The 57671-nt window shown below is 66.3% G+C and carries 49 protein-coding genes and 2 tRNA genes (1 of these 51 running past the window's edge); 28 read left to right on the forward strand and 23 right to left on the reverse strand.

Features of this window, described 5'->3' with window-relative positions; genetic code table 11:
• The 5 genes from OCH239_RS10110 to OCH239_RS10130 form a co-directional block, all read right to left on the reverse strand.
• A partial coding sequence (locus OCH239_RS10110; protein ID WP_037261937.1) for an ABC transporter ATP-binding protein occupies positions 1-404 on the reverse strand: 404 nt, incomplete at its 3' end.
• 24 nt (positions 405-428) lie between these two features.
• A complete protein-coding gene (locus OCH239_RS10115; RefSeq protein ID WP_051489410.1) occupies positions 429-2081 on the reverse strand; it encodes an alpha-amylase family glycosyl hydrolase in 1653 nt (550 codons plus the stop codon).
• Positions 2082-2226: 145 nt separating this feature from the next.
• Positions 2227-3519 carry a carbohydrate ABC transporter permease gene (locus OCH239_RS10120; RefSeq protein ID WP_037261941.1) on the reverse strand — a complete coding sequence of 431 codons (1293 nt, stop codon included), beginning with the start codon at positions 3517-3519 and terminating at the stop codon, positions 2227-2229.
• A 15-nt stretch (positions 3520-3534) separates the two neighbouring features.
• Positions 3535-4512, reverse strand: a complete 978-nt coding sequence (locus OCH239_RS10125) for a carbohydrate ABC transporter permease (protein WP_037261944.1) — start codon at positions 4510-4512, stop codon at positions 3535-3537.
• A gap of 98 nt (positions 4513-4610) precedes the next feature.
• Complete coding sequence (locus OCH239_RS10130; protein WP_037261948.1) at positions 4611-5963, reverse strand: ABC transporter substrate-binding protein; 1353 nt, start codon at positions 5961-5963, stop codon at positions 4611-4613.
• Between the two features lie 246 nt (positions 5964-6209).
• Between OCH239_RS10130 and OCH239_RS10135 the strand changes: the two genes are divergently transcribed.
• From OCH239_RS10135 to gghA, 11 genes are all read left to right on the forward strand, one after another.
• Positions 6210-7235, forward strand: a complete 1026-nt coding sequence (locus OCH239_RS10135; RefSeq protein ID WP_037262225.1) for a substrate-binding domain-containing protein — start codon at positions 6210-6212, stop codon at positions 7233-7235.
• A gap of 19 nt (positions 7236-7254) precedes the next feature.
• On the forward strand, positions 7255-8586 hold the full coding sequence (locus OCH239_RS10140; protein ID WP_037261950.1) for a GH1 family beta-glucosidase: 1332 nt from the start codon (positions 7255-7257) through the stop codon (positions 8584-8586).
• A complete protein-coding gene (locus tag OCH239_RS10145) occupies positions 8579-9535 on the forward strand; it encodes a glucokinase (RefSeq protein WP_037261952.1) in 957 nt (318 codons plus the stop codon). Before OCH239_RS10140 ends, OCH239_RS10145 begins: the two co-directional genes overlap by 8 nt.
• Positions 9536-9665: 130 nt before the next feature.
• Complete coding sequence (locus OCH239_RS10150) at positions 9666-12062, forward strand: glycogen/starch/alpha-glucan phosphorylase (RefSeq protein WP_037261954.1); 2397 nt, start codon at positions 9666-9668, stop codon at positions 12060-12062.
• Between the two features lie 157 nt (positions 12063-12219).
• Positions 12220-14406 (forward strand): 1,4-alpha-glucan branching protein GlgB, encoded by a 2187-nt coding sequence (glgB, locus tag OCH239_RS10155; RefSeq protein WP_037261957.1) that lies wholly within the window; start codon positions 12220-12222, stop codon positions 14404-14406.
• Between the two features lie 101 nt (positions 14407-14507).
• A complete protein-coding gene (glgC, locus tag OCH239_RS10160) occupies positions 14508-15770 on the forward strand; it encodes a glucose-1-phosphate adenylyltransferase (RefSeq protein ID WP_037261959.1) in 1263 nt (420 codons plus the stop codon).
• A complete protein-coding gene (gene glgA / locus OCH239_RS10165; RefSeq protein WP_037262228.1) occupies positions 15767-17167 on the forward strand; it encodes a glycogen synthase GlgA in 1401 nt (466 codons plus the stop codon). Before glgC ends, glgA begins: the two co-directional genes overlap by 4 nt.
• Positions 17164-19257, forward strand: coding sequence for a glycogen debranching protein GlgX (gene glgX, locus OCH239_RS10170; RefSeq protein WP_037261961.1), 2094 nt, complete (start codon positions 17164-17166; stop codon positions 19255-19257). Before glgA ends, glgX begins: the two co-directional genes overlap by 4 nt.
• Entirely contained in the window at positions 19250-19372 is a 123-nt protein-coding gene (locus OCH239_RS23730) for a hypothetical protein (RefSeq protein ID WP_280110670.1), read from the forward strand. The genes glgX and OCH239_RS23730 overlap by 8 nt, the downstream gene beginning before the upstream one ends.
• Before the next feature lie 20 nt (positions 19373-19392).
• Complete coding sequence (locus OCH239_RS10175) at positions 19393-21024, forward strand: alpha-D-glucose phosphate-specific phosphoglucomutase (protein ID WP_037261964.1); 1632 nt, start codon at positions 19393-19395, stop codon at positions 21022-21024.
• A gap of 124 nt (positions 21025-21148) precedes the next feature.
• Positions 21149-23536, forward strand: coding sequence for a glucosylglycerol hydrolase (gene gghA, locus OCH239_RS10180; protein ID WP_037261965.1), 2388 nt, complete (start codon positions 21149-21151; stop codon positions 23534-23536).
• A 59-nt stretch (positions 23537-23595) separates the two neighbouring features.
• Here the strand turns inward: gghA and OCH239_RS10185 are convergent, their stop codons facing one another.
• From OCH239_RS10185 to OCH239_RS22630, 5 genes are all read right to left on the reverse strand, one after another.
• Complete coding sequence (locus OCH239_RS10185) at positions 23596-24444, reverse strand: SMP-30/gluconolactonase/LRE family protein (RefSeq protein WP_037261967.1); 849 nt, start codon at positions 24442-24444, stop codon at positions 23596-23598.
• A gap of 106 nt (positions 24445-24550) precedes the next feature.
• Positions 24551-25432 carry a transglutaminase family protein gene (locus OCH239_RS10190; protein ID WP_037261970.1) on the reverse strand — a complete coding sequence of 294 codons (882 nt, stop codon included), beginning with the start codon at positions 25430-25432 and terminating at the stop codon, positions 24551-24553.
• Positions 25433-25436: 4 nt separating this feature from the next.
• Positions 25437-27833 (reverse strand): circularly permuted type 2 ATP-grasp protein, encoded by a 2397-nt coding sequence (locus OCH239_RS10195; RefSeq protein ID WP_037261972.1) that lies wholly within the window; start codon positions 27831-27833, stop codon positions 25437-25439.
• Between the two features lie 58 nt (positions 27834-27891).
• Positions 27892-31227, reverse strand: coding sequence for a transglutaminase family protein (locus tag OCH239_RS10200; RefSeq protein ID WP_037261973.1), 3336 nt, complete (start codon positions 31225-31227; stop codon positions 27892-27894).
• Between the two features lie 135 nt (positions 31228-31362).
• Entirely contained in the window at positions 31363-31524 is a 162-nt protein-coding gene (locus tag OCH239_RS22630) for a hypothetical protein (RefSeq protein WP_157577846.1), read from the reverse strand.
• A 163-nt stretch (positions 31525-31687) separates the two neighbouring features.
• Between OCH239_RS22630 and OCH239_RS10205 the strand changes: the two genes are divergently transcribed.
• Positions 31688-31761 (forward strand) — tRNA-Gly (locus tag OCH239_RS10205).
• Positions 31762-31914: 153 nt separating this feature from the next.
• Here OCH239_RS10205 and OCH239_RS10210 read toward each other — a convergent pair.
• Positions 31915-33018 carry an arginase family protein gene (locus OCH239_RS10210; RefSeq protein ID WP_037261975.1) on the reverse strand — a complete coding sequence of 368 codons (1104 nt, stop codon included), beginning with the start codon at positions 33016-33018 and terminating at the stop codon, positions 31915-31917.
• 85 nt (positions 33019-33103) lie between these two features.
• Here OCH239_RS10210 and OCH239_RS10215 point away from each other — a divergent pair, with 85 nt between their 5' ends.
• Positions 33104-34186: an AbrB family transcriptional regulator gene (locus OCH239_RS10215; RefSeq protein WP_037261978.1), complete on the forward strand. Its 1083-nt coding sequence runs from the start codon at positions 33104-33106 to the stop codon at positions 34184-34186.
• A gap of 78 nt (positions 34187-34264) precedes the next feature.
• Here the strand turns inward: OCH239_RS10215 and OCH239_RS10220 are convergent, their stop codons facing one another.
• From OCH239_RS10220 to OCH239_RS10230, 3 genes are all read right to left on the reverse strand, one after another.
• A complete protein-coding gene (locus OCH239_RS10220) occupies positions 34265-36091 on the reverse strand; it encodes an ABC-F family ATP-binding cassette domain-containing protein (RefSeq protein ID WP_037261981.1) in 1827 nt (608 codons plus the stop codon).
• 118 nt (positions 36092-36209) lie between these two features.
• On the reverse strand, positions 36210-36989 hold the full coding sequence (locus OCH239_RS10225) for a GNAT family N-acetyltransferase (protein ID WP_051489411.1): 780 nt from the start codon (positions 36987-36989) through the stop codon (positions 36210-36212).
• A 12-nt stretch (positions 36990-37001) separates the two neighbouring features.
• Positions 37002-37469, reverse strand: a complete 468-nt coding sequence (locus OCH239_RS10230) for an outer membrane protein assembly factor BamE (protein ID WP_244430337.1) — start codon at positions 37467-37469, stop codon at positions 37002-37004.
• A gap of 89 nt (positions 37470-37558) precedes the next feature.
• Between OCH239_RS10230 and OCH239_RS10235 the strand changes: the two genes are divergently transcribed.
• The 9 genes from OCH239_RS10235 (at position 37559) to OCH239_RS10275 (ending at position 44484) form a co-directional block, all read left to right on the forward strand.
• Positions 37559-38122: a YceD family protein gene (locus tag OCH239_RS10235; protein ID WP_037261984.1), complete on the forward strand. Its 564-nt coding sequence runs from the start codon at positions 37559-37561 to the stop codon at positions 38120-38122.
• Between the two features lie 198 nt (positions 38123-38320).
• On the forward strand, positions 38321-38527 hold the full coding sequence (gene rpmF, locus OCH239_RS10240) for a 50S ribosomal protein L32 (protein WP_037261986.1): 207 nt from the start codon (positions 38321-38323) through the stop codon (positions 38525-38527).
• A 24-nt stretch (positions 38528-38551) separates the two neighbouring features.
• Positions 38552-39682: a phosphate acyltransferase PlsX gene (gene plsX, locus OCH239_RS10245; protein ID WP_037261988.1), complete on the forward strand. Its 1131-nt coding sequence runs from the start codon at positions 38552-38554 to the stop codon at positions 39680-39682.
• Positions 39679-40650: a beta-ketoacyl-ACP synthase III gene (locus OCH239_RS10250; RefSeq protein WP_037261990.1), complete on the forward strand. Its 972-nt coding sequence runs from the start codon at positions 39679-39681 to the stop codon at positions 40648-40650. Before plsX ends, OCH239_RS10250 begins: the two co-directional genes overlap by 4 nt.
• A gap of 112 nt (positions 40651-40762) precedes the next feature.
• Entirely contained in the window at positions 40763-41065 is a 303-nt protein-coding gene (gene ihfA, locus OCH239_RS10255; RefSeq protein WP_037261991.1) for an integration host factor subunit alpha, read from the forward strand.
• A gap of 7 nt (positions 41066-41072) precedes the next feature.
• Positions 41073-42287 carry a MerR family transcriptional regulator gene (locus tag OCH239_RS23520; protein ID WP_244430338.1) on the forward strand — a complete coding sequence of 405 codons (1215 nt, stop codon included), beginning with the start codon at positions 41073-41075 and terminating at the stop codon, positions 42285-42287.
• An 82-nt stretch (positions 42288-42369) separates the two neighbouring features.
• Positions 42370-42446: transfer RNA gene (locus OCH239_RS10265), tRNA-Pro, on the forward strand.
• Positions 42447-42516: 70 nt separating this feature from the next.
• Entirely contained in the window at positions 42517-43593 is a 1077-nt protein-coding gene (locus OCH239_RS10270; RefSeq protein WP_037261994.1) for a 2'-deoxycytidine 5'-triphosphate deaminase, read from the forward strand.
• A 219-nt stretch (positions 43594-43812) separates the two neighbouring features.
• The gene (locus OCH239_RS10275; protein ID WP_037261996.1) at positions 43813-44484 is read left to right on the forward strand and encodes a DUF1236 domain-containing protein; all 672 of its coding nucleotides are present in this window, start codon (positions 43813-43815) and stop codon (positions 44482-44484) included.
• Positions 44485-44554: 70 nt separating this feature from the next.
• Here the strand turns inward: OCH239_RS10275 and scpB are convergent, their stop codons facing one another.
• The 7 genes from scpB to OCH239_RS10310 form a co-directional block, all read right to left on the reverse strand.
• Complete coding sequence (scpB, locus tag OCH239_RS10280; RefSeq protein WP_037261999.1) at positions 44555-45229, reverse strand: SMC-Scp complex subunit ScpB; 675 nt, start codon at positions 45227-45229, stop codon at positions 44555-44557.
• Positions 45226-46020: a segregation and condensation protein A gene (locus OCH239_RS10285; protein ID WP_037262002.1), complete on the reverse strand. Its 795-nt coding sequence runs from the start codon at positions 46018-46020 to the stop codon at positions 45226-45228. The genes scpB and OCH239_RS10285 overlap by 4 nt, the downstream gene beginning before the upstream one ends.
• Before the next feature lie 4 nt (positions 46021-46024).
• Entirely contained in the window at positions 46025-47026 is a 1002-nt protein-coding gene (gene nagZ, locus OCH239_RS10290) for a beta-N-acetylhexosaminidase (protein WP_037262005.1), read from the reverse strand.
• A complete protein-coding gene (locus OCH239_RS23525) occupies positions 47023-47982 on the reverse strand; it encodes an SPOR domain-containing protein (RefSeq protein ID WP_037262008.1) in 960 nt (319 codons plus the stop codon). Before OCH239_RS23525 ends, nagZ begins: the two co-directional genes overlap by 4 nt.
• Positions 47983-48066: 84 nt before the next feature.
• On the reverse strand, positions 48067-49812 hold the full coding sequence (gene argS / locus OCH239_RS10300) for an arginine--tRNA ligase (RefSeq protein WP_037262011.1): 1746 nt from the start codon (positions 49810-49812) through the stop codon (positions 48067-48069).
• A gap of 31 nt (positions 49813-49843) precedes the next feature.
• Positions 49844-51712 carry a cation:proton antiporter gene (locus OCH239_RS10305; protein ID WP_037262014.1) on the reverse strand — a complete coding sequence of 623 codons (1869 nt, stop codon included), beginning with the start codon at positions 51710-51712 and terminating at the stop codon, positions 49844-49846.
• Positions 51713-51785: 73 nt separating this feature from the next.
• Positions 51786-52946 carry a deoxyguanosinetriphosphate triphosphohydrolase gene (locus OCH239_RS10310; RefSeq protein WP_037262016.1) on the reverse strand — a complete coding sequence of 387 codons (1161 nt, stop codon included), beginning with the start codon at positions 52944-52946 and terminating at the stop codon, positions 51786-51788.
• Positions 52947-53072: 126 nt separating this feature from the next.
• On the opposite strand from OCH239_RS10310, the gene OCH239_RS10315 reads away from it, so the two are divergent.
• The 5 genes from OCH239_RS10315 (at position 53073) to grxD (ending at position 55181) form a co-directional block, all read left to right on the forward strand.
• Positions 53073-53396 carry a HesB/IscA family protein gene (locus tag OCH239_RS10315; protein ID WP_037262018.1) on the forward strand — a complete coding sequence of 108 codons (324 nt, stop codon included), beginning with the start codon at positions 53073-53075 and terminating at the stop codon, positions 53394-53396.
• 118 nt (positions 53397-53514) lie between these two features.
• Positions 53515-54324 (forward strand): exodeoxyribonuclease III, encoded by an 810-nt coding sequence (xth, locus tag OCH239_RS10320; protein WP_037262235.1) that lies wholly within the window; start codon positions 53515-53517, stop codon positions 54322-54324.
• A 74-nt stretch (positions 54325-54398) separates the two neighbouring features.
• On the forward strand, positions 54399-54641 hold the full coding sequence (locus OCH239_RS10325) for a BolA/IbaG family iron-sulfur metabolism protein (RefSeq protein WP_037262020.1): 243 nt from the start codon (positions 54399-54401) through the stop codon (positions 54639-54641).
• Positions 54638-54778 (forward strand): hypothetical protein, encoded by a 141-nt coding sequence (locus OCH239_RS22635; protein WP_157577847.1) that lies wholly within the window; start codon positions 54638-54640, stop codon positions 54776-54778. The genes OCH239_RS10325 and OCH239_RS22635 overlap by 4 nt, the downstream gene beginning before the upstream one ends.
• Positions 54779-54812: 34 nt before the next feature.
• Positions 54813-55181, forward strand: a complete 369-nt coding sequence (grxD, locus tag OCH239_RS10330; RefSeq protein WP_037262023.1) for a Grx4 family monothiol glutaredoxin — start codon at positions 54813-54815, stop codon at positions 55179-55181.
• Between the two features lie 70 nt (positions 55182-55251).
• Here grxD and OCH239_RS10335 read toward each other — a convergent pair whose 3' ends face one another.
• Both OCH239_RS10335 and OCH239_RS10340 read right to left on the reverse strand, forming a co-directional pair.
• Positions 55252-55656 (reverse strand): cell division protein ZapA, encoded by a 405-nt coding sequence (locus OCH239_RS10335; RefSeq protein ID WP_037262026.1) that lies wholly within the window; start codon positions 55654-55656, stop codon positions 55252-55254.
• Positions 55656-56201 (reverse strand): hypothetical protein, encoded by a 546-nt coding sequence (locus OCH239_RS10340; protein WP_037262029.1) that lies wholly within the window; start codon positions 56199-56201, stop codon positions 55656-55658. The genes OCH239_RS10335 and OCH239_RS10340 overlap by 1 nt, the downstream gene beginning before the upstream one ends.
• Before the next feature lie 223 nt (positions 56202-56424).
• Between OCH239_RS10340 and tkt the strand changes: the two genes are divergently transcribed.
• Positions 56425-57671: the 5' portion of a transketolase gene (tkt, locus tag OCH239_RS10345; RefSeq protein WP_037262032.1), read on the forward strand. Its footprint extends 769 nt past the window's final position; the window shows 1247 of its 2016 coding nt (coding positions 1-1247); the start codon lies at positions 56425-56427; its stop codon lies beyond the right edge, outside the window.

A 57671-nucleotide genomic window follows, 5' to 3' on the forward strand; every position in this document is an offset into this window, starting at 1 on the left:
AGCGCCTTCGGCAGGCGGTCGAGGTAAGGTTCCAGTTGCAGCATCTTCGCCGCCTTGCTGACCGAGGCCTCGATCTCCTCCTTCGACTTCTTGGCGATCTTGAGCGCGAAGCTCATGTTGTCGCGCACGGTCATGTGCGGGTAGAGCGCGTAGGACTGGAAGACCATGGCGATCCCGCGCTGCGCGGGCGGCACGTCGTTCACCACCTGCCCGTCGATCTCGAGCGTGCCGCCGGTGATCTTCTCGAGCCCGGCGATCATCCGCAGCAACGTGGACTTGCCGCAGCCCGAGGGCCCGACGAAGACGACGAGCTCGCCCTTCTCGATCTCGAGATCGATGTTCTTGAGAACCTCCACGGTCCCGCCGTAGGTCTTCTCCACATCCGTCAGCTTCAGGTTCGCCATGGCCGGTTTCCTCCCATTATTCCGTCACGCGGCCTTCATCAGCAAAGCGGGCTGCCACGGCCCGAGATGCAGCTTGCCGTCGGGCGCAGGACCCGCGGAGCCGAGTTCTATCCCGATCTGGCGCCAGGTACCCTCGGGCATCTCCGTCACCCCGGGCTCGCCCGACAGGTTGAAGGCGCAGAAGATCGTCTGATCCCCGAGACTGCGTTCGAACCGCAGGATGTCGCCGTCCGCCACCATGGCCGTCTGCGCGCCTTTCCTGAGCGCCTCGTGCGCATGGCGGAACGCGATCGACCGGCGGTAATGGTGCAGGATCGCGGCCGGATCCTGTTCCTGCGTCGACACGGCCCGATTGAGGTGCTCGTGACTGACCGGCAGCCAGGGCATGCCCGAAGAAAACCCCCCGTTCTGGTTCGAGGGCTCCCACACCATCGGCGTGCGGCACCCGTCCCGCCCCTTGAACGACGGCCAGAACTTGATTCCGTAAGGGTCCTGAAGGTCGTCGAAGGCGATGTCCGCTTCCGAGAGCGCCAGCTCCTCGCCCTGGTAGAGGCAGCAGGAGCCGCGCAGACACATCATCAGCGAGTTGAAGCAGCGTGCAGCCGCGTCCGACAGCTTCCAGCGCGTGAGGTGCCGCGGCACATCGTGGTTGGAATAGGCCCAGCAGGCCCAGCCCTGCGCCGCGACGGCCTCGACCTTGTCGAAGACCGTTGCGATGTATTTCGCGCTCGGACATTCGCCGGACAGCAGCTCGAAGGCGTAGCTCATCTGGATCTTGTCGTCGCCGCCCGTATATTCGCCCAGGATCTCGAGCCCGCGCTGATCCTCGCCGACCTCGCCAACGGCGGCGGCGTTGTATTCGTTCATCAGCGTCCGAAGCTTCTGCAGGAAGAGCAGGTTCTCGGGCTGGGTCTTGTCGTAGAGGTGGTTCTGCCAGGTATAGGGGTTGACCGCCGGCGCCGTGATCGGGTTGCGCTCTGCCGGGTCGAGCGGCGGGTTGTCCCGAAGCTGGGCGTCGTGGACGTAGAAGTTGATCGTGTCGAGCCGGAAGCCGTCGACGCCCCGCCCGAGCCAGAACCGCGCGACGTTGAGCAGCGCCTCCTGAACCTTCGGCTCATGGAAATTGAGGTCCGGCTGCTCGGTCAGGAAGTTGTGCATGTAATATTGCATGCGCGTGCCGTCCCACTGCCACGCGGGTCCGCCGAAGATCGACAGCCAGTTGTTGGGCGGCGTTCCGTCCGGCTTGGGATCGGCCCAGACGTACCACTTGGCCTTCTCGTTGTCGCGCGAGCTGCGGCTGAGCTTGAACCAGGGATGTTCCTCGGAGGTGTGCGAGAGCACGAGATCGATGAAGACCTTGAGACCGAGCCGGTGCGCGGTCGAGATCAGGATGTCGAAATCGGCAAGGCTGCCGAACATCGGATCGACGTCGCAGTAATCGCTAACGTCGTAGCCGAAATCCTTCATCGGCGAGGTGAAGAACGGAGAGATCCACACCGCATCCACGCCGAGCGACGCCACATGCGGCAGCCGCTGCGCGATGCCGAGCAGATCGCCGATCCCGTCCCCGTTCGAATCCTGGAAACTCCGCGGATAGATCTGATAGATCACCGCGCCGCGCCACCAATCGTTGTTCTGTTCATCGCGGGTGGGCTGAACCGCCGAAGCCACATTCATCCGCGTCATCCTTCGTGTCTGGGCGCAACTCCGGCGCCATCGTTTCAGGTCTCGCCGCCTCCGCGCCGTATCTGGCGCCCTCCCTATCGGCGTCGTGTCCTCCGGTCCCTCGCAAGGGGCCGGCCGTCCATCCTCCCGTCGTGCGCTACTTGACCGAACCGGCCAGAAGACCGCGCACCAGATATTTCTGCATTGCGAAGAAGACCAGCAGCGGCACGGCGATCGATACGAATGCGGCCGCCGCGAGGATGCCCCAGTCGCCGCCGCGGCTGCCGAGCAGGTCATCGGCGATCTTGACCGTCATCACCCAGCTTTCGGATTGCGACGGCAGGAACACCTTGGCGACAAGCAGATCGTTCCACGTCCAGAGGAACTGGAAGATCGCGAAGGACGCCAGCGCCGGGAACGACAGCGGCAGGACGATCTTCGTGAAGATCTGGAAATCCGTCGCCCCGTCCACCTTGGCGCATTCGATGATGTCGCGCGGCAGGCCGATCATGTAGTTCCGCAAGAGGTATATCGCGAGCGGCATGCCGAAAGCCGTATGCGCAAGCCACACCCCCAGGAAGCTCTGCCCGATCCCGATGGCGTTGTGCAGCGTCAGGAGCGGCACGAGCGCGATCTGCAATGGCACCACGAGCAGGCCCACCACCATCGCGATCATGAAGCCGCGCGCGGCAAAATCCATCCAGGCGAGCGCGTAGGCCGCGAAGGCCGCCACGACGATGGGAATGATCGTCGCCGGGATCGCCACCGTGAGCGTGTTGATGAAGGCCTGATCCATGTTGTCCGAGGTCAGGATCTGCTCGTAATTGCCCATCGTGAACTCGGGCGGCTGCGGCGCGGTGATGTAGACCGAGGGCGCGCGGTCGATCTCGTCGATGTCGACATATCTGAAATCGCCGTTGGCCTCGACGGTCAGCGAGCGCTCGAAGATCGGCGCGGGGTCGAGCAGGATCTCGTTTCCGTCCTCGTCGGTTGCGGGGAAGGACGGCTCCTCACCCGCGGGATAGGCGATCTCGAGATTGGTGTCGTCCTGTTCGCCGCCCTCCTCGATCACCTGCACCTCGTAGCGGGCATAGGTCTGGCCGGGCTCAGCGGCGCCGGGATCACGCGACGTAAGGCCGAAGCCGGTGACCGTGCCCGAGCCGTGCCCCGCCGCCTCGACATCTTCGTCCTGCGCGGCGTTGAAGAGGTTGCCTTCGAGCACGTAGAGGTCTCCGTCCTGCACCGCGCCCTCCGCCGGCGGGGAGACGCGGTAGGCCTGGCTCACCGAGAAGGCCGCGCGCCACCAGCCGCTCTCCGAGATCTGCTCTCGATCCCGGAACGAGGAGACGAGAAGGCCCACGGTGGGGATCAGCCAGATCAGAACCAGCGCGATGACGCTGAGATTGGTGGCTATGGAAAGGCCCGACTTCTGTCCTGCGATGTTGTCCATGTCTCTGACCCTTCCTCAGCGCATTTCCCGGCGGGCCTGGACGATGTTCCAGATCATCACCGGCGTCACCACGATCATGATGACGAAGGCCACCGCGGTCGCGCGTCCGTCGTCGCGGAACATGTAATCCATCATGTAACTCGGCAGGATCTCGGTATCGAAGTTGCCGCCGGTCATGGCGTAGACGATGTCGAAGACCTTGAGCACGAGGATCGTGATCGTCGTCCAGACGACGAGGATCGTCGGCAGGATCTGCGGGATCTTGATCTTGAAGAAGATCTGGAACGGGTTCGCCCCGTCGATGATCGCCGCCTCGATCGTCTCCTCGGGGATGCCGCGCAGCGCCGCCGACAGGATCACCATGGCGAACCCGGTCTGGATCCAGACGAGGATGAACATGATGAAGAAGTTATTCCAGAAGGGGATCTGCAGCACGTCGACGGGCTCCATCCCGAAGGTGTCGCGCACGGCGTTGATGATGCCGATGTCGGGATCGTTGGCGTAGACGAACTTCCAGATCAGCGAGGCGCCGACGAAGGAGATCGCCATGGGCATGAAGATCAACGATTTGGCGACGTTCCCCCATTTCAACCGGTCGGTGAGCTGGGCGACGAGGAGGCCGAGGAAGGTGGAGGCCGCCGGCACGAAGATCACCCAGAGGATGTTGTTGAAGAAGGCGACGCGGAACCCTTCCTCAGAGAACATCTGGACGTAGTTGCCGAGCCCGATGAACTCCTGCCCCGAGCGGTTGAAGAGCGAGCGCCAGAAGGAGCCGACCACCGGATAGATCAGGTAGATCGACAGGAAGAACGCCGCCGGAAAGATGAAGAGCCAGGGGCGGATCTTGGTGGCACGTCGGATGTTACGCCCCTGATCGTCCGTGCGCGGCGGGAAGATGACCCGGTCCACCACCCAGTTCGAGGCGTAGAAATACGCGGCGCACCCCGCGACCGCGACCGCGATCGTGATCAGGCCCGTGATGATCGGCGACATTGGGCTCTCCTCCCCGGATGATTGCCCGGCGGTCCTTGTCCCGGACCGTCCGGTGCAGCGCGCGGCCCGTCCCCGGGCCGCGCAATCGTGTCAGACGGTCAGTTGAGCGAATCCCAGCGGGACTGGATGTCTGCCGCGACGGCATCGGCCTCCGCACCGGTCACGAAATCGATCATGCCGGTCCAGAACGCGCCCGCACCGATCTCGGACGGCATCAGGTCGGACGCGTCGAACCGGAACGTGGTCGCTTCCTGCAGGATCTCTCCCTGCTGCTTCAGCGCGTCGTTGGCATAGACGTCGGTGTTCACCCCGAGATGCGCCGTCAAAAAGGCGTCCTGCGCCATCCAGATCTCGTGCGCGATCGGCAGCTTGAGGAATTCGAACATCGCGTTCGTCGCGTCAGACGGATTGGTGATCGCGAAAAGAGTCCCCGCCCCCAGCAGGGGCTGGCCGAGATCCTTCTCCTCGAATGACGGCAGATAGAAGAAGTCGACATTCTCGCCCTGCTCCGCGTCCTCGGGGAAGAAGGCCGGGATGAACGAGGCCTGGCGATGCATCGCGCATTCCGGCGGGATCGTGAAGAGTCCGCCGGGGCTGTCGCGGAAATCCGTCGTCGCCGCGTTCTCGGCACCGCCCGAGACGAAGTCGTCGTTCTTGGCGTACCAACCGAACTCCTCGATCGCCTCGACCACCTGCGGATCGTCGAACGGGATCTCGTTTGAGACCCACTGGTCGTAGACTTCGGGCGCATGCAGGCGCAGCATCATGTCCTCGACCCAGTCGGTTGCGGGCCAGCCGGTCGCTGCGCCGGACCCGAGGCCGATGCACCAAGGCGTGATGCCCTCGTCGGCCATGTCCTCGGTCAGTTCCTTCAGCTCCTCCATCGTCTCGGGCACGTCGAAGCCGTATTCGTCGAAGGTGATAGGATTGTACCAGACGAGCGATTTGACATCGATCCGGTAGAACATGCCGAAGAGGTCCTCCTCGCCATCCTCGCCCTCGTAGGTGCCGAGATCGACGAGGCTGTCGCCGGCGGCGTAGTTCTCGGCCACCCACTCCCCGATCCCGTCGGGCAGCGGCGTCAGGTAGCCCTGCCGCGCCATGTCGGCGGCAAGACCGGGCTGCGGGAAGACCGCGATATTGGGGGCCGAACCGGACCGGGCGGAGATGACGATGTCCTGCTCGAAGCTGTCGGAGCCCGAGTAGTTCACGGACGCGCCGGTGGCCTCGGCGAAGTACTGGAAGACCTTGTCGACCTTTTCCTTCTCGTTACCAGTCCAGGGCCCGGTCAACGTGACCGTCTGGCCGGAGAAGTCGTAGGCATCGGCGAATTCCTGATAGCCGTCCCAGGTGAAATCTCCCTCGCCGACCGGAACCAGCAAGTCCTGAGCCGCAGCCGCGCCCGCGCAGAGCGCCAGCGTCGCCACGCTTGCGGTCAATGTGCGTACCATATGTCGCGATCCTCCCGTGATCCATCCTGACAGCCGCTGAAATGACGGCCTTCCCGCGCTCTTCGTCCAAAGCGCTTTGACGAGGTCACGCTCACGTAGAACGTGCAGCCTGTCAATGGCGGGGTCCTGAAACCTTCATGAATTCCCGTGCCGCATTGCGGCAAGATCAGAGTTGTCCCGGGCCCTTCCTTCGGGGCGCACATCTGCCTATCCTGCCGTGGAATTGAAAGCGCTTTGGACCGCCTGATGAACCTCAAGGAGCTCGCGCAGCACCTCAATCTCTCTCCGACGACCGTGAGCCGGGCGCTGAACGGCTACCCGGAGGTGAAAGAGACGACCCGCCGCCGCGTGGAAGAGGCGGCGCGCGAATTCAACTACATGCCGAATGCCTGGGCCAAGGGGCTTGCGACCGGGCGGTCGATGTCGATTGGACACGTGATGCCGACGTCCAAGATGCACGAGATGGTCAATCCCGTCTTCGGCGACTTCATCACCGGCGCTTCGGAGACCTACGTCAAGGAAGGCTACGACCTGAAACTGACCCCCGTCGACGACGGCGACGAGGCGCAGCGCTACCGCGCCCTGCGGACCCGCGGCAATGTCGACGGGTTCATCGTGCACGGACCGCATCTGACCGACGGACGCATCGCGCTTCTGCGCGAGATCGGCCTCCCCTTCGTCGTGCACGGCCGGGCATCCAACATGCCGGCCGATTATCCCTGGATCGACATGAACAACCGCCGCGCCTTCGAGCGCGCGACCGCGCTGCTGATCGAGCTTGGGCACCGGCGCATCGCGTTGGTCAACGGGCTCGAGCACATGGACTTCGCCCACCGGCGGCGCGAGGGCTTCCTGGCTGCTCTCGCGTCCCACGGGCTCGTTCCCGATCCCGCGCTCATGCGGGGCGGCGAGATGACCGAGCGGCTGGGATACCGGGCGGCAGCGGACATGCTCGACGGAACCTCGCCGCCGACCGCCTTCCTCGTTTCGTCCATGGTCACCGCGATCGGCGTGCGCCGCGCGCTGCACGAGCGCGGGCTTGAGCTTGGGCGGGACGTGTCGGTGATCATCCATGACGACGATCTGGGCTACCTGCGAAATGGCGACGATGTACCGATCTTCACTGCGACGCGCGCCTCGGTGCGCGAGGCGGGTCGCCGCGCGGCCGAGATGCTCCTGCGGATGATCCGCGATCCGGCTTGCGCCCCGTTGCAAAGCCTGATGGAAGCTGAACTGATACTCGGACGATCGACCGGCCCCGCGCCGCGCTAGACCCCGGAGTTTTCCACACATGCGCCATGCCCGCACCGATTTCCCCGACGGTTTCCTCTTCGGAACCGCGACCTCGAGCTACCAGATCGAGGGTCACGCCTTCGGCGGGGCCGGCCCGACGCATTGGGACACGTTCGCGGCGACCCCCGGCAACGTGGTGCGGGCCGAGAACGGCGACCGGGCCTGCGACCATTACCATCTCTGGGAACAGGATCTCGACCTCGTCGCGGCGGCGGGCTTCGACGCCTATCGCTTCTCTACCTCCTGGGCGCGCGTGATGCCCGAGGGCACCGGCCAGGCCAATCCCGAGGGGCTCGACTTCTACGACCGGCTCGTCGACGGGATGCTGCAGCGCGGCCTCAAGCCCTGCGCGACGCTCTATCACTGGGAGCTCCCATCGGCGCTGGCCGACCGCGGCGGCTGGACCAACCGGGACGTGGCAAGCTGGTTCACCGAGTTCACCGAGACCGTCATGGAGCGGATCGGCGACCGCGTTTTCTCGGTCGCCCCGATCAACGAGCCCTGGTGCGTCGGCTGGATGAGCCATTTCCTGGGCCTGCACGCGCCCGGACTGCGCGACATCCGCGCGACCGCCCGGGCCATGCACCACGTCCTTCTGGCGCACGGAAAATCCATCGAGGCGATGCGCGCGATGGGCGTGCAGAACCTCGGCGGCGTCTTCAACATGGAATGGCCCGAACCGGTCGACGACAGCGACGCCGCCGCGCGCGCTGCCTGGACATATGACGGCTATTACAACCGCTTCTTCCTCGACGGGATCTTCAAGGGCGCCTATCCCGACAGCGTCCTCGAAGGCTTCGCGCCGCACCTGCCCAAGGGCTACGCGGACGATTTCCCGACCATCGGCCAGAAGCTCGACTGGTGCGGGATCAACTATTACACCCGCAAGGTGCTCGCTCCGAACGACGGGCCGTGGCCCTCGCTCGACGAGGTCGAAGGGCCGTTGCCGAAGACCTTCATGGGCTGGGAAATCTATCCCGACGGGCTCTATGAGTTTCTTAAGCGCACCGCCCGGGAATACACGGGCGACATCCCGCTCTATGTCACCGAAAACGGAATGGCCGCACCGGACGCGATCCAAAGCGGGATCGTCGACGATCCGGACCGCATCGCGTATCTCGAGGACCACATGGACGCCGTTCGACGCGCCGTCGCGGAGGGCGTGCCGGTGTCGGGCTACTTCATCTGGTCCCTCCTCGACAATTACGAATGGGCGCTCGGCTACGAGAAGCGTTTCGGCCTCGTACATGTCGATTTCGACACGCTGGTTCGCACGCCCAAGGCGTCGTACCACGCTCTCAAATCCGCACTCGGAGGCGGCAATGCCTGATCTTGCCGTAGTCGCCGATATCGGCGGCACGAACACCCGCGTCGCCCTCGCCGAAGGGACCGCTGTCGATCCGTCCAGCATCGAACGCTTCCGGAACTCCGACCATTCGGGACTGCCCGAGGTGCTTGAGCGTTACCTGCGCAATCGCAACATATCGCCCGCGGCGGCCTGCGTCGCCATGGCCGGCCCGGTGCGCGACGGGATCGGCACGCTCACGAATCTCGATTGGAGCGTCGACCGCGACGTCGTTGCCGAAGCGACCGGTGCCGGCATCGTCGCCGTGCTGAATGATCTGCAGGCGCAGGGTCACGCCGTCGACCATCTGACGGCCGACACCCTGACCGAGATCCTGCCGGGACAGACCGACCGCCCGCATGCGGCCAAGCTAGTCATCGGGGTTGGCACCGGCCTCAACGCCGCCCCGGTCTTCCGCCTCGGCGGGCAGACGCTCGTGCCGCCGTCGGAATCGGGCCATGTCAGCCTGCCCGTCCACACCGAGGAAGAGTTGCGCCTGCGCGACTGGCTGGTCCGCGTGCACGGAACCGCCGGCGCCGAAGAGGCGCTCTCGGGACGCGGGTTCGAGCGTATCCACGCCTTTCTCTGCGAGGAGACCGGCGCATCTCCGCTCGACGCAGAGGCGATTATGGCAGCCTATGCCGCGGGAGATCCGCTGGCGCGCAGGGCCATGGAAATCTTCGCGCGGCTTCTCGGGCAAATGGCCGGCAACCTCGCCCTGACCCTCCTGCCCTTCGGCGGCATCTACATGTGCGGCGGCGTCGCGCGTCATTTCGGGCCTCACCTCGTTGATCTCGGCTTCGGCGAGGCGTTCCGCGACAAGGGGCGGTTCTCGGGCTTCATGGACCAGTTCTCGGTGCAGCTCGTCACCGACGATTACGCAGCGCTGACGGGGTCCGCCGCCCACCTCGCCGAGCGCATGGGGCAGGCCTGAGATCCTGCCCAACCTTCAGGCGAGCGGCACATTCCATGGCTTTTTCGGCATACGACGCTTGCCAAACGCGCGCGTTCACGCTTGATGACGGAGGGGAGGAGGTTCCGCCGGCCATCCAAAGGAGCTCGACATGAACATTGCCACGCTGCGCACCGTCTCGAGTGACAATCTTCGCGACGCGATCCTGAGCCATCTGGCCTACAGCTTCGGCAAGACCCCCGAGGCGGCGCATCTCGAGGATTGGCGGATGGCGCTCTCCTATGCCGTACGCGACCGCATGGTCGAGGCGTGGTTCGACGCCACCCGGCGCACGTACGACGCGGGTGCAAAGCGGGTCTACTACCTCTCGATGGAATTCCTGATCGGGCGTCTCCTCGAGGACGGGATCGTGAACCTCCGTCTTGTCGATCAGGCCCGCGCGGCGCTGACCGAGCTCGGCCTCGACTACCACACCGTACTCGAGAACGAGCCAGACGCCGCCCTCGGCAATGGCGGGCTCGGACGGCTGGCCGCGTGTTTCCTCGAATCCCTCTCGACGCTCGGCGTCCCGGCGATGGGCTACGGCATCCGTTACGAGCACGGCCTCTTCCGCCAGTCCTTTGCGGACGGACGCCAGATGGAAGCGCCGGAGACCTGGCTGCTGCAACGCCACGCCTGGGAGTTCGAGCGTCCCGAGACGCGCTACACGATCGGCTTCGGCGGCGAGGTGCGCGACGAGGCCGGCAGAATGGTCTGGACCCCCGACGAACAGGTCTGCGCCGAGGCGTTCGATACGCCGATCGCAGGCTGGAAGGGCCGCTGGGTGAACACGCTCAGGCTCTGGTCTGCCCAGTCCGTACGTCCGTTCGACCTCGACAGCTTCAACCGCGGCGATTTCGAAGGTGCCGCTCAGCCCGAGGCGCTCGCCCGCACGATCTCCCGCGTGCTCTATCCCGACGACACCACAGAGCAGGGAAAGAAACTGCGGCTGAAGCAGGAATTCTTCTTCACCGCGGCCGCGCTGCGCGACATCCTGCGCCGGTTCGACAGCGAATACAATGACGTCGCGCTCCTGCCCTCGAAGGTCGCCATCCAGCTCAACGACACGCACCCTGCGATCGCGGGTCCGGAACTGGTGCGGCTCCTCCACGACGAACGGGGCCTGCCTTTCGAGGAGGCGCAGAAAATCGCGCAAGGCTGCCTCAATTACACCAACCACACGCTTCTGCCCGAAGCGCTGGAGAGCTGGAACGAGGGCATTTTCGGCCAGCTCCTGCCGCGCCATATCCAGATCGTCGACCGGATCGACGACGCGCACGCCAAGGCGAACCCGTCGCGTGGATTCTCGATGCGCGCCAATCACCAGGTCAGGATGGGCGAGCTCAGCTTCGTGATGGCGAACCGCGTGAACGGCGTCTCGGCGCTGCATACCGGCCTGATGAAGGAAACCGTCTTCAAGGAGCTCCACCGGCTCCATCCGGAGCGGATCGTGAACGAGACAAACGGCGTGACGCCGCGCCGGTGGCTCCTATCCTGCAACCCGCGCCTCTCGGGCCTCGTCTCCGAAACCATCGGATCCGGCTGGATCGACGACCTCGAGAGCCTCTCGGACCTGGAACCCCATGTCGACGATGCCGGTTGGCGCGACCTCTTTGCTGCGGCGAAGCGGTCGAACAAGTCCGAACTCGCCGCATGGATGTCGGACACTCACGGCCTGCGGGTCGATCCCGCGGCCATGTTCGATGTGCAGATCAAGCGCATGCACGAATACAAGCGCCAGCACCTCAACATCCTCGAGGCGATCGCGCACTGGCAGGAGATCAAGGACGCCCCGAACGCCGAATGGACACCGCGGGTCAAGATCTTCGCCGGCAAGGCCGCGCCCGGCTACGTATTCGCCAAGGACATCATCCGCCTGATCAACGACGTCTCGTCCGTGCTGAATGCCGACGCAGAAACCTGTGACAAGTTGCAGGTGATCTTCCTGCCGAACTACAACGTCACCTTGGCTGAGCGGCTCATTCCCGCGGCCGATCTCTCCGAGCAGATATCGACGGCCGGCAAGGAAGCCTCCGGCACCGGCAACATGAAATTCGCCATGAACGGCGCGCCGACGATCGGCACACTCGACGGCGCCAACGTGGAAATCCGCGAACGCGTCGGCGCCGAGAACTTCTTTCTCTTCGGCATGACCGCGGAGGAGGTGGTTGCGCGGCGCGAGGTGGAGGGCCATGCGGCCAAGGCGATCGAGGCCGATCCGCGTCTTGCCCGGGCACTCGAGGCGATCCGCAGCGGAATGTTCTCTCCGGATGAGCCCGACCGCTACCGCCACATCGTCGAGAACCTGTCCGGCCACGACTACTTCCTCGTCTCGTCGGACTTTACCGATTACTGGCGTGCCCAGCGCGAGGTGGATCGGGCCTACGCGGACGCGGCGAGCTGGACGCGGATGGCGGCGCTCAACACGGCGCGCTCCGGCTGGTTCTCGTCCGACCGGACCATCCGCGGTTACATGGCCGATATCTGGGACGCCAAGGGCCTGATCTGAGCGCTACGGAGCGACGTTCACCCGGTGCAGGTAAAATGGGCACCGCGACTGACCGCCCTGCCCAACAAGGCTTCTCGGCGGCTGTGAAATCCGGCGAACGCCGCTCGAGGACAAAGCCGCTATTGAAGCACTCGGGCGGTCACCTAAGCTGATCGGCATGACCGCAGCACCCGCACCAACCCCGCTCGACCTCCTGAAGCGCATTCCCGAGGGCACTTGCGACGACCCCTTCGCGGTACTCGGCCCGAAAACGAAAGACGGCGAGCGCCACGTCACCGCTTTCGACCCCGGCGCATCGAAACTCTGGGCCGTCATCGGCACAACCGCGCATGCACTGGACCCTGTGAAGGGCGCGCCCGGTGTATTCAGCGGTTCCGTTCCGGGTTCGGAGCCTTACGGGCTGCGCGGCGCGGATGCCGCGGGCGCGACCTGGGGCATGGAAGATCCCTACCGGTTCGGCCCTGTGATGGGCGAGCTTGACGAGTATCTCCTCGGCGAAGGCACGCACAAACGGCTCTGGCAGGTGCTCGGCGCGCATGTGATGCACCACGAGCAGGTCTGGGGCACGACTTTCGCCGTCTGGGCTCCGAACGCGCGGCGCGTGTCGGTCGTGGGCGAGTTCAATCTCTGGGACGGGCGCCGGCACGTCATGCGGCGGCGCGGGGCCACCGGGATCTGGGAGCTCTTCGTGCCGGGCATCGGTGAAGGCACGGTCTACAAATACGAGATCATCGGCGCGAGCGGAGATCCCCTGCCCCTGAAGGCCGATCCCGTCGGCTTCGGCTCCCAGCACCCCCCCAAGAACGCAAGCGTCGTTCGCGACATCTCCGGCTATGGCTGGCATGACGACGCGTGGATGGATGCGCGCGCGCAGCGCAACAGCCGCGAGGCCCCGATCTCGGTCTACGAGGTGCATCTCGGCAGTTGGACGCGAAAGGCGAACAACCGCCGCATGTCGTATGTCGAGGCGGCCGAGGAACTCGTCTCCTACGTACGCGACATGGGCTTCACGCATATCGAGTTGATGCCGATCAGCGAGTATCCTTTCGACGGCTCATGGGGTTATCAGCCGGTCGGTCTCTTCGCACCAACCGTGCGGCACGGACCTCCCCACGAGTTCCGCGATCTCGTCGATGCAGCGCACCGGGCCGGCATCGGGATCCTTCTCGACTGGGTGCCTGGGCACTTCCCGGTTGACCCGCACGGGCTCGGACAATTCGACGGCACGGCGCTCTACGAGCATGCCGATCCGCGCGAGGGCTTCCATCAGGACTGGAACACGCTGATCTACAATTACGGGCGCCGCGAGGTGCAGAACTACCTGACCTCGAACGCGCTCTACTGGCTCGAGGAGTACCACGCCGACGGGCTGCGCGTGGATGCGGTCGCCTCGATGCTCTACCGCGACTATTCGCGCAAGGACGGCGAGTGGGTGCCCAACAAGGACGGCGGTCGCGAAAATTACGAGGCGATCGAACTGCTGCGCACCATGAACACGCAGAGCTATGGCGAGGTGCCGGGGATCATGACGGTTGCCGAGGAATCGACGTCCTATCCCAAGGTTTCGCGCCCGGTGCATGACGGCGGCCTTGGGTTCGGCTTCAAGTGGAACATGGGCTGGATGAACGACACGCTGGAATACATGAAGGAGGACCCCGCCCATCGCAAACATCACCACGGCAAGATGACGTTCGGGCTGACCTATGCCTTCTCGGAGAACTTCGTTCTGCCGATCAGCCACGACGAGGTGGTGCACGGCAAGGGCACGATGCTCACGAGGATGCCGGGCAACGATTGGGAGCAGTTTGCGAACCTGCGGGCCTATTACGCGTTCATGTGGGGGCATCCGGGCAAGAAGCTGCTCTTCATGGGACAGGAATTTGCGCAGGCGCATGAATGGAACTACGAGACCTCGCTCGACTGGACCATGGCGTCGCTCCCCCGCCACGCAGGCGTGCAGGCACTGGTGCGCGACCTGAACCGCCTCTACGCCGAGACCCCCGCTCTCCATGTCCGCGATTGCGATCCCGATGGCTTTCAATGGATCGAGGCGGACGATGCGGAGAGATCGATCTTCGCCTGGATCCGGCGCGGCAATCCCGGTGACGCGGAAGTCGTCGTGCTGTGCAACTTCACGCCGTTCGAGCAGAACGGCTATCTCGCAGGGCTGCCGACAGCGGGCCGCTGGCGCGAGGTGCTGAACACCGACGCCGCAACATACGGCGGTAGCGGGCGCGGCAACGACGGAGCGGTGCTGGCGAAGCCGGAGCCATCCCATGGCCAGGCGGCATCCGCGAGAGTGGTGATCCCCCCACTCGCCGCGATCTATCTGGTCAAGGAGTGAGTGCTCAGTCGGATGCTGCGGCTCGTCTATGCCCCTAGCCGGACGCTGCACCGCCTGCCACAGTCCGGAAGCCGTACCGAAAAATTCAAGGGAGAAGAGACATGCCGGCCATCACGCGTCTTTCGCAGCGATCCATGGCGTTCGTACTGGCCGGGGGGCGCGGTTCGCGCCTGCGGGAGCTGACCGACCGGCGGGTCAAACCCGCAGTCTATTTCGGTGGCAAGACGCGGATCATCGACTTCGCCCTCTCGAACGCGATGAACTCGGGCATCCGCAAGATGGCGATCGCGACGCAGTACAAGGCGCATTCCCTCATCCGTCATTGCCAGCGGGGCTGGAACTTCTTCCGGGCCGAGCGCAACGAATTCCTCGACATCCTTCCGGCGTCGCAGCGAATGAACGACCAGAACTGGTATCGCGGCACGGCCGATGCCGTCGCGCAGAACATCGACATCGTCGACAGCTACGGCGTCGACTACGTGCTCATCCTCGCCGGCGACCACATCTACAAGATGGATTACGAGCTGATGATCGAGCACCACGTAGAAAGCGGTGCCGACGTCACCATCGGCTGCCTGACGGTGCCGCGCGCCGAGGCCTCGGCCTTCGGCGTGATGGCGGTGGACGACAAGGACGTGATCACCTCGTTCCTCGAAAAGCCCGCCGATCCGCCGGGGACGCCGGACGATCCGGACGTCACGCTCGCCTCGATGGGGATCTACGTCTTCAAGTGGGACCTCCTGCGCGACATGCTGGTTCGCGACATGGACGATCCGAATTCGAGCCACGATTTCGGCAACGACCTGATCCCTGAGCTCGTCAAGAACGGCAAGGCGCAAGCGCACCGCTTCACCGACAGCTGCGTGCGCGCCAGCAACGAGGCTCCGGCCTACTGGCGCGACGTCGGCACCGTGGACGCGTTCTGGAAGGCGAATCTCGACCTGACGAATTTCGCCCCGGATCTCGATCTCTGGGACCGCAACTGGCCAATATGGTCCTATTCCGAGAACGTGCCGCCGGCTAAATTCATTCACGACGAAGAAGATCGCCGCGGGCTGGCCGTGTCTTCACTCGTATCCGGCGGCTGCATCGTATCCGGCACCGAGATCCGGGAATCTCTGCTGTTCACCATGGTCCACACCAACTCGTTCTCTTCCCTCGAACGGGCGGTGGTGCTGCCGCGGGTCTACGTCTCGCGTCATGCGCGTCTGAAGAACGTGGTGATCGACCGCGGGGTACATATTCCCGAAGGCCTCGTGGTCGGCGAGGATCCCGAGGAGGACGCCAAGTGGTTCCGCGTCACAAGCGGTGGTGTCACACTCATCACCCAGGCCATGCTCGATGCCCGCGAGGCATCGCTCTGATGCGAGTTCTGTCCGTCGCCTCGGAATGCGTGCCGCTGATCAAGACCGGAGGCCTCGCCGATGTGGCGGGCGCCCTGCCCGGCGCGCTTGCGGAATGCGGGATCGACATGCGCACGCTTCTGCCGGGATATCCCCCGGTCATAGCAGCGGCACAGGGGACGGAGCACGATATCGGTGCGCTCTTCGGCGGCCCGGCGCGGATCGTCGAAGGTCGCCTGGGCGATACGGTTCTCTACGTGCTCGACGCCCCACATCTCTTCGACCGCGCGGGAGGGATATATCTCGGCCCCGACGGGAGGGACTGGCCGGACAATGCGGAGCGCTTCGCCGCGCTGTCCTATGCCGCCGCACGGATCGGGGCCGAAGGTGCGATGGGCTGGACGCCCGACCTCCTGCATCTCCACGACTGGCAGGCCGGATTGACGCCAGTCTACCTGCACCAGCTCGACGCCGCCCCCATGAAGACGCTCATCACGGTGCACAATATCGCGTTCCAGGGTCTCGCGCCGGCCGGGAAGCTGGAGCTGCTCGGGCTGCCGGACAGCGGGTTCACCTCCGAAGGCTTCGAATACTGGGGCCAGATCAGCGCGCTGAAGGCCGGGCTTGTCTATTCGGACGCGATCAGTACCGTCAGCGCCACCTATGCAACGGAGCTGCTGACGCCGGAATACGGCATGGGTCTCGACGGCGTGCTGCGCTCGCGACGGGCGGACCTGCACGGCATCCTCAACGGGATCGACGGAACGTCTTGGCTGCCGCCCTACAAGTCGCCGCGCGGCAAGGCCAAGCACAAGGCCGCGCTGCGCCAGGAGTTCGGCCTGCCGGAGGCGGAGGGCCCCCTCTGCATCGTCATCTCCCGGCTGACGGAGCAGAAAGGGCTCGACCTCCTGCTCGAGGCGCTTCCGGACCTCATCGAGGCCGGCGGGCAGCTTGCTCTGCTCGGGTCAGGCGATCCGCAGCTCGAAGCCGCCTTCAGGAAAGCCGCGGGCGATCCAAACGTCTCGGTCCGCATAGGTTATGACGAGCCGCTCTCGCGGCGGATGATGTCCGGGGCCGACGCGATCCTCGTTCCGTCGCGGTTCGAACCATGCGGCCTCACGCAGCTTTACGGCCTGCGCTACGGAACCCTGCCGGTCGTTGCTCTGACCGGCGGGCTCGCCGATACGGTGATCAATGCCAGCCCGGCGGCGCTTGCCGCAGGCTGCGCGACGGGCTTGCAATTCCACCCGGTGACGGCGGACGCCTTACGCATCACCCTCGCTCGGCTCTCGTCCCTCTGGCAGGATCAACCGGTCTGGCAAAGGATGATGCGCAACGCTATGGCACATCCTGTGGGCTGGGATCAGTCCGCCCGCGCCTATGCCGATCTCTACGAGAGCATCGTATCGCGTCCATGAGTATCCATCCGAGCCCCGGTCCAGGCCGGGCGACCCCACTCGGCGCAACCTTCGACGGGGCGGGCGTCAACTTCGCGGTCTTCTCGCAGAACGCCACCCGCCTCTCCCTTTGCCTCTTTTCCGACGACGGTGCGACCGAGACCGCCCGCATCCCTCTGCCCGAGCGCGACGGCGATGTCTGGCACGGATACCTGTCTGGCGTCCGGCCAGGCCAACTCTACGGCTACCGCGCCGAGGGTCCCTACGCGCCCGAGGAGGGGCACAGGTTCAATCCGCACAAACTACTGATCGACCCCTATGCCAAACGCCTGACTGGACATCTGATCTGGCATGACAGCGTCTACGGCTACACGGTGGGTGACCCGGAGGCCGATCCCTCCTTCGACACGAGGGACTCGGCGCCTTACGTTCCGAAATGTGTGGTCGAGGATCCGTGCTTCGACTGGGGTCGCACCCGTCGCCCCGAGACCGAGATGCAGGACAGCATCATCTACGAAGCGCATGTGAAAGGTCTGACCGAGCGCTTTCCGGGACCCGAGCCAAAGGGCGGCTTTCTCGCTCTCGCCTCGGACCCTATGCTCGATCACCTGACCGGTCTCGGCGTCACGGCGGTGGAGCTCCTGCCGGTCCATGCCTTCGTCAACGACCGTTTCCTCGTCGAGAAAGGCCTCACGAATTACTGGGGCTACCAGTCGATCGGCTTCTTCGCGCCCGATCCGCGCTACCTGACCGAAGGCCGGCTCTGGGAGTTCCAGTACATGGTTGCGCGCCTGCACGCGGCCGGGATCGAGGTCATCCTCGATGTCGTCTACAACCACACCGGCGAAAGCGACGAGACCGGACCGACGCTCTGCTTCCGCGGGCTCGACAACAAGGCCTATTACCGTCTGAACCCGGACGATCCCCGGCGCTACGTGAACGTCACCGGCACCGGCAACACCATCAACACGCGCCATCCAATGGTGCTGCGCATGATCATGGACAGCTTGCGGTACTGGGTCGAGATGATGGGCGTCGACGGATTCCGCTTCGATCTCTGCGCCACGCTCGGGCGCACCGACGAGGGCTTCGATCCTGATGCGGCCTTCTTCGATGCGATCCGGCAGGATCCGGTCCTTGCAGACGTAAAGTTGATCGCAGAGCCGTGGGACATCGGCCCGGGCGGATACCAGGTCGGTGCCTTCCCGCCGCCATTCGCCGAATGGAACGACAAGTTCCGCGACGACGTCCGCGGCTACTGGAAGGGTGACCCGGGCACCACGGCTGCGCTTGCCGCCCGCATCACGGGCTCGGCCCTCCAATTCGACCATTCCGGGCGCCCCGCCACCACGTCGGTAAACCTCGTGACGGCGCATGACGGCTACACTCTCGCGGACGTCACCTCTTACGAGAGGCGTCACAACGAGGGCAACGGCGAGGGCAACCGCGACGGTCACGGCGACAACCACTCGGACAATTTCGGCGTCGAGGGGCCGACCGACGATCCGGACATCAAGGCGGCACGGGCCCAACGGCGGCGGAACATGCTGGCGACGCTCCTGCTGAGTCAGGGAACGCCGATGCTGCTCGCCGGTGACGAAATCGGAAACACGCAAAGCGGCAACAACAACGCCTATTGCCAGGATAACGAGATCGGCTGGCTCGACTGGGACGCGGCCGACCGGGATCTCCTCGCCTTCACCAAGCGCCTGATCACCTTCCGGAAGGCGCACCCGATCCTCCGGCAGAAACGGTTCCTCCACGCGCGCGAGCGCATGGTGGACGGGACATGCGATCTTTTCTGGTGGCGCGAGGATGGCGCCGAGATGGAGGACGCCGACTGGGAGGACCCCGACCGCCGTCTCGTCTGCGCCGAGATGCGCATGGCCAGCGGCACACCCCCATACGCCCAGCGCGAGGAAGCGCTTCTGGTGGCCTTCAACTCGGGAGAGGCGCTCGATCTCACCCTGCCCGAGCCACCCCAGGATTTCGTCTGGGTCCGCCATATCGACACGAGCGACCCCGCGGCCGCCTACGAGATCGTTGGCGGGGCGATCCGCGTCAATGCTGGCAGCACGATGGTCCTCGTGCTGGAGCGCGCCGATGGCTGAGGCTCTGCACCGCCGCTCCGACCATGCGGCCATCCGGCGGCCGAGCCTGCCGGCCTCGCCCCGGGCGCTTGCGGAATATCCGCGCGTGGCCGACACAGACCGCATCACGACCTAGAACGGACGCAAGGACAGGACATGGATATCATCACCGTCGAGACCTCGCCCATCGAGGGTCAGAAACCCGGCACATCAGGCCTCCGCAAGAAGACCCGCACCTTCATGGAGCCGCACTTCCTCGAGAACTTCGTCCAGTCGATCTGGACCGGGATCGGCGGTGTGCAGGGCAAGACGCTCGTTCTCGGCGGCGACGGCCGCTATTTCTCGGACCGCGCGGCACAGGTGATCCTGCGGATGGCGGCGGCGAGTGGCGCGGCCAAGGTAATCGTCGGGCGGAATGCTCTGGTCTCGACGCCCGCAGCCTCCAACCTCATCCGGCAACGTGAGACGGACGGGGGCATCATCCTCTCCGCATCCCACAATCCCGGGGGGCCGAACGGCGATTTCGGGGTGAAGTTCAACACGCCGAACGGCGGTCCGGCGCCAGAGAGCGTCACCTCGCGGATCTTCGAGGCGACGAAGGCCATCTCGACCTACCAGATCATGGAGGCGCAGGACGTCGACCTCGACGCGCTCGGCACCCATTCGCTCGGGCGCATGGCGATCGAGGTGGTCGATCCGGTCGAAGATTACGCGCGGCTCATGTCCGAGATCTTCGATTTCGACAAGCTCCGCGCGCTGTTTTCTGGCGGCTTCCGGATGCGCTTCGACGCGATGCACGCGGTGACCGGTCCCTATGCCCACGCGATCCTCGAAGGCCATCTCGGAGCGCCCGAGGGCACGGTTGTGAACGGCACGCCCTCGCCCGATTTCGGCGGTGGTCATCCCGATCCCAACCCGATCTGGGCCAAGGATCTGATGGACCTCATGTATGGCGACGACGCCCCCGATTTCGGCGCCGCTTCGGACGGCGACGGCGACCGCAACATGATCGTCGGGCGGAGCTGTTACGTCGGCCCCTCCGACAGCCTTGCCGTTCTGGCGGCAAACGCGACCCTCGTGCCGCGATACTCGGGCGGTCTCAAGGGGGTGGCGCGATCGATGCCTACCTCGCAGGCGCTTGACCGGGTGGCGCTGCGGCTCGATTGCGACTGCTATGAGACCCCCACCGGCTGGAAGTTCTTCGGCAACCTGCTCGACGCCGGCCGCGCAACGCTCTGCGGCGAGGAGAGCGCCGGCACCGGCTCGGATCACGTGCGCGAAAAGGACGGTCTCTGGGCTGTGCTCTTCTGGCTCAACATCCTGGCCGAACGCGATATCCCGGTCGCCGAGCTGATGGAGGATCACTGGCGCACCTACGGCCGCAACTACTACTCGCGCCACGACTACGAAGCTGTGGATGCCGACAAGGCCTCCGAGCTGATGGCCGCTCTGCACGGCCGCCTGCCATCTCTTCCCGGCACCGCCGTCGCTGGGCAGGAGGTCGAATGGGCAGACGAGTTCGCCTACGACGATCCCGTCGACGGGAGCCGGGCGGAGGCGCAGGGCCTGCGGATCGGCACCAAATCGGGCGGCCGCGTGGTGTTCCGTCTCTCCGGCACCGGTACCGAGGGCGCGACGATCCGGGTCTACCTCGAGAAGGCCGAGACCGATCCCGAAAAGCTCGCGCAGGACCCGCAGGAGGCGCTCTTGGAAATGATCGCCCTCGCCGAGGAGGTCTCGGAGCTCTCCGAACGCACCGGCCGCACGAAACCCGACGTCTTCACCTGATCCCTGCCGCAGGCGCGGGCAAAGTGCGAATTTGCCCGCGCCTGCGAAGCCGTGACCGGGAGCTGACCTTGCCGGCCGGGACATGCCGCGTAGGTTCCCTCCGACAGCCGAACGAGGAGAGACCATGTCCCTGGCCGAACGCATCACCTTCGACGACGCCGCCTCCACATCCCGCGCGGAAGCCTGTGAGCAGATCCTGACCAACGCCCCGTCGCGCTTCGAGGCGGAACAGGAGATTGCCCGTGGGCTCGGCGGGCAGGTCGATGGGGACGGACTCGCGAGCTTCGGCTTCTGGGTGCCCGAGCTTCAGGACCTGCGTGTCCCCTCGGGCGACATCTTCCTCGAAATCCTCAGCCCGACCGAACCCCTGGACCTCACCCGAGCGCACCAGGACGTCCGGTTCGAGCGGATTTATGTGCCCGCGATCCGGCTCGAGGCACATGCATTCGCCTGCGTCCGCGGCATGAAGGCCGGCAGCCGCGAGCAGATCGGCGACTTCTACAGCCTCGTCTGGCGCGATGCCGAGGATCAGTGGCACAGGGTCCTCGATCCGCTGGCGATGTCCCTGCCCTTCGGCGCGATGGCTCCGGCAGAGCTCTATGATGTGGACGCGATGCTGGCCGCCCGCGGAGACAAGGCATACTGGCAGAGCTACTCAGGGGATGCGCCGCACAAGTTCGGCCCCTGTTCCAACATCCTGCAGATTCACATCCCGACCGCGACGGCGGGCGGCACGATCGCCTCCCTCACGCGGCAGTTCGAGCGCCTTGCCAGCCGCGTCGAGGCCGGCCTTCCGATGGATCCCGCCGACCAGATCTATCTCGGCTACGAGGCGGTCCAGCTCCTGCCGGTGGAGCCGACAACCGTCTACGAGGCAGGCCCGGACTTCTGGCAGGAAAGCGATGGTACCGAGGACGGGGTGACCGTCTCTCTGCTCCGCCCGGATACGACGAATTGGGGCTACGACAACGTCATCGCGGGCATGGCGACCGTGAACCCTGTGCTTCTGGAATCGGGACGGCCGGACGAGCTCGTCGACCTCGCGAGCGCGCTGCACAATTTTCCCGGCAAACCCAAGAAGCTGGTCTTCGACGTGGTCTATGGCCATTCCGACAACCAGGGCCTGCGCGTGCTCAACAGCCACTTCTTCGCCGGCCCGAACATGTACGGCCAGAACCTTGCCTACCAGACACCCGCGGTCCGTGCGATCCTGCTGGAGATGCAGCGCCGCAAGGTGAATTTCGGTGCGGACGGCGTGCGGGTCGACGGCGCGCAGGACTTCAAGTGGTGGGACAGCGGCGCGCAGGTTCTGCGCCACGACGACGAGTACCTGCAGAGCATGGCGGACGTGGTCCAGGAGGTCGCCGGCACACGCTACCGGCCCTGGTTCATCTTCGAGGACGGCCGCCCCTGGCCGAACGAGGATTGGGAGATGTCCTCAACCTACCGCGCCGTCATCGAGACGCAGCGCGACGGGGACGTGTTCCAGTGGGGTCCGCTCACCTTCGCCCACAATACGCCGTTCCTCTACACGTTCTGGCTGGGCAAGTACTGGCGGATCCGGGAATGTCTCACGAAAGGCTCGAACTGGATCTCGGGCACATCGAACCACGACACGCTCCGCCGCGGCACGCAGGTGAGCCCCAAGCTCAACATCAACACCCGCCTCGGCACCACGCGGATGGAAATCCTCGACAAGGCCTATGACAACCCCGCCGCCCACACCCTGACCTATGTGGCGCTGCCGGGCGTGCCGATGGATTTCCTCAACGCCATGGCCCGTGCCTCGTGGGGCTTCATCCGCAACCAGGACGACCGCTACGGGGTCAAGGTCGTGGCGGAAGAGGCGATCTCGCTGCGCTGGCAGGTGGACGAGTATTCCTATTCGATGCCCGCCAACTTCTCGCGCCTCAAGGCGCTCGGGTTCGAGACTCGTGCGGATCTCGCGCGCTTCTGCACCTTCCTGCCCGCGCTGGTCGAGGTGACGGATTACGACCTCGAGGACATCGCGCGTCTTCTGAATACAACCGAGCCGAGGCTCTCGGGGCCGCTCTACACGCCGGAAACGCTCAAGGAGGTGGCGCGCGCGTGGATGGATGACATGCACGAATACTGCAACATCGGCCACTCGCTCGGGGGTCTCGATCCGGTACAGCTCGATTTCACGCTGGCGCTCCGCGAGTTCCGTGCCGCACGCCCCTGGCTTCGCGACAATTACGGAGCGGATGACCATTTCGGCTATGTCGAGCCGACCGACGGACGCACGCTCTTCACCTCCCTGAGGCATGGCCCGGATGGCGAGCAGGTGTACTCGATCATCCACATGGAGGGGAAGGAGACCGCCGACTTCGACCCGCTCCGCCTGAAGATCCCGGGTCTCGAAGGCATGGGGTGGGAATGCGTGCTGCGCAGTCCCGGCATCGGGCGCGACTACGTGTCGGGGCCGATCGTGATGCGCGATTCCATGGCGCTCGTCTTCACTCGACCCGGACGAGGCGCTCCTTCTTCTTGAGACAAGTATCCCGGGGTGCGCGAGGGGCTGCCCCCTCGCTTCGCCGCCGGCAAGACGCGCTAGAGTTTCACCTGGTGCTCGCGTTGCCCGACAAAGCCCATGGGCACCGAAAAGGTCTGGCCGGCGAAGGGATCGTTCGGGGCCGCGCCGTCCGCGGCGGAGGTCGCAAAGAGCGTGGTGAACCCGGTCCCGCCGAATGCCGGGCAGGTGATCTGCCCGGCGGCAAGGCCGGCGGCGGTCATGAACTTTCCCTCGGGATTGTAGCAGGCGACGCGGCCCGCGCCGTATTGCGCGTTCCAGAGGTTGCCTTGAGTGTCCACAACGGCGCCGTCCGGCTTGAGACCCTCGGGCGCCAGGTCGACGAATGTGACCGGATCGGCGGCGGGCCAGCCGTCCCCGTCGAGCGCGACGCGCTGGATCCTGTGCGTATCGGTATCGCAGAAGTATGCGTAGGCGCCGCCAGGGGCGAAACAGATCGCGTTCGAGATGGTGATGTCGGCGTAGAGCCTCCTCAGCTCGCCCTTGAAGAACCGGTAGATCGCGCCGGCCTCTGGCTCGGCCGCCTTGCCCATCGTCCCGATCCAGAAGCCGCCCCACGGGTCCGCCCGTCCGTCATTCGACCGGGTGACCGCATTGTCCGCCTCGAGATCGACAACGTGCTCTTCGGACCCGGAATCCGTGTCGAAGAGAAAAAGGTCCCGCTCGGACGCGATCAGGAGCTTGCCGCTCTCGACCCAGCCGGCGGCCGAGACATGGCGGTCGAACTGCCAGTGACGCTCGCCATGCGTGTCTCGGCGGTAGAGACGACTTCCGAGGATGTCGAACCAGTAGAGCGCCTCTTCCCACGGATGCCAGAGCGGTCCCTCGCCGAGCGCGCAGACCGTATCGCTGTAGATCAGATGTGACATGACGCCCCCTTCGTGCATTGCGCCACTGTGAAAGATGGGGCTCTGCTTGACCAGAGCTTTCGCCCAAAGTGAAGAAGGGCGCGCAAGCATCTGGTTTCATATGACATCAGCTGTCGAGCGGAACGAGGTCGACGCTGTGTTTCGACATCTGGCGACCCGAGGTCCGGAGACTGCCCTTCACCGGGGCTACATCCGAGTAGTCGCGCCCGACCGCCACAACGATGTGATCGACGCCGACCAGTAGATCGTTCGTCGGATCGTACTCGACCCAACCGGCCTCGGTCCCGCACCAGGCGCGTACCCAGGCATGCATCGCATCCGCCCCCTGGAGACGCGGCCGTCCCTTGGGCGGCGTGGTGCGCAGGTATCCCGACACGTAGCCTGCGGGAATGCCGAGCGACCGGAGGCCCGCGATCATGACGTGGGTGAAATCCTGGCAGACCCCGTGGCGCGCGGCAAAGGCCTCGGATGGCGCGGTGTCAACGGTCGTCGCTGCCGCATCGAAGCGCATGTGCCCGTGGATCGCCCGTCCGAGGGCGAGGACGCTGCCGAGCACGGTCATGTCGGGCGCCACGCTCGTCTCGGCGAAATCCGCGATGCCGGGGTCGGGCCCGACGCGCGGAGACGGGGCCCGGAAATGATGCGGCTCGTCCGGGCCGAGACCGCGCCGCGCGGCGATCTCCGAAGCGAGCCCCGCCCGGCGTGGGGTGAGGTCGAGCGTCGGCGGCCGCGCGAGACGCTCCACCCGCGCGGACAGGCGGGCGGTCAGCTTGCGAAGCGGTTCGTGGAAGGACATGCCTGCGACGGAATTGCCCCAGAAGTCGACGCGGTGCCGGATCTCGGCGGGATCCGGCGAGATCTCGAGACGCACGTTCTCGACGCTCTGCACGCCGTCGATCCGGCGCGGCGCGACGCGCAGGACGTTCCGGGCGCTTGGCGCCGCGGCGCCGTAATCGTATTCGATCCGGAGGGTCAGATCGTAACGCATGGGCTCATACCAGATAAGCGGCGGTGATCTTCTCGCCGAGGTCCTGAAGCGATCTCCCCAGCGCCGCCAGCGCGGTGCCGTCGAGCTCGTGCGGTTCGGCGGTGGCAAGCTGCGTGTCGATGCGCAGGGCGATCCGCATCGCCTCGGACAGCGTTCCGTTGACTTCGGCCCCCGGCAGCTCGCGCGCGAGAGACTGGATCAGACAGGTCTGGAACCGCACGGAGCGAGGGTTGCGGTGGTCGAGCGCGAGCAGGTCGATCACGGTCGAGCGGTTGGTCTCGATCTGGTAGCGTCGACGGTGAGTCATCACGCTGTCGCCGACCTCGATCGCGATGTCGAAACAGCCCTCAGGAGCCTCCGGCGCGGCGAAATCGGCAAGCGTCGCCACCATGTTCTGCGCGCGTTCGAGCGCGCGCCCGATCGACAGGAAGCGCCAGCCCTGGAAGCGGTACATGTTGTCGTGGACGAGGCCCGAAAAACCGGCCGAGCCGCGCAGGAACTGCCCCAGCGCCCGGGCCGCCTCATCGCCCGGCTGCAGGTGACGGGTCTGGTCCACGATCTCTTCCCGGAGCGCGCGGAGCGCCATCCAGCCGTCGATCGAGAACCGGTCGCGAACCTTCGACGCCGACCGGATCGCCCGGTCCATCGTCGCCGTCACGGCCCCCGGGGCTGCGATGTTGCGCGGCACCCCGAGGCTGCGCAGATGCAGGTCGAGCCGCGCAACGCGCGGATCATCGAGCCGCCCCGTTTCGGCGAGACGCAGGTGATAGGCGCGCAGGAGCCGCACCATCGTTTCGGCGCGCTCCACGTATCGCCCGAGCCAGAGAAGGTTGTCCGCCGCCCGTGAGGGAAGCAGGCTGTCGGCGGCGCGCTGAAACGTGGTGCCCGTCTCGTCGAGCGTTTCGTCCTCGACCCGCGCGCCCGACACGATCCAGACATCCGCCACCCGGCCGCCGCGGCGCAGCGCCAGGGCGGTCGCGTCCTCCGAGCGGCCGATGCGGGCGTAGCCGCCGGGCATCACCGTCCATCCCCGCGCCGTCCGCGCGGCGAAGACCCGCAGCATCACCGGCCGTGCCTTGAACGTGCCGTCTTCGTAGACCGGTGTCGTCGAGAGCGAGACCGCCTCCTGCCCGACGAGCCCGCCCGCGCCGGCCTGGATCCATTCGGCCGGATCGAGGCTTCGCCCGTCCTGGAACCGCCCACCGATCAGAGTCGCATCGTCCGTCTCGAACGGCAATTCCTGGCTCAGGGCGTCGCCAACCATCATGCGGTTGAGGTTCTGCGTGACGTAGGTGCGCTCCCGCGCCTGCCCGCACCACCAGGTCGCGATATTGGGCAGCTTGAGCCGCTGTCCGGTCAGGTACTCAGCAATTCGCGGCATGAAGGCGAGGAAGGCCCTTGTCTGCACGAGGCCGGCACCGATCGCGTTCGCCATGCAGACATTGCCCTCCCGCAGCGCCGAAACGAGACCGGGCGTGCCGAGCTGGGAGCGGTCGTCGAGTTCGAGCGGATCGGCAAAGGCGGAGTCGAGGCGGCGCCAGAGCACGGAGATCGGTTTCAGCCCCGCCACCGTCCTGACCATGACCCGCCCGCCAACGACGGTCAGGTCCTCGCCCTCGAGCAGCATCAATCCGAGATAGCGGGCGATATAGGCGTGTTCGAAATAGGTCTCGGTCCCGAGGCCCGGCGTCAGGATCGCCATGCGTCCGTCGAGCGATTGCGCCGAGCGTTTCAGCGCGCCGCGGAACGCCCGGAAGAACCCTGCGAGCCGGTGAATGTTGTCGTGGTCGAACGGGTCCGAGAAGGTCCGCTTGGTCGCGACACGGTTCTCGAGAGCGAACCCCGCGCCCGAAGGCGCCTCCGTCCGGTCACCGAGGACAAACCACGATCCGTCGGGGGCACGCCCAAGCTCGAAGGCCACGAAATGCAGGTAGCGCCCCGATGGCGGACGCTGACCCACCATCGGACGCAGGAAGCCCGGGTTGCCGGCGACGAGTTCGGGCGGCAGCAGCCCCTCGCGCACCAGCCAGCCCGGCCCGTAGAGATCGGCGAGCACCTGTTCGAGCACCTCGGCGCGCTGCTTGACTCCCTCGGCAATGCCCTGCCATTCGTCCTCCCCGAGGATCACGGGCACGTGGGAGAGCGGCCAGTCGCGCTCGGCGGGGCCGTCATCGGCATGCTGGCGGAAGAACACCCCCGCATCGCGGAGGTAGCGGTCGCCGCGGGCAAAGCGCCGGGCGATGTCCTCGGCGGAGAGATGCGCGAACCGTTCGAGGAACGGGCGCCAGACCGCGCGTACAGTACCGTCCGGGCCGAGCATCTCGTCGGCCACGCCGTCCGGCACCCTGTACCCTTCGATCAGGGCGGCGATGGCGTCCTGCGCCTCGGCTCTCTGCCCCATGCCTGCTTGCGGTCCTTTCACCGGGGCACGAGGTCCGCGCCGCTACCGGACGTCTCTATCACATCCCGGGCGGCCGGCGCAGGTCCAGCGTGAAGGGAAATTCGGGGTGCGGCAGGTCGGTCGCGGGAACGTAGGCTCCGGGCGTGTGCCCCATGGGCTCGAAGCGGGCGAGGCGCCGCGCCTCGGCCTCGTTGCCGTTCACCGGGAAAGTGTCGTAGTTCCGCCCGCCCGGATGCGCGACGTGGTAGGTGCAGCCGCCGAGCGCCCTGCCTGTCCAGGTGTCGTAGACGTCGAAGGTCAGAGGCGCGTGGACGGGAAGCGTCGGATGCAGCGCCTCGGCCGGCTGCCACGCCTTGAAGCGCACGCCGGCGACCGAGACGCCGCTTTCCTGCGTCTTTGTCATCGGCATCCGGCGGCCGTTACAGTGGATCTCGTAGCGGGCGGCGTTGGCGGTCGTCATCATCACCTGCAACCGCTCGACCGAACTGTCGGTGTAGCGCACCGTGCCCCCGATCGCGCCGCGCTCCCCGAGCACGTGCCAGGGCTCCAGCGCCTGCCGCAACTCGAGATGCACGCCCTCGTACTCGACCTGCCCGCAGAACGGGAAGCGGAACTCGGCCTGCGCCTCGAACCAGACCGGATCGAGCGCGAAGCCGTGCTCGCCAAGGTCCCGCAACACGTCGAGGAAGTCGGCCCAAAGGAAATGCGGCAGCATGAACCTGTCGTGGAGTTCGGTGCCCCACCGCACCGGGCGCCCCGAGATGGGGGTCTGCCAGCAACGCGCGATGATCGCCCGGAGGAGAACCTGCTGCGCGAGGCTCATCTTGGGGTCCGGAGGCATCTCGAAGCCGCGGAACTCCACGAGGCCGAGGCGTCCCGTCGGACCGTCCGGCGAGAAGAGCTTGTCGATGCAGATCTCGGCGCGGTGGGTGTTGCCGGTCACATCGATCAGGATGTTGCGCAGGAGCCGGTCCACGAGCCACGGCGGCGGCGCGCCCTCGCCCGGATCGGGGATGTTCGCGAGGGCGATCTCGAGCTCGTAGAGCGTGTCGTGCCGCGCCTCGTCGATCCGCGGCGCCTGGGAGGTCGGGCCGATGAAGAGGCCCGAGAAGAGGTAGCTGAGCGAGGGATGCCGCTGCCAGAGCAGGATGAGCGACTTCAGAAGATCGGGGCGCCGCAGGAAGGGCGAGTCGTTCGGCGTCGCGCCGCCGACGACGACGTGGTTCCCGCCCCCGGTGCCGGTGTGCCGCCCGTCGATCATGAACTTGTCGGCGCCGAGCCGGCATTGCCGCGCCTCCTCGTAGACCGCCTCGGTCGTCGCGACGCATTCCTCCCAGGAGGAGGCGGGGTGGATGTTCACCTCGATCACGCCCGGGTCGGGCGCGACGCGGATGACATTCATGCGCGGATCATGCGGCGGGGCGTAGCCCTCGATATGCACGGGCATGCCCATCCGTTTCGCCGTGCGCTCGGCCGCCGCAACGAGATCGAGGTAATCCTCGATCGTCTCCACCGGGGGCATGAAGACGCAGAGCTTGCCCGCCCGCGGCTCGACCGAAAGCGCGGTCCGCACGTGCCCCTGGACCGGCGACAGCGATTGCTGGCGGACGTCCTGCACCGGCGGCAGCGGCACCGGGGCCGAGACCGGCTGCGCGCGGTCGCCCCGGCTTTCGGGACCGTGATCGAAGGCGGGCAGCTCGCCCCGCGGCTCCGTCGGATCGGCCGGATAGGTGTAGGGATATTGCGAGGGCGGCACGTAGGGGAGGCTGCCGAGAGGGATGCGGTAGCCGACGGGCGAGTCGCCTGGCACGAGGAATACCTTCCCGCGCCGGAGCCGCCAGCGCTCGGACACCCATTTTCGTCCGGCGGCCTTCGACTGCCACGCCTGGATCGGCAGCACGTAGCCCGTGGGCTGCGTGAGCCCGCGCTCGAAGACGCTCGCCATGCGATGGCGCTCCTCGGCATCCTCAAGCTTGTTGTTCGAGGGATCCACGTTCTCGGGAAGCATCGCCTCCTTCAGCAGCCACTCCCCAGGGTCCTCGTAGGCCGGGAGCACGTGATCGCCCTCGACGCCAAGCTCACTCGCCAAGGTCTGAAGGAAACTGCCAGCGACATCGGCATTCGCGCCCATCTGGGCGCCTTCCTGCGCGACGAGGTCCGGATCGGTCCAGATCGGCCGGCCGTCCTTTCGCCAGTAGAGCGAGAAGGTCCAGCGCGGCAGCGTCTCGCCCGGATACCACTTGCCCTGCCCGTAATGCAGAAAGCCCCCGGGCGCGAAACGGGTCCGGAGCCGGCGGATCAGCGAGTCGGCGAGAGAGCGCTTCATCGGCCCGACCGCGGCGGTGTTCCATTCGTCGCTTTCGTAATCGTCGATCGACACGAAGGTGGGCTCGCCGCCCATGGTGAGGCGCACATCACCCGCGTTCAGGGTTGCGTCCACCTTCCGGCCGAGGGCGTTCAGATCGGCCCAAGCGTCGTCCGAGAAGGGCTTTGTGATGCGCGGATGCTCCGCGACCCGTTTCACCGTCATGTCGAAGTGGAAATCGGTCTTCACGGCGCCGGCGGCCGTGAAACCGCCCGCGATCGGCGCGGCATTGCGATAATGCGGCGTCGCGGCAAGCGGGATGTGGCTTTCTCCGGCGAGCAGGCCGGAGGTCGGATCGAGCCCGATCCATCCCGCGCCGGGGAGATAGATCTCAACCCAGGCATGCAGGTCGGTGAAGTCTACGTCCGTCCCCGAGGGGCCGTCGAGCGCCTCGAGGTCGGGTTTGAGCTGGATGAGATAGCCCGAGACGAAACGCGCGGCGAAACCCAGGTGCCGCGCCAGGTTTACCAGCAGCCACGCGGAATCCCGGCACGAGCCCGATCCCTTGACCAGCGTCTCCTCGGGCGACTGCACCCCCGGCTCCATCCGGATGAGGTAGGTCACGTCCGACGCCACCCGCGCGTTGAGCCCGACGAGCATATCCACCGTCCGCTGCTCCTCCCGCGGGATCGCCGCGAGATACTCCGCGAAACGCGGCCCGGTCTCGACCGGCTTGCGGTAGATGGTCAGGTCGTCGCCCAGGTCTTGCGGATACTCGAACGGCCAGGTCTCTGCCGCCTCCTCGACGAAGAAGTCGAACGGGTTGTAGACCGACATGTCCGCAACGAGATCGACCTCGATCCGGAACTCGCGCACAGGTTCAGGAAAGACGAACCGGGCCAGCCAGTTGCCGTAGGGATCCTGCTGGTGGTTCACGAAATGCGGGACCGGTCCGACCTTCAGCGAATGCGAGATCACCCGGGTGCGCGAATGCGGCGCGGGCCGAAGGCGCACGATCTGGGGGCCGAGGTTCACGGTCCTGTCGTAGGTGTAATGGGTGAGATGGTGGATCGCGGCGTGAATGGCCATCAGTGTGCAGGCTCCCGGGAGGACGTCCCGGGCACCAAAGCAGGCCGCGGCGCGCTTTGCATCCCCCTATCTCGGCAAGCGCCGCGCAGCAGTCGGGGTCTGCGCCGACCTGCCCGCGCGCTGAGCATGCCGCGGTCAGACCTCGTGCAACGGCTTCTCGCAGACCGGCATCGCGACGCAGGCCGAGGCGATCTCTTCGGCTTCTCCTTTGTGGGCGAGGAAATGCCCGAGCCCGATCAACGCGGCAAGCAATGCCGCCTTGGCCAGCGTGAAGTTTCGCGGAGCGTGTGCGCGCATGATGGCCCTCCCTCGGGCAAGTGAACCGATACGTTCAGAGGATGCCGCAGGGGCAGGTGTCCGTCCATACACATCGCTGCAATGTTCACGCGCAGGCTCGCACAGGACATGCGCTTTCGTCTTGCGGGCGGCCTGCGGGCGGTGCTAGATCGCGGGAAGCGCCGCGGGTGTAGCTCAATGGTAGAGCAGCAGCTTCCCAAGCTGACGACGAGGGTTCGATTCCCTTCACCCGCTCCAGCGTTTCGGCATGCAGTCGCGCCGAAACCCGCGCTGACAATCGAGTTTGTTGAAGCACACCCATGGTGAGCGGCCGTTCCATACCGCCTTGATCTCCGCGCGCGGAGGTTCAAGTTCCACGCGTCGCCCGTGCTCGATGACCCGCACGGCCCGTCATGCCACGAACCTGCCGACCGTCCTCGCGAGCTCGCGAATTTCCGACCGCACGGGGCCCGGACGTGGCGCGTCGGCGAGCGTCGTCAGCAGCGCCTCCGACGGCCGACCCCGCCGCGACCAGTCCAGGCCGCGGAGAATGTCGCTTACCTCCGCGGGCAACCGCTCGGGGATCTCCGCTCCCGACAATGTCGCCCAGACCCCGGACCAGAGCCGTGCGGTCGTCCATGGGTTGTAGCCGCCGCCGCCCGACACGATCATCCGGGGACTGAGCGGCCGCAGCGCCGCCACCGTCCGCCAGTGGCAGAGATTCGACAGCGCGAGCCGCGAGAGCGGATCCTCGGTTACCGCATCGGCCCCGCATTGCAGGAAGATCGCATCTGGCCGGAAGGCTTCGACCGCCGGAAGGATGACCTCGTTCAGAAGGAGGGCGAATTCGCTGTCGTTGAACCCTTTCGGCACAGGCAGGTTGATTGCTGCGCCACCGGCGTCGTCCTCGGCCGCGCCCGTGAACGGCCAGCGCCCCGCCTCGTGAACCGAGATCATCCGCACCTGCCGCGATCCCTCGAAGGCGATGGCCACGCCGTCGCAATGATGCGCGTCGATGTCGACATAGGCGATGCGCTCGAGGCCAATGGCGAGCAGCCGCTGCATCGTCAGGACCGGCTCGTTGAGATAGCAGAATCCCGATGCGCGATCCGGCAGTCCGTGATGTGTCCCGCCGCCCGGATTGTGCACGACGCCCCCGCGCGCCACGAGATCCGCCGCCAGCAGACCGCCGCCGGCCGCGGTCGCGGGGCGGCGGTACATCTCTGGGAAAACCGGGTTCGACAGCGTGCCCAGACCGTGCCGCTCGCGCACTTCCGAACTCACCGACTGTGCCGCCTCGGCCTCCTGCAGCGCGGCAACGTAGCGAACGGAGTGAAAACCGGTCAGCGCCGCGGGCTTGGCCATCGGGCTCGTGCGGTAGACCTCGGGCGGCAGCCAGCCCAGGGCGCGGCAGATGTCGATGACCGCCGGCACGCGCTCGATGGAGAGCGGGTGCAGCTTGCCGTAGCGCGAGCCGCGATAGACGTTCGATCCGATGAAGCGCGCGCCGGTCATGGCTTCCGAGCTAAGCGCCGAGTCCGTGCCTGCAAGCCCGCCCGCGCATTGCCAAGCCGGCCGCCCCCGCGTAAGCCACTGGCGAATGACGACCCGAGACCTTCCCCGACAGATCGCGCTCACCTGTCTCGTCCTTGCCATCGGCGCCGGCGGAGGCGTGCTCGCCGCATTCCTCGGCCTGCCGATGCCATGGCTGCTCGGCAGCCTCGCCGGAACGGCGCTGAGCGTCGCGGCCCTCCAGGAGAGCGTGCTCGATGGCTACGGATTCCCCAACGATCTGCGCGCGGGATGCGTCGCGCTCATCGGGGTGATGATCGGCACGCAGGTCTCGCCCGATCTCTTTCGAGAACTCTCGGCGCTTCCGCTGACGCTTTGCGCGCTGGTGATCTTCGTCGTACTCGCCCATGCGGGAAACACGGCCATCTTCCGCCGCATCGGGGGCATGGACCGCGCCACCGCCTTCTATTCGGGCACGCCGGGAGGGCTGATGGAGAGCATCGCGCTCGGCGAGGGTGCGGGCGCCGACATCCGAATCCTCACCATGCAGCAGTTCCTCCGCATCATCCTCGTCGTCACGGCAATCCCGACGGCGCTTTCCGTTTGGACGGGAGAGACGGTCGGCAGCGCCGCGGGCGTCGCCCCGGGCGGCTCGAGCCCCGTCGGCCCCCTCGATCTCGTTTTCATCATCCTTGCCGCCCTCGCGGGATTGCAGATCGCCCAGAGGATCCGGCTGCCCGCTGCGCAGATCGTGGGACCGTTGCTGCTCTCCGCCGCCCTGACGCTCACCGGCCGGGTCGATCTGCACCTGCCCTTCTGGCTGATCGCGACGGCGCAGGTGGTGGTCGGAGTCGGCCTCGGTATGAGGTTCCGCGGCGTGACCGGAAGGCTGATCACGCGCTCGATAGGCCTCTCGGTCCTGTCGGTGACCTACATGCTGGCGCTCGGCGCAATCCTGTCCGCGATCCTTTGGAAAGTGACGGGAATGGAAATCCTGCAGCTTCTCCTGAGCTTCGCGCCGGGCGGCGTGACCGAGATGTCGCTGATCGCGCTCAGCCTTTCGGTGAATCCCGCGCTCGTGAGCCTCCACCACGTGCTGCGGATCCTGCTCACGGTGGGTGAGCTTATCGTCGCCTCGAAACTGATGAACCTCCGCCACCCGGCGGAGTGACGGGGCCATTCTACTCGGCGGAAATTCCGCGAACTGAAGCAACCCCAGGCCGAAAGAGGCAGCCCCCTGCTGCCCCGCTCAGCCGGCCTCGCGCTTTTCCTCGAGCGTGAGCCATTCCTCCTCGGCAGCCGAGAGCTTCGTCTCGCGCTCGGCGAGCGCCTCGGTCGCCTTGCGGAACTTGACCGGCTCGCGGTCGAAGAGCGTTGGATCGGTCAGGAGCTCGTTGAGCTTGGCGATCTCGGCTTCGAGGCGTTCGATCACCTTCGGCAATTCCTCGAGCCTGTGCTTCTCGGTAAAGCTCAGGCCGGTCTGATTACCGGACGTCTTTCCCGTCGGCGCGCCGCCCGTCTTCTTCGTGGCGGGCTTTGCAGGTTTCGGCGCGGCGGGCTCCATCGCCTCCCGCCGCTGCGAGCGGTAATCGGACCAGCCGCCGGCATAGACGGTGGCTTCGCCGTCGCCCTCCATCGCCACGGTCGTCGTCGCGACGCGGTCGAGGAAATCCCGATCGTGGCTGATCAGCAGCACCGTCCCGTCATATTCGCCGATAAGATCCTGCAGGAGATCGAGCGTCTCGACGTCGAGATCGTTGGTCGGCTCGTCGAGCACCAGCAGGTTCGATTCCCGCGCCATGATCTTGGCGAGCAACAGCCGCGCCTTCTCTCCTCCCGACAGCGAGGAGACCGGCGCACGCGCGCGGCGCTCGTCGAAGAGGAAATCCTTGAGATAGGCGACGACGTGCTTGGGCTGACCCCGCACGAGCACCTGATCCGCCTGTCCCGACACACGCATGTCGGGATCGCCGACGAGGTTCTCCCAGAGCGACATGGTTTCGTCGAGCCGCTGGCGGGACTGATCGAAGATGGCGGGCACGAGGTTCGTGCCGAGTTTCACCGTGCCGCTGTCGGGCTCCAGCTCGCCGGTCAGCATCTTGATCAGTGTCGTCTTGCCGACGCCGTTCGGGCCGACGAAGGCCACGCGGTCGCCGCGCAGCACCCGCAGCGAGAAATCGCGCACGATGTCCTTGTCGCCGTAGCGTTTCGCAAGGCTCTCGGCCTCGATCACCCGCTTGCCCGAGCTGGGCCCCGAGGCGAGGTCCATCGCCGCCGTGCCCTGCCGCCGGATCATGCCCGCGCGCTCGGCACGCAGGTCCTGCAGCGCGCGGACCCTGCCCTGGTTACGCTTCCGGCGGGCCGAGATGCCCTCGACCGCCCATTTCGCCTCGGCCTTGATCTTGCGGTCCATCTTGTGGCGCTGCTGGTCTTCCTCGTCCCAGACCTTGTCACGCCAGGCCTCGAAATGCTCGAAGCCCTGCTCCTGCCTGCGGACCGCGCCACGGTCGATCCAGAGCGTCGCGCGCGTGAGTTCGGAGAGGAACCGGCGGTCGTGCGAGATGAGGACAAAGGCCTTGCGGGTCGATTTGAGCTCGGCCTCAAGCCAGCCGATCGCCTCGATGTCGAGATGGTTGGTCGGCTCGTCGAGCAGCAGAAGGTCCGGATCCTCGGCCATCAGCTTGGCGAGCGCCGCGCGCCTCTTCTCGCCGCCCGAGGCGGTGTCGACGCGCTTCGCGGGATCGAACTTCAGACCTTCGGAGGCCGCCTCGACTCGGTAGAGCTCGCCGGGATCGAGCGCCGAACTCGCGAAATCCCCCAGCGTCTCGAAGCCGGAGAGGTCGGGATCCTGCTCCATGTAGCCCACCGTCGCGCCCGGCGGCACCACCCGGTCGCCGGTGTCGGACTCGACCAGGCCGGCCATCACCTTCATCAGGGTCGACTTGCCGGACCCGTTCCGCCCGACTAGCGCGACCCGGTCGCCCGGCTGCACCACGAGGCTCAGCCCGTCGAAGACCGGTGCTCCGCCGAAGGTGAGGGAAATGTCCGAAAGCTGGAGAAGAGGAGGTTGCGCCATGCCCGTCGCGCTATCCCGGTCCCGCCTCTTCGTCAACGGCGAGCGTTGCGGGCGTCTTCTTGGAATGAATATCCCGAGAGTGAGTTGGTCGCGAGGCCAAGCGAGGGCAGCGCCCTCTCTACCCCGACACCGCCCTCAGAAGCCGTTTGCGGGCGGGCGGAATCCGGTCGATTTCGACCGCCGTGAAGACGTGGAGAGTGTTCAGGTGGCGATCCACCACCGCGTGATCGCCGACCCAGCCCCCCATCGTCAGGTAGCTGCGCAAAAGCGGCGGCATGCCACGATGCGCCATCTTCGCGTCGGGTGCGCCCTGCGATCCTTCGGGAAAATGAACGACCTCGCGCGCCTTGACCCCCGGCCGCCAGCGCTCCGGGCCAAGATGACGGGCCTTCAAGGCGGCGAAGGTCTCCCCATGCTCCTGCCCGTCCGTCCCGGGGAACGACGCACAGCCGAACAACATACCCATGCCGTTTCGATCCACGAACACGGTCAGCGCCCCCCAGGCGAGGCGAAGGACATCGGCGTCGTACATGTCTGGATGAATGCAGAACCGGCCCATCTCGACCATCGGCTGCCGGTACTGCGCCAGCCCCGACAGGTCGTAGGACCGCGCTGCATAGGATTGGCCCGCCTCGGACCCGTCGCGGAAAGCACGGAGCCGGAAACACCCGACGAGGCGTCCCCCTGCCCGCTCTTCGATCAGAACGTGCAGGCAAGAGGGGTCGAATTCGTCGCGGTCGAGGCCTTCCCGAGCGTGAAAGCAGAGATGCCGGAGGGCCTGGGCACGGGCGATGTCGTCGGCTCCGGAGGCGAGACGGACAGCATATCGTCCCCGCGCAAAGCCGAGCGCGGCTGCGTACAGATCCTCGCCGGTATTGCGGTTCGAGGGACGGCCCATGACGGGACCGCGTCAGGACCCGAAATTGTCGAGCGTCAGACCGCCGATATTGCCGAAGAGCCGCCGGATGAAGCCGATATCGCCGCCGGAATTCTCCGTCACGCGGCGGCTGAGCGGAACGACGCGCCCATCCTCGAGCCCGTAGCGCTCTATTCCGCGCACGATCCCGCCCTCGTCGAACGAGATCGCCACGATCTCGCGATCGACGACCTCGGGCTCCCGCCAGGCAAAGCTGCGCATGCGGCTCGATACGTAGTAATAGCCGCCGTCGGTGCGCACGCTCGAGGTCGACGGAACGCCGACGACGTCCTCGACGGTGGCTCGTGTGTCGATGCCCGGAACGATCTGGGAAAGTTGATCCTCTCGCGGCACGTAGCCGTGATCGCGATATTGTGCCACGCAACCCGACAGGACCAATCCCGCAAGCCCTACAATCGCGACACCGCGCGTCGTGCTGCCCCGCATGTCACTGCCCTTCATGCCGTGCCCCTTGTCATCGGCTGTTTCCGACTTTTATTGCCGATAGACTAGCTGGCAAGCTCAATCAAGTAAGGGAGCCTTCAGGACAGATGGCAGAATCCGCAGGACAATCCGGCCCGTTCCGCACCTCGGAGCTTTCTCAGAGCCGCCCGACGCGGTTTTCCGTGGAGCCCGGAGAGGCTGCTCGTGCGGCGATTGCGGAGGAACTCGGACTTTCCGCATTGCGCAAGCTGGCCTTCTCGGGCGAGATACGTCCCGAAGGAAAGCGCGGCTTCCAGCTGACCGGAAAGCTCGGCGCCACGGTCGTGCAGCCCTGTGTGGTGACGCTCGCGCCCGTGACCACGCGGATCGAGACGCAGGTGACGCGGACCTATCTGCCCGAGGCGCAGATCGAGATGCCCGAGGCGGGAGCTGAGGTCGAGATGCCCGAGGACGAGACCGTCGAAGCCATCGGCGAGGAGATCGCTCCCGAAGCGGTGATGTTTGAGGCCCTGTCGCTGTCCGTGCCCGAATATCCCCGCGCCGCCGAAGCAGAGCTCGTGCAGACGACCGCCGAGCCCGAGGGCGCCGCCCCGATCACCGACGAGGACCTCAAGCCGTTTGCCGGACTTGCGGGCCTTCGCGACAAGATGAGCGGCGGCTCGAACGAATGACCACACCGCACGTGGACCACGGTGCGAAAACCTGCTTGCTATCCGCAGCTTCATGCGTATGTTCGCGGCCTCATGAGAGATTCAGGGTTGTCACCACCCCTCTTGAAGCACTATGTGCGCGGTGATTTCCGACATTCACGGGACGACGACGGCATCAGCCGCATCGCGCCCTCCAGCAAGCTAGACCGAGGTTGAGACATGGCCGTCCAACAGAACAAAGTATCGAAGTCGCGCCGGAACAAGCGCCGGGCCCATGACGGCCTTGAGGGTGCGAATCCGAACGAGTGCTCCAATTGTGGCGAGCTCAAGCGTCCGCACCACGTCTGCCCTTCCTGCGGGCACTACGCCGAGCGTGAGGTCGTGGCGACGGCCGACGAGGTCGACCTGGACGACGACGCCGCATAAAACTACCCCGGTGGGGCCGCTTCCATGAGTTCTCAACCCGAGACCACCGAGGCAAGCGGCCCGGTCGTCATATCCATCGACGCCATGGGCGGCGACCGCGGTCCGGCGGCGGTGATCGCCGGGATTGCACAGTCGGCGAAGAAGAATTCCGAGATCCGGTTCATCCTGCATGGGGACGCCGCGGAGCTGAAACGGCTTGCGGCCAAGCGTCTTTATGCGCGGCATCTCGACGGGCGCTGCGAATATCGCGACGCCGCCGAGGTCGTCTCCATGGACGACAAGCCCAGCCAGGTCATGCGGCGAGGGCAGAACACGTCGATGTGGTCTGCCCTCGAATCGGTTCGCAATCGCGAGGCGACGGTCGCGGTGAGCTGCGGTAACACCGGCGCGCTCATGGCGCTGTCGATGGTACGCCTGCGCAAGATCCCGGGAGTGAACCGCCCGGCCATCGCTGTCCTCTGGCCCTCTAGGAACACGCAGGGCTTCAACATCATGCTCGATGTCGGTGCCGATGTGCGCGCCGATGCCGAGGACCTTCTGCAATATGCGATGATGGGTGTCTCCTACGCCCGCAACGGCCTTGCGCTGTCCCGTCCGCGTGTCGGCCTGCTGAACGTCGGCACCGAGGAGCACAAGGGCCGGGCGGAATTGCGCTCTGCCCACGAGCTGATCGAGGGCGCTGCGGAGAGCGCCCATTACGAATTCGTCGGTTTCGTCGAAGGGGGCGACATCCCGGGCGATCGCTGCGACGTGATCGTGACCGACGGCTTCACCGGCAACGTCGCGCTCAAGACGGGCGAAGGCACCGCGAGCCTCATCGGCCAGCGGCTCAAAGAAGCCTTCGCCTACTCGCCCCTGTCGCGGTTCGCCTCGCTTCTCGCCTTCACGTCGCTGCGCCGCCTGCAGAAGCGGATCGATCCGCGCCGGGTGAACGGCGGCGTCTTCCTCGGTCTGAACGGCACGGTCGTGAAGTCTCATGGCTCGGCCGATGCGACGGGTGTATCGGCCGCGGTCAAGCTGGCCTTCCACCTCGCTCAGCAGGGCTTTTCCGATAAGCTCGCCGCACGGGTTGCATCCGCCGCGGAGCAGGCACAGGATGCGATCGGGGCGCAAGATCAAGAAGAAGATGCGCCCAAGGAAGGCACCCACTCATGACCACGCGCGCCGTTGTTGTCGGTTGCGGCCACTACCTGCCAGAACGCATCGTCGAAAACTCGGAATTCGAAGACTCGCTCGATACGACAGATGAATGGATCCGCTCACGATCGGGAATCGAGCGGAGGCATTTCGCCGCCGAGGGCCAGACCACGTCCGACATGGCGGCCCGCGCCGCGCGCAACGCGTTGACGCAGGCCGGGCTGGAGCCCGGCGAGATCGACGCGATCATCGTCGCGACCTCGACGCCCGACCTCACCTTCCCCTCCGCCGCGACCATGGTGCAGGCCGATCTCGGCATGACGTCGGGCTTTGCCTTCGACGTGCAGGCGGTCTGCGCGGGCTTCGTCTATGCCCTCTCCACCGCGAATGCGCTGGTGCTGTCCGGACAGGCGCGCCGCGTGCTTGTCATCGGAGCCGAGACCTTCAGCCGGATCATGGACTGGGATGACCGGTCTACCTGCGTGCTCTTCGGCGATGGTGCCGGCGCGGTCATCCTCGAAGCGCAGGAGGACGCGGGAACGCCGCAGGATCGCGGCATTCTTGCCAGCGACCTCAACTCGGACGGCCGCCATCGCGACATCCTCTATGTCGACGGAGGCGTCTCGACCCAGAGCACGGGCCATCTTCGGATGCAGGGGCGCGAGGTGTTCCGCCACGCGGTCGAGAAGCTGGCCGCCACCGCGGAAGCTGCGCTCGCGAAGGCCGGAGCGACGGCGGACGAGATCGACTGGGTCGTCCCGCATCAGGCCAACATCAGGATCATCCAGGGCACCGCCAAAAAGCTCGGGCTCGGCATGGACCGCGTCGTGGTCACCGTTCAGGATCATGGCAACACCTCGGCGGCCTCGATCCCGCTCGCGCTCTCCGTTGGAGAGGCCCGCGGTCAGATCAAGCGGGGCGATCTTCTGGTAACCGAGGCGATCGGCGGCGGTCTGGCCTGGGGCGCGGTCGTCCTGCGCTGGTAACACCCTCCCCCCGAACACACTTCGGGCGACACGGCAAACGTGTTTCCCAAGCTATTGATATTGACTTTGAAAAGCCCTGACTTCAGTCTCACGCAAGCAGTGGAGGGACCGGATGGGCGAGAAAACCTTAACCCGCATGGATTTGAGCGAGGCCGTCTTTCGCGAGGTCGGCCTGTCGCGCAACGAAAGCGCCGAACTGGTCGAGGCCGTGCTGACGCACATGTCCGACGCGCTCGCGGAGGGTGAGCAGGTCAAGATCTCATCCTTCGGCACGTTTTCGGTTCGTGACAAGGCCGCGCGCGTCGGCCGCAATCCCAAGACCGGCGAAGAGGTTCCGATCCAGCCGCGCCGGGTCCTCACCTTCCGCCCCTCGCACCTGATGAAGGAGCGTGTGGCGGCGGGCAACAAGGCCTGAGGCCGGCATGGCAAAGTCCCCCGACGCGTTCCGCACGATCAGCGAAGTCGCGGAATGGCTCGACACTCCCGCGCATGTCTTGCGTTTCTGGGAGAGCAAGTTCTCGCAGGTCAAACCGGTGAAGCGTGCCGGGGGGCGGCGCTACTATCGGCCCTCGGACATGGAGCTTCTCGGGGGAATCAAGAAGCTGCTCCATGACGACGGCATGACCATCAAGGGCGTGCAGAAGATGCTCTCGGAGCGCGGCATCAAGGCGGTTGCCGCCTATTCCGCGCCCGTGGAGACCGCGACGCAGCCATCCTATTCGGATGAAGAGCCGCAGCCCCAGTATGACGTCACCGCACAGGGCGACGCGAGCCACTTCGAAGACGCGCCGCTGCACGAGGATGTCGAACCTGAGACGCCGGAGCCCCCTCGTGTCGTTCCCTTCGCCCCGGTCGCACGCGACGCGCCGACAGACGACGTCGTCGATCGCACGGAGCAAGGGGCTGCAGAGGCCCCCGGCGAGCAGGTCGAGCCCGCCTTAGCGCAAAGCACGGCCGAGCCCGAGACACCGCTTACCGAAGAGCAAACCCTCTCCGACGCGGATGCCTCCGCTAGCCCGGACGCCATCGACGACATTCCGGATGTGCCCCTGGGCGACCCGGATGATCGGCATCCGCCCGAGGCGGACGAAGCGTCGATGGCGGAAAACGTCCGTCAGGACGACGAATTGGCTCCGGCGAACCAGGGTGAGCTGTTCCCCAGAGCCGCCGGACCTGTACCCGATTTCCTGTCGACTCCGCTCGAAGTTCGCCTGAGACGCTCGGCACCCGAGGAGACCGAGCGCGAAGAACATCGCGCTGCCTCAACTCCCGCAGCTGATGCCGAATGGGACAACGCCGAAGAGGCCGCGAGCGTGCCCTCATTCCATGTGCCTGATACAGACCCCGCCGGGTTTCCGGACGCGCCGGCGCCGGACGTTCCACATGGAAGTCGAGACCTCGCCCACGCGCCCGCCGAGCATCATGAGGCTGGAGACCTGAATGAACCGGTCGAGACCGACGCAGTCTGGGCGGTAGACTCTCCGCCCGCCGAAGCACCGGTTCCGGCAAACACGGCCGATCTCGACCTGCCCGAAAGCACCCTCACCCATGTCTCCCGCCTCTCGCGGCTGACGCCGGCCCAGGCAGCCCGGATCGCCCCGCTCGCGGCAAAGCTGCGCGCCTTTGCCGACCGGTGAGCATGCCGCCCGGGAAAGCCAATTTTCCTCCACCAAGGGGTTGTGCGCGGGGCCAGACCTTGTATGACACGCGACACCAAGTCGGGCTATGGCGCAGCCTGGTAGCGCGTCCGTCTGGGGGACGGAAGGTCGCAGGTTCGAGTCCTGCTAGCCCGACCAAATATCTCCCAACACGATCGGCCTCGGCCCGTCACCCGGCACCTTATGCCCTGACGTCGAAAGGCATGTGATGACCGGAGTCCTGCCCTCTCAGGCGATCCTCGATCTGTTCCGCACCGGAGGGCTATCCGCCGAGGCGGATCTCGTCGACGGGCAGATCCAGCCTGCGAGCCTTGATCTGCGGCTCGGGCGTGTGGCGCACCGGGTGCGCGCCTCCTTTCTCGCCGGCGAGGGACGCAGTGTCGCCGACCGCCTCTCCGAATTCGAGATGCACCGGATCGACCTCACGGCGGGCGCGGTGCTCGAGAAGGGCTGCGTCTATGTCGTTCCGCTGATGGAACGCGTGTCCCTGCCCCGCGACGTGCAGGCGGTGGCGAACGCCAAGTCCTCGACCGGTCGGCTCGATCTGCTGACCCGCACGATCACCGACGGCGGGACGGAGTTCGACCGCATCGCCATGGGCTATGACGGGCCGCTCTACGCGGAGATCTGCCCGCGCTCCTTCTCTGTCCTGGTGCGGCCGGGAATGCGTCTCAACCAGATCCGCTTCCGCCGCGGCCGTTCGGTTCTGTCCGATGCCGAGCTGACCGACCTTCACGAGGCCGAGACGCTGGTGAGCGGCGGACCCGCGGTCATCGGCGATGGGCTCGGCTTCTCCGTCGATCTCGGTCCGGGGCCGGACAATCTCGTCGGCTACAGGGCGAAGCCGCATACCGGCGTCATCGACCTCGACCGGATCGGCCATTACGATCCGGCCGAGTTCTGGGAAGAGATCCGCACCGACCGCCGACAGATCATTCTCGATCCGGACGCGTTCTATATCCTGGTCAGCCGCGAGGCGGTGCACATTCCTCCCAGATATGCCGCCGAGATGGCGCCGTATCTCGCGATGGTGGGCGAGTTTCGGGTTCATTACGCTGGCTTCTTCGATCCCGGCTTCGGTCATGCCGGTGCCGGAGGCAATGGCTCGCGCGGAGTTCTTGAAGTGCGCTGCCACGAGGCGCCCTTCGTGCTGGAGCATGGCCAGGTCGTGGGCAGGCTCGTCTACGAGCGCATGGAGGAAGCCCCGGACACGCTCTACGGCGCAGGCCTCGCTTCCAACTACCAAGGTCAGGGCCTGAAGCTCTCCAAGCATTTCAGATCCTGAGCCGAGCCGCCGGATCCCGAGAACCTACAAGCCAAATCAATCTCGAGACTGGAGCTGAACAGGAACCGGCGCCGATTCGCCGGTTGCGTCAGATCGATGGCAGCGGATCGCTCGAAATCTGAAATGTCGCCCCCGAGGCTGGGAACGGATCCTGGTTCTCGACGCTTAGACAGTCGCTTGGCCCGCATAGACGGGTCGTTGAAATTCAGGAGTTACGATATGACCCGTTTGCGCACCCTCGCCTTGTCGACCGCCATTGCGACCGTGGCCGCGACGCCGCTTCTGGCACAGATGTCGGCAAGCACGACCACCGATCTCAATTTCCGCGCTGGTCCCGGCCCGCAATACGCGACGCAAGGCGTGATCCCTTCCGACACGACCGTCGACGTCACCGGCTGCCTCGAAGGGGGCGAGTGGTGTGAGGTCACGTATGACGGGCAGACGGGATACGCCTATTCGGCCTATCTGACGACCGTGGTCGAAGAGCAGCCGGTTGCTCTCTACGAGGCCCCCTCTAGCGTCGAGATCAATACGGTCACCTACGAGGATGACGACAGCGCCGAGACAGTGGGCGGAACCGCCGGCGCCGCTTGGGGCGCGGCCGCAGGCTCGCTGCTCGTCGGTGGTCCGGCAGCCGTCGCGGCAGGCGCAATCGTCGGCGCGGCGACGGGCGCAGCTGGTGCGGATGTCGAAGAGAACACCGTGACCTACGTTCAGCAGAACCCGGTCGAGCCGGTCTACCTCAATGGCGAAGTGGCTGTGGGCGCGGGCGTGCCTCAGGACGTCGAGGTCTATTCCGTGCCCGAGGCGGATTACCAGTATCTCAACGTCAATCAGCAGACCGTGATCGTGGATCCGGAAACCCGTCGCATCGTGCAGGTCATCCGCTGATCCAGACAAGATCTACACAAAGCCCCGGTTCTCCGGGGCTTTTTTCTTTCCCGGATGCCTGGGGCGCAGGCTAGTCCTCGAAGAGTTCGCTCTGCCCCGCATCCGGCGCTTCCTCGGCGTCGACGTCGCCTTCGCCAGAGGTCGGCGCACCACCGGGAGGCGGGCGGCTTTCTAGAAGTCCGGCGGCGCGCAGTTCTTTCAGGCCGGGCAGATCGCGCGCGCTTTCGAGGCCGAAATGGTCGAGGAACGTCTCGGTCACCACGAAGGTCACGGGCCGCCCCGGCGTCATGCGGCGGCGCCCGAAGCGGATCCATTCCATCTCGAGCAACTGGTCCACCGTTCCGCGAGACACCGAGACGCCGCGGATCTCCTCGACCTCGGCCCGCGTGACCGGCTGGTGATAGGCGATGATCGCCAGCGTCTCGATCGCGGCCCGGCTGAGCTTGCGGGCCTCGACCGTCTCCTTTTGCATGAGAAAGCCGAGATCGGCCGCGGTGCGGATCGCCCAGCTGTCTCCGACCCGCACGATGTTGACGCCGCGCCCCTCGTAACGTTTCCGAAGCAGAGCGAGCGCCTCTGCAGCGTCGCATCCGTGGGGCATCCGGGCGTTGAGTTCCCTGACCGTCACCGGCTCCGAGGAGGCGAAGAGGATGGCCTCCACCATGCGCTCCTGCTCGGCCAGGATCGGCGCGTCGAAGAGCGGCTCCTGCGGCGCTTCGCCGGGATCGCCTTGGTCCGCACTCATCGCGTATTTTCCGCCCGGCGGATTTCGATCGGCATGAAGGTGTCCTCCTGCCGGATGTGGACGCGACCTTCCTTCACGAGTTCGAGCGACGCAGCGAAGGTTGCAGCGGTGGCCGACCGCCGCATCTGCGGATCGTCGGACCAGCCGTCGGGAAGGTAGGATGCGATGTCGGTCCACGTGCCGGCAAACCCGATCATCCCGCGCATCCGGTCGAGAGCCTGTTCCATCGTCCAGACCTTGTCGCGATCCATCACGAAGGGGCGGAACTCGTCCCGCGTGCGGATCCGGGCATAGGCCTGCATCAGATCGAGGAGCGTGGCCGAGTAGCTCACGCGCTTCACATGCTCGACACGCTCCGGGATCCCGCGGGCAAAGATGTCGCGGCCGAGCCGGTCCCGCCCCATCAGGCGCGCCGCCATCTCGCGCATCGCCTGCAGGCGCTCGAGCTGGAAGGCGAGATGGGCTGCCATCTCCTCGCCCGACGGTCCCTCTTCCTCGGGGTCCGGCGGCAAGAGCAGGCGCGACTTGAGGAACGCGAGCCAGGCGGCCATGACGAGGTAATCGGCGGCGAGCTCGATCCGAAGCTCCTTGGCCTTGTCGACGAAGGAGAGGTACTGCCGCGCGAGCTGGAGGACGGACACCTTTCGCAGGTCGACCTTCTGCGTGCGCGACAGCGTGAGGAGGAGGTCCAGCGGTCCCTCGAACCCGTCGACATCGACGATGAGCGCCTCGGCTTCGAGGCGCTCGGCGACGCTCAGGGCTTCGACATTGTCGGTGGGATCGTCATTCATGCGATCAGGCCGGGCGTTCCACGGGCAGCGCCTCAAGCTGGTCGGCGAGGTCCGCGATGTCAACCTCACCCGACTCCCCGCGGGACGCGAGCGCGGCTTCCGCACGGCTCTGAGCGGTATCGGTCAGGGTCCCGGCCGCGTCCACGAGCGCCCGCATCTCGTCCATGTCGCCGTTGCAATGGAGAACCACGTCGCATCCCGCGTCGAGCGACGCACGCCCCCGATCGGCCACGCTGCCCGACAGAGCCTCCATCGAGATGTCGTCGGTCATCAGGAGGCCGCCGAAACCGAGCCTGTCCCGGATCAACGAGATCATGGTGGGCGACACCGTAGCCGGTTGAGGGTCGATCTCCTCGTAGACGAGATGCGCCGTCATCCCGAGAGCGATGTCCGAGAACGGGCGGAAGGCGGCAAAGTCGGTTGCGTCGAGCTCATCCTCGGAGGCGGCGATCCGGGGAAGGTCGAGATGGCTGTCGAGCCTTGCGAGGCCGTGACCGGGCATGTGCTTGATCACCGGCAGAACGCCGCCCTCGGAGAGCCCCTGCGCCACGGCCCGGCCGATCTCGATGACGAGATCCAGCGTCTCGCCATAGCATCTGTCACGCAGGAAGCGATGCGTCTCCGGCCGCGCCACGTCGAGCATGGGCGCGCAGTTTCCGTCGATGCCGAGCGCACGGAGTTCCGCCGCGATGATGCGATACCGCAGATACATCGCGCGTCCGGCGTGGTCGCGGTACTGGCGGACATGGTCGAGCGGCGCGGGCCAGTCGCGGGCCAGCGGCGGGCGCAGGCGCTGAACCCGTCCGCCCTCCTGATCGATGAAGATCGGTGCGTCACGCCCCACCGTCTCTCGAAGGTCGGAGGTGAGGTTCCGGATCTGGTCCGCGTCGTCGATATTCCGGCCGAACAGGATAAAGCCCACCGGATCCGCATCGCGGAAAAATGCCTTTTCCTCAGCGGAGAGCCGCAGCCCTGCGCATCCGAGGATCGCCGCGCCGAAGCTCACCTTACGACCACCGGAATGCAATCGGCATTCTCCGCCACGAAGGTGGCACAGAACCGCCGCGCGTCGGAGAGCGTCTCGAACCCGTGCGCGCGAAGTCGGTAGAAGGTGCTGCCGCCCGATTCCGCCTTTTCGATCACGCGGGCATGGCCTTCCATGTAGTCGCGGAACCTGCCCTCGAGCCGGGTCCATTCGCTGCGCGCGGTGTCAGCGCTGTCGAATGCACCGAGCTGCACGAGGCGCGTGCCCTTCGCAAGATCGCCGGCCGAGATCTCGCGGGTCCCGGTTTCCTTGGGACGCGACTGCGCGGCCACGGCACGGAGCACGGCGAGGTCGACCGGCCGCGTTGCCGGCCGGCGCGAGACGGCAACGCCGGGAATGTCCGGCGAGATCGTGGCGATTTCGATGCCCTCGTCACCTGCCTCTTCCGGTCCGGGCTCGATGCCGGTCTCCAGCAGCGGCTCGGTCCCCGCGACCAGCTGGTCCGCAAGCGCCTGGATGGCGTCCTCGGGACTTGCGGCATCGTCGGTCAGCTCCGAAAGGGACGGAAGCGGCTCCGTCGTGGCGGGCATCGCTGCGCTAGCCTGAACAGGTTTCATCTCGGAGAGGGTCACATCCTCGTCCGAAAGATCGGTCTCGCCCGGCGCGAGATGCAATGTGTCGGCAGGTTTCTCGGCCACGCCGAGCCCTGCCACCGCGTTCACCGCAAGCCCTTGGTGATCGGCCAGCTCCCCGCCCGGGCGCTCCGGGGCGACGCGCATCGGTCCTTCGGCGGCCATGACCACGGGGATGCCGCTCACGTCTCGCAGGATGATCTTGGTCCCCCAGACGCCCACTCCGACGAGAAGCGCCAGCGAGGCTGCCGCGCCTGCGAAATTGGCGAGCCGGGAGAGCCTGCGGCCCTTGCCACCGGGCTCGTCTGAAAGGGGCGCGGGCCCCGCTGCATAGAAGTCCGCCATCACTGCCTCTTGTTCCGGCATCGGGCGGCATTGCGCCACCGCCGGTCACCTGCTCTGCCAAGTCACCGGCGGCGCGTTGTTTTCTCAGCGCATTTCTTCTGCCGGTGTCACGCCCAAGATACCCAAACCGGCCGAAATGACAACCGAAGCGGCACGGGCGAGGGCGATTTTCGACCGGCTCGTGTCGGGATCGTCCTCCTGCAGGAATCGCAGCGACGGCTCGTCGTTGCCGCGATTCCAGAGCGCGTGAAGTTCCGACGCCAGATCATAGAGATAGAAAGCGATGCGGTGCGGCTCGGAGGTCTTGGCGGCGATCTCAACCTGCCGCGGCCATTCGGCAATCTTCCGGGCGAGCGCGAGCTCGGCCTCGTGGGTCAGGCTCGAGAGATCCGCGCCGGAGAGCGCGGCGTCCGAGACGTCGATGCCCGCGGCCTCGGCCTTTCTTTGTACAGAACGTACGCGGGCATGCGCGTATTGTACGTAAAAGACCGGGTTTTCCTTGGACTGCTCGAGCACCTTGTCGAAATCGAAATCGAGCGGCGCGTCGTTCTTGCGGGTGAGCATCACGAAGCGGGTGACGTCCGGGCCGACCTGCTCGACCACGTCGCGCAGCGTGATGAAGGTGCCGGCGCGTTTCGACATCTTGAACGGCTCGCCGTTCTTGTAGAGTTTGACGAGCTGGCAGAGCTTGACCTCGAGCGGCACATTGCCGTCCGAGAGCGCCGAGACCGCAGCCTTCATGCGCTTGACGTAGCCGCCGTGGTCGGCTCCGAAGACATCGACCAGAAGATCGTAACCGCGGCTCACCTTGTCCCAGTGATAGGCGATGTCGGGGGCGAAATAGGTCCAGGCGCCGTCCGACTTCATGATCGGGCGGTCGACGTCGTCACCATGGGCGGTTGAACGGAAGAGCGTCTGCTCGCGCGGCTCCCAATCCTCGGGCGTCTTGCCCTTGGGGGGCTCGAGCGTGCCGCGGTAGATGAGATCCTTGCCGCGCAGCGCCTCGATGGCCTGCTCTATGAGGCCGGTGCCGTAGAGCGACTTTTCCGAAAAGAAGCGGTCCATCTCGACGCCGAGGAGCTTCAGGTCGCCGCGGATGAGATCGAGCATCGCGTCGGTGGCGAACTCGCGCACCTCCGCCAGCCACTCCTCCTCGGGGGCGTCCACGTACGCATCGCCGACCTTGGCCTTCAGCGCCTCGCCGGTCGCGATGAGGTATTCGCCGGGATAGGTCCCGTCCGCGAACTCGACGTCGCGGCCATGCGCTTCAATGTAGCGCAGGTAGACGGACCGCGCGAGCGTGTCGACCTGCGCGCCGCCGTCGTTGATGTAGTATTCGCGGGTCACGTCGTAGCCCGCGTAATCGTAGAGCGAGGCCAGCGCGTCCCCGAAGACCGCGCCGCGGGTGTGACCCACATGGAGCGGCCCGGTGGGGTTGGCCGAGACGTATTCGACGTTCACCGACTGGCCCTGCCCCATGGCAGACCGCCCGTAGCGCTCACCGTCCGCCAGAACCGCCTTCGTCACCTCCTGCCAGACGCCGTCCGAGAGGCGCAGGTTGATGAAGCCCGGACCGGCGACCTCGGCGGAGGCGACGCGCGGATCGGCGGCGAGCTTCGGCACAAGCGCCTCGGCGATGTCGCGCGGCTTCTTGCCCGCGGGCTTCGCCAGCACCATGGCGACGTTGGTGGCCATGTCGCCATGGGCCGGATCGCGCGGCGGCTCGACCGTCACGGGGCCGAGGTTCAGGCCCTCGGGCAGGGTTCCGTCCGCCTGGAGCGCGCCGATCGCATCCGTGACGAGCCCACCGATATCGGTGAAGAGGTTCATCGAGGTCATCCTGTCTGTGGTCGCGCGGGGTCTACCGACCGCCCTGCCCCGGGTCAATCGACCGGGACGCGCGTTCGGTCGCGGCGGTCTTCCGCTCCGACCGTTCGGGCGCGAGCGAGATGATCTTCGCTCCCGGCCCGCCGGCGGGCCCCTCCTCCTCCTCGGGCCCGAAGAAGCGCAGGGCACCGTTCTTGAGCTCGGCCACGGCTATCGCCTGCGGCATCGTCTCGCGCCAATGCGTGAGGGTGAATTCCTCGGACAGGGTCGTGACGCGGAATTCCCACCCGTCCTGGACCCGCGCATTCGCCTCGGCGAAGGTCTCGTCGGCCCCGATCGGGCGGCCGCCTAGGGTCGCGGGAAGCGCGTGCCGGCGCGACCGCGTCCGCACGCGGCGCAGCTGGAAGACCTTCTCGCGACCGAATTCGGGACCGAGATCGGTCGTCACCAGCGTGTTGTAGGCATCGTTGTCGGTTGCCGCGATGACCGTCTCGTAGCGTACGAGATCAAGCCGATGCTCGGCCTCCTCCGCCAGAACGTCGCCGAAGAAGGTCTCGAGCCCTGCATCCCGCGCGCCGCGCAGATGCGCGAGGTTCGGATCGGCGATCATCACCGGCAGGTCGAGCTTCGCAAGAGCCTTTGCCAGCGCCACCGACCACGGCGCTCCCCCGACGATCAGAACGCCGGGGCGGTCAGCGGCAGACAATCCCAGCAGGCGCGCCAGCGGGCCGAGGGCAAATCCGTGAAGCACCACCGTCGCACCGACGAGCGCGAAGGCGAGCGGTGCCATGCGGGCGCCGTCCTCGATGCCGATCTCGGCGAGCCGCTCGCCGAAGAGACCGGCCACGGCGACGAGCACGACACCCCGGGGACCGGTCAGCGCGATCAGCGTCCGCTCCGCCCAGGGCACGTTGGACCCGGTGAGCGAGAGGAGCACCGCGACGGGACGCGCGAGGAGGATGACGACGGCAACGAAAAGCGCCGCCCGCAGGTCGAGCGAGGCGAGCGTCTCGCGGCTCATGTTGGCCGCGAGCAGGATGAAGACCCCGGAGACGAGGAGGACCGTCGCCTGCTCCTTGAACCGGCGGAGTTCCACGTAGGACGGCAGTTCGACATTGGCGATCCAGAGCCCCATGAGCGTGACTGCGAGAAGTCCCGATTCGTGCAGGACGTGATCCGACACCGCGAAGACAGCGAGCACCGAGGCAAAGAGAACCGGCACCTTCATGTATTCCGGCACGAGCCCGCGCGAGAAGGCGCGTGCGAGCCCCCAGCCCGCCGCAAGCCCGAGCGCCGTCGCGATACCGATCCCAAGGATCAGATCGAAGAGCGCGCCTGAGGGGCCGGCCGAGGTCTCGCGCACCAGAACGATCTCGAAGGCGAGAACGGCGGCGAGCGCTCCCACGGGATCGTTGACGATGGCCTCCCATTGCAGGAGCGCGGCCGGGCGGCGCCGCAGGCGCGCCTGCCGCAGCAGCGGGGCGATGACCGTGGGCCCGGTGACGATCATGATGCCGCCGAAGACGGCGGAGGTTTCCCACGAAAGGCCCGCGACCCAGTGCAGGGCGGCTGCAGATGCCGCCCATCCGAGCGGCGCTCCCACGAAGACCAGCCGCCGCACACCCTTCGCCGCGTCCGACAGCGAATGCAGATCGAGGCTGAGCCCGCCCTCGAAGAGGATGATGGCGACCGCGATGGCCACCATCGGCTGGAGCAGATCGCCGAAATCGCGCGCGGGATCGAGCAGACCGAGCCCCGGGCCGACGAGCAGGCCCGCGGCGAGCATGAGCACGATCGCCGGCATCCGCAGCCGCCAGGCGAGCCATTGCGAGCCGACGCCGAGCGCGCCCACGAGCGCAAAGCCGAGCACGGGAGCGAGGCCCGATTCCACACCGGTGGCCATCGATTCAGATCCTTTCGGGAGCGAGGTGTCGTCGGACGGGGTATAGCGCGGGGAGCAGCCTTGGCGAGCGCCGTCAGGTGGCGTCGTGCAGCACGTCGACGCCGGTCAGCCGCGCGTGGCTCTGGAGCGCGTAACGGTCGGTCATGCCGGCGATGTAGTCGGCCACGAGGCGCGCCAGCTCGGTCGTTCCGGCCGCGGCCGCGATCTCGGGCTGCCAGCGCTGGGGGAGCAGGTCGGGGCGCTCGAGATAGATTGGGAAGAGATCGTGAACCGCTGCGGTGACCCGGGTCCGCTGCTCCATCACCGAGGGCGCGCGGTACATCCGGGTGAAGAGGAAGGTGCGGATCTCGCGGATGGCGGCCCACATCTCGTCCGAGAAGGAAATCACAGGGTGGCCGAGTTCGCGGACGGTCTGGGCATCCTGCGGAGCGGCTGCGTCCAGCGCCGCGCGGGACGTGTCGATCACGTCGCCGACCATGGCCCCGAAGACGCGGCGCAGCGCCTCGTGACGGCGACGGGACGCGTCGGTGCCCGGGTACTTCCGATCGACCTCGGCATACGCCGCCCCGACGATCGGCAGGGCCGCGATCTCGTCCTCGGTGAAGAGCTGGGCGCGCAAACCGTCATGGAGGTCGTGATTGTTGTAGGCGATGTCGTCGGCGAGCGCCGCGACCTGCGCCTCCGCGCTGGCATGGGTGTGGAGCTCGAGCGGGTGACGCGCGTCGTATTCGGCGAGCGCGTAAGGCAGATCGCCGGTGACCGGACCGTTGTGCTTGGCGATGCCCTCGAGCGTCTCCCAGGTCAGGTTCAGCCCGTCGAACTCGGCGTAGTGCTTCTCGAGCTGGGTGACGATGCGGATCGTCTGGGCGTTGTGATCGAAGCCGCCATGCGGCGCCATCAGCGCGTCGAGCGCGTCCTCGCCGGTATGGCCGAAGGGCGTGTGGCCGAGATCGTGGGCCAGCGCCACCGCCTCGGTCAGGTCGGTATCGAGCCCGAGCGCGTTCGAGACCGTGCGCGCGACCTGCGCCACCTCGATCGAATGGGTGAGACGGGTGCGAAAGAAATCGCCCTCGTGCTCGACGAAGACCTGCGTCTTGTGCTTGAGTCGGCGGAAGGCTGAGGCGTGGATGATCCGGTCCCGGTCGCGCTGGAAGCAGGACCGGAAGGCGCTTTCCTCTTCGGGGAAAAGCCGCCCGCGCGAGCGCGCGGGGTCACAGGCAAAGGGCGCTCGCATGGATGTGTCCGCCTCCGGGCGTCGTCTTGTGGTCAGTCGGTGCGGGCCATATATTGCAAGGCGTTCCCGATGGGAACCGCACGCGAACCTTGCCACCTCAAGGACCGCCCGAGGAGCTGATCTGAGATGAACCTGCCGCCCAAAGTCACCGACCGCGCCTTTGCCCGCCTCGCCGAGATCGGGGCCGCGAAGGACGGCCACGCCCTGCGTGTCGCCGTCGAGGGCGGCGGCTGTTCGGGGTTTCAGTATGACATCAAGCTCGACGCGCCCGAGGATGGCGACCTCGTGCTCGAGGGACAGGGCCAGAAGGTCGTCGTCGACGAGGTGTCGCTGCCGTTCCTCGAGAACGCCGTCATCGACTTCACCGAAGAGCTGATCGGCGCGCGTTTCACCATCGAGAACCCCAACGCGGCGAGCTCCTGCGGCTGCGGAACCAGCTTCGCGATGTAGTCGCCGCGGCCGTGCCTCGGCAGCGCCGGGGCGCGGGCAACCGACTTGCGCGTTCCTGGCGTCTCCGGCATCTCGAGACGAGCACCGCCTCTCGCACCACCCGCAAGGAATGCCCGTCATGAAGATCGCCACGTTCAACATCAACGGCGTCAAGGCCCGTCTGCAGACGCTTCTCGACTGGCTGGAGCGGGACGCACCGGACGTGGTGCTTCTTCAGGAGATCAAGTCTGTCGACGAGGGCTTCCCCCGGGAAGCGGTCGAGGATCTCGGCTACAATGTCGAGACGCATGGGCAGAAGGGTTTCAACGGCGTCGCGATCCTGTCGAAGCTTCCGCTCGAGGACGTCACGCGCGGTCTGCCCGGAGACGAGAGCGACGAGCAGGCCCGCTGGATCGAGGCAACGGTGGTGGGCAACACCCACGCCGTGCGGGTCTGCGGGCTCTACCTGCCGAACGGGAACCCGGTGGAGTTCGGCGCGGACGGAAAGCCGCTTGCGACAGGCAAGTACGGCTACAAGCTCGGCTGGATGCAGCGGCTCGCCGACCGCGGCGCGGAACTCATCGCGAGCGAGATGCCCGCGCTGATGGCCGGCGACTACAACGTGATCCCGCAGGCCGAGGATGCGGCCCGGCCCGAGGCGTGGGAGAATGACGCGCTCTATCTCTACGAGAGCCGCGCGGCGTTTCGGCGGGTGCTCAATCTCGGCTTCACCGAGGCGTTTCGGGCGCGGGTGCGGGGCCCCGGCCACTACAGCTTCTGGGATTACCAGGCGCGGTCCTGGGAACGCGACAACGGCATCCGCATCGACCATGTCCTGCTGACCCCGCAGGCCGCGGACCTGATGACCGACGTGGGGATTTCGCGCGACGAACGCGGCCGCGAAAAACCTTCGGACCACGTGCCCGTCTGGGTCGATCTCGCCGCCTGACGCCCCTGCCCCTCTCTTGTGGAGCCTCTTTGCCTCGCATACATTTCCGCCAGACCAGCAAGGAGCTTTGACCTATGGCCATCGAGGCGCAGGAGATCGAGAACCTGATCCGGGACAGCTTTCCGGAAGCGAAGATCACGATCACCGACCTGGCTGGAGACGGCAATCACTACGCAGCCGAGGTGATCGACGAGAGCTTCCGCGGCAAGAATCGCGTTCAGCAGCAGCGGGCCGTCTATGCCGCCCTGAAGGGAAAGATGGACGGCTCGAACGGCGAGTTGCACGCCCTCGCCCTCACGACGAAGGTGCCCGAATGACGCAATGGCTTAAGACACTTGGCGAATGGCTCGCGGCGCTGGCGGCTCCGAAGCCGGCGCTCGTACGGGTGCCGGCGCGTGCCGAAGCGCCGCGCCGCCCCGCCTCGAACCGCGACAGGCTGACGCCCCGCCGCTGACGGGCGCTGCATACCAGACAAGGAAGGTGGACGTATGACCACGACCGACGCGAAGACCCAGATCGAAGAGACCGTGAAGGGCAACGACGTGGTGCTCTACATGAAGGGCACCAAGACCATGCCGCAATGCGGCTTCTCCAGCCGCGTGGCCGGTGTGCTCAACTATATGGGTGTCGAATACACCGACGTGAACGTTCTAGCTGACGACGGCATCCGCCAGGGCATCAAGGATTACTCGGAGTGGCCCACGATCCCGCAGCTCTACGTCAAGGGCGAATTCGTCGGCGGCTGCGACATCATCACCGAGATGACGCTGTCGGGCGAGCTCGACCAGCTCTTCGAGCAGAACGGCGTCTCCTACGACAAGCAGGCCGCGGAGAAGATCCGCGAAGCCAACGGCTGACGCCCGGCCAGATACGGAACATGCAAAGGGCGCGTCCTGCCGGACGCGCCCTTTGTCGTTGCGCGGCGCCTTACCTCGTCGCCTTCTCCTCGATTTCATCGGCGATCGCCTCCGCACGGGCCGCGATTTCGGCCATCGTGTCGGTAATGCCTGCCGGCAGAACCGGGACCTCGATCCTTTCGGGCTCCGGAGCTGCGGGCGGCGGCGCATCCCGCAAGGCCGACAGTTCCGCCTCGAGCGCGGCGGCCTGGGCCTCGGCGGCCTCCGCGCGTTCCTCGAGACCGACGGTCTTGTCGGCGAGCATCAGACCCGCCATCAGCAGCATCCGGGCTTCCGGCACGCGGCCGAGCTGCTCGGCCAGCACCTGCGCCTCGGTGTCGAGCATCGCAGCCGCGGTATGAAGATATTCCTCCTCGCCCTCCTGGCAGGCGACGGCGAAGAGGCGTCCTCCGATCTGAACCTCGACCTCGGGCATCAGGCCTCCTCCTCGTTAGCGTGTGTCGTAACGGACTGCGCCTCGATCGCGGCCTCGGCAAGCAGCGGATCGAGAGCGGCGAGGATCGCCGCGCACTCCGCCCTTTCCGTGGCGCGCGCCGCACGCATCGCCTCGAGTTCAGCCTGCATCGCCTGATTGATCAGATGCGGATCGCCGAGATCTTCGGAGAGGGCGCGCGTGAGATCCTCGTTGGTGTCCCGCAGCGTCTCATAGGCGCGGCGCATGCGCCCCAGATCACCGTCGAGCTGGGCCAAGGCCTCGCGGCTTGCCGCCACCTGCTCGCGCAGCTCGGCCATCTCCCGCTCGCCCCTTTCGCGAAACTCTCGCAGGCGCTCCTCGAGACCGGATTTTGCGCGCCGCTCGTCCTCGAGCGCGTCGCGCAGGCGGGCGACTTCCTCCGCGTCGATCTCCGGCTCGGGGGCGACGTCTTCGGGCGGCAGAGGGGCGTCGAGCGTTTCGACTCCCCTGGCGATGCGGTCGAGCGCGGCCGTGATCCGGCCCTGGAGCGTGTCCAGTTCGTTCATGTATCTGTCCCTTCTTCGACGCGCCTCTGACGCGCCGCTTCGCGGAGCCGCCGGATGCGGGCGCACGACGAATCGCACTTCACTCCCGCGGTGCCGGTGTCGCCGCCATGATGCAAGCCCTAGGCCATGCCGTGTCAAGGCCTTGTGGCCCGCGCTTGATCTTCGCCCCCGTCTTGATAAGAGCGTCCCTACCGCCGTTTTTCGCGCAAAGGACAGGCCCCCGTTGGATATCGAGACGCTACGCACCCGCAATCCCGACCACTGGCAGACCGCAACCGCGATCCGGACGCTCGCCCTCGACGCGGTGGCCGCCGCGAATTCGGGCCATTCCGGGATGCCGATGGGCATGGCCGACGTCGCGACCGTGCTTTACGGCAAGCACCTGAAATTCGACGCCGCCCGCCCCGAATGGCCGGACCGCGACCGCTTCATCCTGTCGGCGGGCCACGGGTCCATGCTGCTCTACTCGCTGCTCTACCTCACGGGTGACGCGGAGATCACGCTCGACGAGATCAAGAACTTCCGCCAGCTTCACGGCAAGACCGCGGGCCATCCCGAAAACTTCCTCGCCAAGGGGATCGAGACCACCACCGGCCCACTCGGCCAAGGGCTCGCGATGTCGGTTGGCTTTGCCATCGCCGAGGAATCGCTGCGTGCGCGGTTCGGTGCCAAGATCTGCGACCACCGCACCTGGGTCATCGCCGGTGACGGCTGCCTGATGGAGGGTGTGAGCCAGGAGGCCATCGCGCTCGCCGGGCGCCAGCAGCTCGGCAAGCTCTGCGTCTTCTGGGACAACAACGCGATCACCATCGACGGCAAGGTCGACATCGCCGATCGGACCGACCAGCCGAAGCGCTTCGAGGCGGCGGGCTGGCACGTCCAGGAGATCGACGGGCACGATCCCGAGGAGATCGACGCGGCGATCGAGGCGGCCAAGAAAGACCCCCGTCCGTCAATGATCGCCTGCAAGACGCATATCGCGATCGGGCATGCGGCTCAGGACACGTCCAAGGGTCACGGCGCGCTCACCGACGCGCAGCAGCTGACCGACGCCAAGGACGCCTATGGCTGGTCTTACGGGCCCTTCGAGGTCCCGGCGGAGATCAAGTCGCGGTGGGAAGAATACGGCAAGCGCGGCGCCGCCGAGAGCGCGGCCTGGGACGAGCGCGTCGGCGCGCTTTCTGCCGCAAAGCAGACCGAGTACCAGCGCACGCTCGACGGCGCCGCGCCGAAGAAGCTCACGGCGACGATCAAGGCGCTGAAGAAGCAGAATTCCGAGGCGCAGCCGAAGGTCGCGACCCGCAAGGCCTCCGAGATGGTGCTGCAGGTGGTGAACCCGATCATGCCCGAGACGCTCGGCGGATCGGCGGACCTGACCGGGTCGAACAACACCAAGACCGAGGATCTCGGCGTCTTCGACATCGAGAACCGCAAGGGTCGCTACGTCTATTACGGCATCCGCGAACACGG

Source organism: Roseivivax halodurans JCM 10272 (assembly GCF_000521785.1).
Classification (GTDB): domain Bacteria; phylum Pseudomonadota; class Alphaproteobacteria; order Rhodobacterales; family Rhodobacteraceae; genus Roseivivax; species Roseivivax halodurans.

Excerpts from the sequence above, each read along its gene's own strand:
- OCH239_RS10115 (WP_051489410.1), bottom strand. The coding sequence starts at position 2,081 with ATGAATGTGGCTTCGGCGGTTCAGCCCACCCGCGATGAACAGAACAAC.
- OCH239_RS10120 (WP_037261941.1), bottom strand. The coding sequence starts at position 3,519 with ATGGACAACATCGCAGGACAGAAGTCGGGCCTTTCCATAGCCACCAAT.
- OCH239_RS10125 (WP_037261944.1), bottom strand. The coding sequence starts at position 4,512 with ATGTCGCCGATCATCACGGGCCTGATCACGATCGCGGTCGCGGTCGCG.
- OCH239_RS10130 (WP_037261948.1), bottom strand. The coding sequence starts at position 5,963 with ATGGTACGCACATTGACCGCAAGCGTGGCGACGCTGGCGCTCTGCGCG.
- OCH239_RS10135 (WP_037262225.1), top strand. The coding sequence starts at position 6,210 with ATGAACCTCAAGGAGCTCGCGCAGCACCTCAATCTCTCTCCGACGACC.
- OCH239_RS10140 (WP_037261950.1), top strand. The coding sequence starts at position 7,255 with ATGCGCCATGCCCGCACCGATTTCCCCGACGGTTTCCTCTTCGGAACC.
- OCH239_RS10145 (WP_037261952.1), top strand. The coding sequence starts at position 8,579 with ATGCCTGATCTTGCCGTAGTCGCCGATATCGGCGGCACGAACACCCGC.
- OCH239_RS10150 (WP_037261954.1), top strand. The coding sequence starts at position 9,666 with ATGAACATTGCCACGCTGCGCACCGTCTCGAGTGACAATCTTCGCGAC.
- glgB (WP_037261957.1), top strand. The coding sequence starts at position 12,220 with ATGACCGCAGCACCCGCACCAACCCCGCTCGACCTCCTGAAGCGCATT.
- glgC (WP_037261959.1), top strand. The coding sequence starts at position 14,508 with ATGCCGGCCATCACGCGTCTTTCGCAGCGATCCATGGCGTTCGTACTG.
- glgX (WP_037261961.1), top strand. The coding sequence starts at position 17,164 with ATGAGTATCCATCCGAGCCCCGGTCCAGGCCGGGCGACCCCACTCGGC.
- OCH239_RS23730 (WP_280110670.1), top strand. The coding sequence starts at position 19,250 with ATGGCTGAGGCTCTGCACCGCCGCTCCGACCATGCGGCCATCCGGCGG.
- OCH239_RS10175 (WP_037261964.1), top strand. The coding sequence starts at position 19,393 with ATGGATATCATCACCGTCGAGACCTCGCCCATCGAGGGTCAGAAACCC.
- gghA (WP_037261965.1), top strand. The coding sequence starts at position 21,149 with ATGTCCCTGGCCGAACGCATCACCTTCGACGACGCCGCCTCCACATCC.
- OCH239_RS10185 (WP_037261967.1), bottom strand. The coding sequence starts at position 24,444 with ATGTCACATCTGATCTACAGCGATACGGTCTGCGCGCTCGGCGAGGGA.
- OCH239_RS10190 (WP_037261970.1), bottom strand. The coding sequence starts at position 25,432 with ATGCGTTACGATCTGACCCTCCGGATCGAATACGATTACGGCGCCGCG.
- OCH239_RS10195 (WP_037261972.1), bottom strand. The coding sequence starts at position 27,833 with ATGGGGCAGAGAGCCGAGGCGCAGGACGCCATCGCCGCCCTGATCGAA.
- OCH239_RS10200 (WP_037261973.1), bottom strand. The coding sequence starts at position 31,227 with ATGGCCATTCACGCCGCGATCCACCATCTCACCCATTACACCTACGAC.
- OCH239_RS22630 (WP_157577846.1), bottom strand. The coding sequence starts at position 31,524 with ATGCGCGCACACGCTCCGCGAAACTTCACGCTGGCCAAGGCGGCATTG.
- OCH239_RS10210 (WP_037261975.1), bottom strand. The coding sequence starts at position 33,018 with ATGACCGGCGCGCGCTTCATCGGATCGAACGTCTATCGCGGCTCGCGC.
- OCH239_RS10215 (WP_037261978.1), top strand. The coding sequence starts at position 33,104 with ATGACGACCCGAGACCTTCCCCGACAGATCGCGCTCACCTGTCTCGTC.
- OCH239_RS10220 (WP_037261981.1), bottom strand. The coding sequence starts at position 36,091 with ATGGCGCAACCTCCTCTTCTCCAGCTTTCGGACATTTCCCTCACCTTC.
- OCH239_RS10225 (WP_051489411.1), bottom strand. The coding sequence starts at position 36,989 with ATGGGCCGTCCCTCGAACCGCAATACCGGCGAGGATCTGTACGCAGCC.
- OCH239_RS10230 (WP_244430337.1), bottom strand. The coding sequence starts at position 37,469 with ATGAAGGGCAGTGACATGCGGGGCAGCACGACGCGCGGTGTCGCGATT.
- OCH239_RS10235 (WP_037261984.1), top strand. The coding sequence starts at position 37,559 with ATGGCAGAATCCGCAGGACAATCCGGCCCGTTCCGCACCTCGGAGCTT.
- rpmF (WP_037261986.1), top strand. The coding sequence starts at position 38,321 with ATGGCCGTCCAACAGAACAAAGTATCGAAGTCGCGCCGGAACAAGCGC.
- plsX (WP_037261988.1), top strand. The coding sequence starts at position 38,552 with ATGAGTTCTCAACCCGAGACCACCGAGGCAAGCGGCCCGGTCGTCATA.
- OCH239_RS10250 (WP_037261990.1), top strand. The coding sequence starts at position 39,679 with ATGACCACGCGCGCCGTTGTTGTCGGTTGCGGCCACTACCTGCCAGAA.
- ihfA (WP_037261991.1), top strand. The coding sequence starts at position 40,763 with ATGGGCGAGAAAACCTTAACCCGCATGGATTTGAGCGAGGCCGTCTTT.
- OCH239_RS23520 (WP_244430338.1), top strand. The coding sequence starts at position 41,073 with ATGGCAAAGTCCCCCGACGCGTTCCGCACGATCAGCGAAGTCGCGGAA.
- OCH239_RS10270 (WP_037261994.1), top strand. The coding sequence starts at position 42,517 with ATGACCGGAGTCCTGCCCTCTCAGGCGATCCTCGATCTGTTCCGCACC.
- OCH239_RS10275 (WP_037261996.1), top strand. The coding sequence starts at position 43,813 with ATGACCCGTTTGCGCACCCTCGCCTTGTCGACCGCCATTGCGACCGTG.
- scpB (WP_037261999.1), bottom strand. The coding sequence starts at position 45,229 with ATGAGTGCGGACCAAGGCGATCCCGGCGAAGCGCCGCAGGAGCCGCTC.
- OCH239_RS10285 (WP_037262002.1), bottom strand. The coding sequence starts at position 46,020 with ATGAATGACGATCCCACCGACAATGTCGAAGCCCTGAGCGTCGCCGAG.
- OCH239_RS23525 (WP_037262008.1), bottom strand. The coding sequence starts at position 47,982 with ATGGCGGACTTCTATGCAGCGGGGCCCGCGCCCCTTTCAGACGAGCCC.
- argS (WP_037262011.1), bottom strand. The coding sequence starts at position 49,812 with ATGAACCTCTTCACCGATATCGGTGGGCTCGTCACGGATGCGATCGGC.
- OCH239_RS10305 (WP_037262014.1), bottom strand. The coding sequence starts at position 51,712 with ATGGCCACCGGTGTGGAATCGGGCCTCGCTCCCGTGCTCGGCTTTGCG.
- OCH239_RS10310 (WP_037262016.1), bottom strand. The coding sequence starts at position 52,946 with ATGCGAGCGCCCTTTGCCTGTGACCCCGCGCGCTCGCGCGGGCGGCTT.
- OCH239_RS10315 (WP_037262018.1), top strand. The coding sequence starts at position 53,073 with ATGAACCTGCCGCCCAAAGTCACCGACCGCGCCTTTGCCCGCCTCGCC.
- xth (WP_037262235.1), top strand. The coding sequence starts at position 53,515 with ATGAAGATCGCCACGTTCAACATCAACGGCGTCAAGGCCCGTCTGCAG.
- OCH239_RS10325 (WP_037262020.1), top strand. The coding sequence starts at position 54,399 with ATGGCCATCGAGGCGCAGGAGATCGAGAACCTGATCCGGGACAGCTTT.
- OCH239_RS22635 (WP_157577847.1), top strand. The coding sequence starts at position 54,638 with ATGACGCAATGGCTTAAGACACTTGGCGAATGGCTCGCGGCGCTGGCG.
- grxD (WP_037262023.1), top strand. The coding sequence starts at position 54,813 with ATGACCACGACCGACGCGAAGACCCAGATCGAAGAGACCGTGAAGGGC.
- OCH239_RS10335 (WP_037262026.1), bottom strand. The coding sequence starts at position 55,656 with ATGCCCGAGGTCGAGGTTCAGATCGGAGGACGCCTCTTCGCCGTCGCC.
- OCH239_RS10340 (WP_037262029.1), bottom strand. The coding sequence starts at position 56,201 with ATGAACGAACTGGACACGCTCCAGGGCCGGATCACGGCCGCGCTCGAC.